This window comes from Mariniflexile sp. (assembly GCF_041583155.1).
GTDB lineage: Bacteria > Bacteroidota > Bacteroidia > Flavobacteriales > Flavobacteriaceae > Mariniflexile.
The window spans coordinates 1-45,912 of record NZ_JBFHGK010000033.1 but is presented as its reverse complement, the minus strand read 5'-3'; the positions used below and the strand labels follow the sequence as shown (position 1 = coordinate 45,912).

At 31.5% G+C, this 45,912-nt stretch carries 48 protein-coding genes; 25 read left to right on the top strand and 23 right to left on the bottom strand.

The features are described from left to right. Nucleotides 1-173: 173 nt before the first annotated feature. The gene (locus ABYI63_RS12430) at nt 174-407 is read right to left on the bottom strand and encodes a hypothetical protein (RefSeq protein ID WP_372756677.1); all 234 of its coding nucleotides are present in this window, start codon (nt 405-407) and stop codon (nt 174-176) included. Between the two features lie 244 nt (nt 408-651). Between ABYI63_RS12430 and nudK the strand changes: the two genes are divergently transcribed. Further along, complete coding sequence (gene nudK, locus ABYI63_RS12425; protein WP_372756676.1) at nt 652-1,236, top strand: GDP-mannose pyrophosphatase NudK; 585 nt, start codon at nt 652-654, stop codon at nt 1,234-1,236. Here nudK and ABYI63_RS12420 read toward each other — a convergent pair. Continuing rightward, a complete protein-coding gene (locus ABYI63_RS12420) occupies nt 1,233-2,267 on the bottom strand; it encodes a formimidoylglutamase (RefSeq protein WP_372756675.1) in 1,035 nt (344 codons plus the stop codon). The two genes, nudK and ABYI63_RS12420, sit on opposite strands and share 4 nt — an antisense overlap. 119 nt (nt 2,268-2,386) lie before the next feature. Between ABYI63_RS12420 and ABYI63_RS12415 the strand changes: the two genes are divergently transcribed. From ABYI63_RS12415 to ABYI63_RS12395, 5 genes are all read left to right on the top strand, one after another. After that, entirely contained in the window at nt 2,387-3,271 is an 885-nt protein-coding gene (locus tag ABYI63_RS12415) for a chromosome partitioning protein ParA (protein ID WP_372756674.1), read from the top strand. A 239-nt stretch (nt 3,272-3,510) separates the two neighbouring features. Then, complete coding sequence (gene pyrR, locus ABYI63_RS12410; RefSeq protein WP_372756673.1) at nt 3,511-4,050, top strand: bifunctional pyr operon transcriptional regulator/uracil phosphoribosyltransferase PyrR; 540 nt, start codon at nt 3,511-3,513, stop codon at nt 4,048-4,050. Nucleotides 4,051-4,127: 77 nt separating this feature from the next. Next, nucleotides 4,128-5,057, top strand: a complete 930-nt coding sequence (locus ABYI63_RS12405; RefSeq protein ID WP_372756672.1) for an aspartate carbamoyltransferase catalytic subunit — start codon at nt 4,128-4,130, stop codon at nt 5,055-5,057. 3 nt (nt 5,058-5,060) lie between these two features. After that, nucleotides 5,061-5,393, top strand: a complete 333-nt coding sequence (locus ABYI63_RS12400) for a ribonuclease Z (protein ID WP_372756671.1) — start codon at nt 5,061-5,063, stop codon at nt 5,391-5,393. A 76-nt stretch (nt 5,394-5,469) separates the two neighbouring features. Then, nucleotides 5,470-6,375 (top strand): ribonuclease Z, encoded by a 906-nt coding sequence (locus tag ABYI63_RS12395; protein WP_372756670.1) that lies wholly within the window; start codon nt 5,470-5,472, stop codon nt 6,373-6,375. A 1-nt stretch (nt 6,376) separates the two neighbouring features. Here ABYI63_RS12395 and ABYI63_RS12390 read toward each other — a convergent pair whose 3' ends face one another. Then, nucleotides 6,377-6,781, bottom strand: coding sequence for a hypothetical protein (locus ABYI63_RS12390; RefSeq protein WP_372756669.1), 405 nt, complete (start codon nt 6,779-6,781; stop codon nt 6,377-6,379). Nucleotides 6,782-6,926: 145 nt separating this feature from the next. Then, nucleotides 6,927-7,337 (bottom strand): hypothetical protein, encoded by a 411-nt coding sequence (locus ABYI63_RS12385; RefSeq protein WP_372756668.1) that lies wholly within the window; start codon nt 7,335-7,337, stop codon nt 6,927-6,929. Nucleotides 7,338-7,424: 87 nt separating this feature from the next. Between ABYI63_RS12385 and pdxH the strand changes: the two genes are divergently transcribed. Continuing rightward, nucleotides 7,425-8,072: a pyridoxamine 5'-phosphate oxidase gene (gene pdxH / locus ABYI63_RS12380; protein ID WP_372756667.1), complete on the top strand. Its 648-nt coding sequence runs from the start codon at nt 7,425-7,427 to the stop codon at nt 8,070-8,072. A gap of 165 nt (nt 8,073-8,237) precedes the next feature. Further along, complete coding sequence (locus ABYI63_RS12375) at nt 8,238-8,732, top strand: CAP domain-containing protein (RefSeq protein ID WP_372756666.1); 495 nt, start codon at nt 8,238-8,240, stop codon at nt 8,730-8,732. Between the two features lie 25 nt (nt 8,733-8,757). Here ABYI63_RS12375 and ABYI63_RS12370 read toward each other — a convergent pair whose 3' ends face one another. The 4 genes from ABYI63_RS12370 to thrA form a co-directional block, all read right to left on the bottom strand. Further along, nucleotides 8,758-9,084: a multidrug efflux SMR transporter gene (locus tag ABYI63_RS12370; protein ID WP_372756665.1), complete on the bottom strand. Its 327-nt coding sequence runs from the start codon at nt 9,082-9,084 to the stop codon at nt 8,758-8,760. Between the two features lie 22 nt (nt 9,085-9,106). Continuing rightward, nucleotides 9,107-10,402 (bottom strand): threonine synthase, encoded by a 1,296-nt coding sequence (thrC, locus tag ABYI63_RS12365; protein WP_372756664.1) that lies wholly within the window; start codon nt 10,400-10,402, stop codon nt 9,107-9,109. Between the two features lie 149 nt (nt 10,403-10,551). Next, a complete protein-coding gene (locus ABYI63_RS12360; RefSeq protein WP_372756663.1) occupies nt 10,552-11,475 on the bottom strand; it encodes a homoserine kinase in 924 nt (307 codons plus the stop codon). A gap of 80 nt (nt 11,476-11,555) precedes the next feature. Then, nucleotides 11,556-14,000 (bottom strand): bifunctional aspartate kinase/homoserine dehydrogenase I, encoded by a 2,445-nt coding sequence (gene thrA, locus ABYI63_RS12355; RefSeq protein ID WP_372756662.1) that lies wholly within the window; start codon nt 13,998-14,000, stop codon nt 11,556-11,558. A 538-nt stretch (nt 14,001-14,538) separates the two neighbouring features. Between thrA and ABYI63_RS12350 the strand changes: the two genes are divergently transcribed. Continuing rightward, a complete protein-coding gene (locus tag ABYI63_RS12350; RefSeq protein ID WP_372756661.1) occupies nt 14,539-15,189 on the top strand; it encodes a T9SS type A sorting domain-containing protein in 651 nt (216 codons plus the stop codon). Nucleotides 15,190-15,311: 122 nt separating this feature from the next. Beyond that, nucleotides 15,312-16,880: an NAD(P)H-hydrate dehydratase gene (locus ABYI63_RS12345; protein ID WP_372756660.1), complete on the top strand. Its 1,569-nt coding sequence runs from the start codon at nt 15,312-15,314 to the stop codon at nt 16,878-16,880. 30 nt (nt 16,881-16,910) lie between these two features. Here the strand turns inward: ABYI63_RS12345 and ABYI63_RS12340 are convergent, their stop codons facing one another. The 6 genes from ABYI63_RS12340 to ABYI63_RS12315 form a co-directional block, all read right to left on the bottom strand. Then, a complete protein-coding gene (locus tag ABYI63_RS12340; protein ID WP_372756659.1) occupies nt 16,911-17,948 on the bottom strand; it encodes a redoxin family protein in 1,038 nt (345 codons plus the stop codon). A gap of 106 nt (nt 17,949-18,054) precedes the next feature. Continuing rightward, nucleotides 18,055-18,909 (bottom strand): substrate-binding domain-containing protein, encoded by an 855-nt coding sequence (locus ABYI63_RS12335; protein ID WP_372756658.1) that lies wholly within the window; start codon nt 18,907-18,909, stop codon nt 18,055-18,057. Between the two features lie 10 nt (nt 18,910-18,919). Further along, nucleotides 18,920-19,789 (bottom strand): nucleoside phosphorylase, encoded by an 870-nt coding sequence (locus tag ABYI63_RS12330; protein WP_372756657.1) that lies wholly within the window; start codon nt 19,787-19,789, stop codon nt 18,920-18,922. Further along, nucleotides 19,779-20,720, bottom strand: coding sequence for a DUF1835 domain-containing protein (locus ABYI63_RS12325; protein WP_372756656.1), 942 nt, complete (start codon nt 20,718-20,720; stop codon nt 19,779-19,781). The genes ABYI63_RS12330 and ABYI63_RS12325 overlap by 11 nt, the downstream gene beginning before the upstream one ends. A gap of 5 nt (nt 20,721-20,725) precedes the next feature. Continuing rightward, on the bottom strand, nt 20,726-21,055 hold the full coding sequence (locus tag ABYI63_RS12320; RefSeq protein WP_372756655.1) for a translation initiation factor: 330 nt from the start codon (nt 21,053-21,055) through the stop codon (nt 20,726-20,728). Nucleotides 21,056-21,135: 80 nt separating this feature from the next. Then, the gene (locus ABYI63_RS12315) at nt 21,136-22,080 is read right to left on the bottom strand and encodes an isopenicillin N synthase family dioxygenase (RefSeq protein ID WP_372756654.1); all 945 of its coding nucleotides are present in this window, start codon (nt 22,078-22,080) and stop codon (nt 21,136-21,138) included. Between the two features lie 285 nt (nt 22,081-22,365). Between ABYI63_RS12315 and ABYI63_RS12310 the strand changes: the two genes are divergently transcribed. The 3 genes from ABYI63_RS12310 to ABYI63_RS12300 all read left to right on the top strand — a co-directional run bounded on the left by ABYI63_RS12310 (nt 22,366) and on the right by ABYI63_RS12300 (nt 24,219). Continuing rightward, entirely contained in the window at nt 22,366-22,842 is a 477-nt protein-coding gene (locus ABYI63_RS12310; RefSeq protein WP_372756653.1) for an Hsp20/alpha crystallin family protein, read from the top strand. Between the two features lie 86 nt (nt 22,843-22,928). Next, nucleotides 22,929-23,354, top strand: a complete 426-nt coding sequence (locus ABYI63_RS12305; RefSeq protein ID WP_372756652.1) for a 3D domain-containing protein — start codon at nt 22,929-22,931, stop codon at nt 23,352-23,354. Between the two features lie 187 nt (nt 23,355-23,541). Continuing rightward, complete coding sequence (locus ABYI63_RS12300) at nt 23,542-24,219, top strand: hypothetical protein (protein ID WP_372756651.1); 678 nt, start codon at nt 23,542-23,544, stop codon at nt 24,217-24,219. A 2-nt stretch (nt 24,220-24,221) separates the two neighbouring features. Here the strand turns inward: ABYI63_RS12300 and mgrA are convergent, their stop codons facing one another. Continuing rightward, the gene (gene mgrA / locus ABYI63_RS12295; RefSeq protein WP_372756650.1) at nt 24,222-25,235 is read right to left on the bottom strand and encodes an L-glyceraldehyde 3-phosphate reductase; all 1,014 of its coding nucleotides are present in this window, start codon (nt 25,233-25,235) and stop codon (nt 24,222-24,224) included. 173 nt (nt 25,236-25,408) lie between these two features. On the opposite strand from mgrA, the gene ABYI63_RS12290 reads away from it, so the two are divergent. The 6 genes from ABYI63_RS12290 (at nt 25,409) to ABYI63_RS12265 (ending at nt 31,610) form a co-directional block, all read left to right on the top strand. Then, nucleotides 25,409-26,962 carry a DEAD/DEAH box helicase gene (locus ABYI63_RS12290; RefSeq protein ID WP_372756649.1) on the top strand — a complete coding sequence of 518 codons (1,554 nt, stop codon included), beginning with the start codon at nt 25,409-25,411 and terminating at the stop codon, nt 26,960-26,962. 149 nt (nt 26,963-27,111) lie between these two features. Further along, nucleotides 27,112-28,230, top strand: coding sequence for a DEAD/DEAH box helicase (locus ABYI63_RS12285; protein WP_372756648.1), 1,119 nt, complete (start codon nt 27,112-27,114; stop codon nt 28,228-28,230). Between the two features lie 26 nt (nt 28,231-28,256). Continuing rightward, the gene (locus ABYI63_RS12280; RefSeq protein WP_372756647.1) at nt 28,257-28,709 is read left to right on the top strand and encodes a cold-shock protein; all 453 of its coding nucleotides are present in this window, start codon (nt 28,257-28,259) and stop codon (nt 28,707-28,709) included. Between the two features lie 27 nt (nt 28,710-28,736). Next, complete coding sequence (locus tag ABYI63_RS12275; protein WP_372756646.1) at nt 28,737-29,651, top strand: EamA family transporter; 915 nt, start codon at nt 28,737-28,739, stop codon at nt 29,649-29,651. Next, nucleotides 29,641-30,486, top strand: a complete 846-nt coding sequence (locus ABYI63_RS12270) for a DMT family transporter (RefSeq protein WP_372756645.1) — start codon at nt 29,641-29,643, stop codon at nt 30,484-30,486. The genes ABYI63_RS12275 and ABYI63_RS12270 overlap by 11 nt, the downstream gene beginning before the upstream one ends. Before the next feature lie 116 nt (nt 30,487-30,602). Next, nucleotides 30,603-31,610, top strand: a complete 1,008-nt coding sequence (locus ABYI63_RS12265; protein ID WP_372756644.1) for a glycosyltransferase family 9 protein — start codon at nt 30,603-30,605, stop codon at nt 31,608-31,610. Nucleotides 31,611-31,613: 3 nt separating this feature from the next. Here ABYI63_RS12265 and ABYI63_RS12260 read toward each other — a convergent pair whose 3' ends face one another. Then, complete coding sequence (locus tag ABYI63_RS12260) at nt 31,614-33,959, bottom strand: TonB-dependent receptor domain-containing protein (RefSeq protein WP_372756643.1); 2,346 nt, start codon at nt 33,957-33,959, stop codon at nt 31,614-31,616. Nucleotides 33,960-34,051: 92 nt separating this feature from the next. Between ABYI63_RS12260 and ABYI63_RS12255 the strand changes: the two genes are divergently transcribed. Then, a complete protein-coding gene (locus ABYI63_RS12255; protein ID WP_372756642.1) occupies nt 34,052-35,275 on the top strand; it encodes a beta-mannanase in 1,224 nt (407 codons plus the stop codon). Nucleotides 35,276-35,366: 91 nt separating this feature from the next. Continuing rightward, nucleotides 35,367-35,912, top strand: a complete 546-nt coding sequence (locus tag ABYI63_RS12250; protein WP_372756641.1) for a DUF4251 domain-containing protein — start codon at nt 35,367-35,369, stop codon at nt 35,910-35,912. Between the two features lie 82 nt (nt 35,913-35,994). On the opposite strand, the gene ABYI63_RS12245 is transcribed toward ABYI63_RS12250, so the two are convergent. From ABYI63_RS12245 to ABYI63_RS12220, 6 genes are all read right to left on the bottom strand, one after another. Further along, nucleotides 35,995-37,155 (bottom strand): iron-containing alcohol dehydrogenase, encoded by a 1,161-nt coding sequence (locus ABYI63_RS12245; protein WP_372756640.1) that lies wholly within the window; start codon nt 37,153-37,155, stop codon nt 35,995-35,997. Nucleotides 37,156-37,177: 22 nt separating this feature from the next. Continuing rightward, entirely contained in the window at nt 37,178-38,176 is a 999-nt protein-coding gene (locus tag ABYI63_RS12240; protein ID WP_372756639.1) for an NADP-dependent oxidoreductase, read from the bottom strand. Nucleotides 38,177-38,188: 12 nt separating this feature from the next. Then, entirely contained in the window at nt 38,189-38,821 is a 633-nt protein-coding gene (locus ABYI63_RS12235) for a nitroreductase family protein (RefSeq protein WP_372756638.1), read from the bottom strand. 24 nt (nt 38,822-38,845) lie between these two features. Next, nucleotides 38,846-39,505, bottom strand: coding sequence for an NAD(P)H-binding protein (locus tag ABYI63_RS12230; protein WP_372756637.1), 660 nt, complete (start codon nt 39,503-39,505; stop codon nt 38,846-38,848). Between the two features lies 1 nt (nt 39,506). Beyond that, nucleotides 39,507-40,091 carry a TetR/AcrR family transcriptional regulator gene (locus tag ABYI63_RS12225; protein WP_372756636.1) on the bottom strand — a complete coding sequence of 195 codons (585 nt, stop codon included), beginning with the start codon at nt 40,089-40,091 and terminating at the stop codon, nt 39,507-39,509. A 356-nt stretch (nt 40,092-40,447) separates the two neighbouring features. Next, complete coding sequence (locus tag ABYI63_RS12220; RefSeq protein ID WP_372756635.1) at nt 40,448-41,017, bottom strand: acetate uptake transporter; 570 nt, start codon at nt 41,015-41,017, stop codon at nt 40,448-40,450. Between the two features lie 298 nt (nt 41,018-41,315). On the opposite strand from ABYI63_RS12220, the gene ABYI63_RS12215 reads away from it, so the two are divergent. After that, nucleotides 41,316-41,945 (top strand): hypothetical protein, encoded by a 630-nt coding sequence (locus ABYI63_RS12215; protein ID WP_372756634.1) that lies wholly within the window; start codon nt 41,316-41,318, stop codon nt 41,943-41,945. A 20-nt stretch (nt 41,946-41,965) separates the two neighbouring features. Here ABYI63_RS12215 and rlmF read toward each other — a convergent pair whose 3' ends face one another. Continuing rightward, a complete protein-coding gene (rlmF, locus tag ABYI63_RS12210; protein ID WP_372756633.1) occupies nt 41,966-42,838 on the bottom strand; it encodes a 23S rRNA (adenine(1618)-N(6))-methyltransferase RlmF in 873 nt (290 codons plus the stop codon). 215 nt (nt 42,839-43,053) lie between these two features. Between rlmF and ABYI63_RS12205 the strand changes: the two genes are divergently transcribed. From ABYI63_RS12205 to ABYI63_RS12195, 3 genes are all read left to right on the top strand, one after another. Further along, on the top strand, nt 43,054-44,322 hold the full coding sequence (locus ABYI63_RS12205) for a parallel beta-helix domain-containing protein (protein ID WP_372756632.1): 1,269 nt from the start codon (nt 43,054-43,056) through the stop codon (nt 44,320-44,322). Continuing rightward, nucleotides 44,297-45,421 carry an SO2930 family diheme c-type cytochrome gene (locus tag ABYI63_RS12200; RefSeq protein ID WP_372756631.1) on the top strand — a complete coding sequence of 375 codons (1,125 nt, stop codon included), beginning with the start codon at nt 44,297-44,299 and terminating at the stop codon, nt 45,419-45,421. The genes ABYI63_RS12205 and ABYI63_RS12200 overlap by 26 nt, the downstream gene beginning before the upstream one ends. A gap of 350 nt (nt 45,422-45,771) precedes the next feature. Beyond that, nucleotides 45,772-45,912: ferredoxin family protein (locus tag ABYI63_RS12195; RefSeq protein ID WP_372756678.1), on the top strand; the 141-nt coding region annotated here is incomplete at its 3' end.

Genomic DNA, 45,912 nt, shown 5'->3' with positions numbered 1-45,912 from the left:
GTCAATATCTTCAATTGATTTGAAATTTTTATCAAACTCATTAGTATTCTTACTCCATTGTTTTTCCGGAGTCATAGTATAAAGACCTCTTTTCGTAATAAAAGCAAAAAGTAAGACTGCTAAGTTAAAAAGAGCTAAGGTTAGAATAGATTCCATATTAAAGCAGGTTATTATTAATTATCTCCGCCATACATGTGGCCTTCGGTAAAATCTTTATATTTTTCTTCTTGTTTGGCTAGCTCTTCACTTATTTTATCGAGTTGCTCGTTTTCTTTTTTTAATTTGTAAGACTTCCTAATACCTAAAAATAATAAAATAGTAAAGAAGGTAACAACAATTATCAATATAGTTACAATGTCTTTTTGACTTACTAAAAGAATTGACGAAAAAAAGATTAATAAAAACATTAACGAAAATTTGGTTTAATTAGCATATCAAATATAGTGTATTTTATTTACTAAACAATTACAAATGAATTTATTAAAAATCGTAATGTAGGATAATTTATCGTTTAAAATCCTTCTATTTTATTCATTTATAATACATTATGCTCCACAAAACACTGCTATTTTAAATTACATATAATTTTAGATTTTTATGGCATTTAATTAATTTTTAGCGAAATTGGTCCTGTTAAAAATAAATTACAATATGTCTTTAAATAAAATTAAGAATATAAAAAAGGAGCTGCTTTCTGATAATTATTATATACTAAATAAACTAACATTCGATTATAAGTTACGAAATGGCGAATGGGTAACTCAAATGCGAGAGTGTTATGATAGGGGAGATGGCGCTGGAATTTTATTATATAATAAAGAGAAAGGTACCGTAATATTAACAAAACAGTTTAGAATGCCTACTTTTTTAAATGGTAATAAAGATGGATTGCTTATTGAAATTTGTGCTGGCATGTTAGATAAGGATAATCCAGAAGCTTGTATTATTAGGGAAACTGAAGAGGAAGTAGGTTATAGGTTAAAAGAGGTAAAAAAAGTGTTTGAAGCCTATTCTTCACCAGGCGTTATGACGGAAAAAATGCATTTCTTCATTGGGGAATATACAGATAAAATGAAAGTAAATGAAGGTGGAGGCATAGCTAGTGAACATGAGGATATTGAAGTTTTGGAGATCCCCTTTGAACAAGCTGTTTTTATGCTTAATAATGGTGAAATAAATGATACTAGAACGATAGTTTTACTTCAATATGCCCAAATTCATAAGCTGTTGGGTTAGCTTATTGTTGCTGTGTCTAAAGTTTCATTTATAAAGTCTGATATTAAATATGTTATTAATTTGCCTATTTGAGTTTCTGTTTTTTTACTAGGTCGTGCTTCGCATATGTGTAAATAACAAACATTTTCTTGTTTAGAAAAATAACTAACAAAATTCCTTGCTTTATTAACACTAAATCCACTTGGTGTCATGGCGCTACTTGGAATGTTTTCAATGGCATCACAATCAATTTCTACTCCAAAAGGTCTTTCTGCAATATGGTTTAATGCAGCAGCTAATTCGTCTTTAAATTTCACCTTTTTATTGACTTCTAAATCTTCAAATGTGGAAAATTTTACAAGTTTTAGTTTCTTAAGTGTCTTAAATAATTTATCAGAAGTATAGTTTCGTTGTAATCCGAAAATATAATAATTTTTCAAAAAACCTTCTGCATAAGCATAGCTAAACCCGTTACCACTATGGCGACCTTCCTCTGGTCTGAAATCGGATTGTACATCAAAATTAATAACATTTACAGGTTGTTTTAATGCTAAACTAGTGCCTTTTATATTGCCATAGGCGTTATTTTGTCCACCTCCTATAATGATGGGTTTTTTTCCGGCCGAAATAATGAGTTGTACAATATAAGCAACGTGTTTGTCAATTTTAGCGACTATTTTTTGTGCTTTTTTTATACTTTTTGGATGTGACTCTTCTAATTCTGAAATTTTTAAAAGTTCCTGCGAAAAATCAAGATGACCCAGAACTAAAACCTTGTGGGCCATTGTAAATTCATTGCTTTGGATATTTAATAATATTTTTAAAGTTGCCTCCCATGCCTTGGAAGTCCCTGTTTTTCCGTAGTTTGCGTATACACCTACATCTTCGGGTAAACCAATAATTACATATGCGACATCCAAATTTAAAAGTTGGTCGTATATATCTGAAATGCTGGATAAAGTTTGAATATGTTCACCAAATTTGGATTCACCTTGGCGTTTGTTTAATAACTCATTTAAAGTGGTAGTGTTAAATAAAACTAGTTTATCCATAAAGAAGTAAATAAATTTAAATTAAAAATACATTAATATTTAATAACAGCATTAAAAAAACAACAAAGTATTAAATTTATAAAACATTAGACTTATTAAAAAATTAAAAACTAGTAATTATGGAAGACAACAAAAGTAGTATGGCTCTTAAAGTGGCATTGGGTATTGCTGTGGTTCTGTTTTTAGGAACAGCATTTTACACAATGAATTTATACAAAAGCAGTGAAAAGGTTCAAAGTGAATTAACAGAACAAAAACAACTGGTTATGAACGATTTAAATGCTATGGCTAAGCAGTATGATGAAGCTATTGCAGAAAATGATGTTGCAAATCAGGATTTAATTGAAGCTAGAGCTCGTATTCAAGGCTTGATAGATTCTTTAAAAATTTCAGAAACTAACGTAAAAAGTTTATGGAGCTACAAACAAAAATATGTGTCTTTACAAAAAGAAATGGATGTTTTATTAGCAGAAAACGATAAACTTAAAATCCAGAATTCTTACTTAGCAACCTCTTTAGATAGTACACGTATCAGCTTGGAAGAACGTAAAATGTTCAGTGATTCATTATTAGTTCAAAATACTGCTTTGGCTGATGTTGTATCAAATGCTGCTGTATTAGGAGCCGTAAACATGAAAGGCTTTGGCGTAATAGAACGAACTTCCGGGAAATTAATTCCAACCGAAAGAGCTAGCAGAACAGATAAGATTAGAGTTTGCTTTACTGTACCAAAGAATAAATTGGTTCAATCTGGTAACCAGGAATTATATGTTCAAGTAATTGATCCAAAAAATAATACTTTAGGTTTAAATGAACAAATAACCTTTGGTGGCAAAACTTTAAACTACAGTATCATTAGTAAATTTAACTATGAAAGATCTAGTTTAGATGTTTGTGAATTTGTTGCCACAAAAGGAAAAGCCGATTTTCAAAAAGGACGCTATATTGTTAACGTGTTTAATGAAAAAGATTTAGTAGCTACTTCAGAATTTACTTTAAAATAAAAGCGTTCCAAAATTTTAACGGCGCATTATTTAAAAAAATAGGAATTAGTCGTAAAAATACACCTGCAAAGCTATTTTGTAGGTGTTTTTGTGTTTTGCAACAATTAAAAGATAGAAAGATTCAATATTTGTAGTTACATTTCCTTAGCTAACAAAACTTTTATAAGTATCAATATATTTATATTTCAATTTCTAATAATTTCCATTACATTTGTATACCGAATACGTTTGGAAAAAATATGAGTCAAAAAGTGTTACTTAACGCAAAAGAGGTAAACATCATTCTTCATCGATTGGCTTGTCAACTTATTGAAAAACATAACGACTTCTCAAACACCGTACTTATTGGTTTACAGCCACGTGGCGTCTTTTTAGCTAATAGAATAGCTAAAATATTGAGAGAAGATTATAAAATAAAAAACATTCAATTAGGACATTTAGATATAACCTTTTTTCGTGATGATTTTCGTAGAGGCGAAAAACCTTTGGAAGCAAATACCACGACTATTAATTTTATAGTTGAAGATAAGAATGTAGTTTTCATAGATGATGTTTTATATACTGGAAGAAGTATTCGAGCCGCTTTAACTGCTATTCAATCATTTGGTAGACCTAATGAAATAGAGCTTTTAACCCTCATTGATAGACGTTTTAGCAGACATTTACCTATACAACCGAATTATCGTGGCCGACAGGTTGATGTAATAAACAACGAAAAAGTAAAAGTAAACTGGAAAGAACATGATAATGAAGATTCTGTTTACTTAATTGAAAAATAGAATCAATTAACAATTATAGTTTATAGTTTGAAAACATCAGAATCTAACTATAAACTGTTAAATCTTAAACCTTAGTAATGAGCGAATTAAGTGTAAATCACTTATTAGGAATTAAATATCTGAAAGAACAAGATATTCAACTTATTTTTGAAACTGCCGATCATTTTAAAGAAGTGATTAATCGTCCGATAAAAAAAGTACCTTCGCTTCGAGACATCACTATTGCCAATCTATTTTTCGAAAATTCTACAAGAACAAAATTATCATTTGAATTAGCTGAAAAACGATTATCTGCCGATGTACTTAATTTTTCATCATCACAATCATCAGTTAAAAAAGGCGAGACTTTAATAGATACTGTAAACAATATTTTATCTATGAAAGTTGATATGGTAGTAATGCGTCATCCAAACCCAGGTGCTGGTGTATTTCTATCCAAGCATGTAAAGGCTAGCATTGTAAACGCGGGTGATGGTGCTCATGAACACCCTACTCAGGCATTGCTAGATTCTTATTCTATTAGAGAAAAATTAGGTGATGTAGCAGGTAAAAAGGTAGTTATTGTGGGTGATATTTTACATAGTCGGGTAGCGCTTTCTAATATATTTGCATTACAACTTCAAGGAGCCGAAGTGATGGTGTGTGGACCAAAAACCTTATTACCAAAGTATATTGACAGTCTTGGAGTTAAAGTTGAAACAAACCTAGTTAAAGCATTGAATTGGTGCGATGTAGCAAATATGCTTCGAGTTCAAAACGAGCGCATGGATATTAGCTATTTCCCTTCAACTAGAGAATACTCACAACAATTTGGAGTTACTAAAGAGCTTTTAGATTCTTTAAACAAAGACATTGTTATTATGCATCCAGGTCCTATTAATAGAGGTGTTGAAATAACGAGTGATGTAGCCGATTCTAAACAATCCATAATTTTGGATCAAGTACAAAATGGGGTGGCTATTAGGATGGCAGTAATTTATTTATTAGCTTCAAAAATTAAACAGTAAAATATGATTATAGATCAAGACGGTACTATTTCTATCATAACGCAAGAAAAGGCCACAATTATAGAGTTGGTTAAAAAAATACAAGCCTTATATCCAAAATTTAAGAATAATAACATTATTGTGTGTTTATCTTCTTTAAACCCTTTAGGTTTACAGGATCTATTAGAATTTTTAGATATTTCTAACATTCATAGAGGAGCAAAACATTCTTTTGTTATTGTTTCTGATAAAATTGATTTAGATATTGTTCCAGATGAAATTGTTTTAGTGCCAACAACTCAAGAGGCCTACGATATTATTGAGATGGAAGAAATGGAACGCGATTTAGGGTTTTAGAGTTTATTTGTTAGTCGTTTAGATGTTTAATTGAATCGACTTAACAACTAAACAAAGAACAAATCAACAAAAAAAAATGAAATTAACCATATTAGGTTGTTATAGTGCTACACCACGAACTTTAAACAATACTACATCTCAAGTTTTGGAGATAAGTAATCATATGTTTTTAATTGATTGTGGAGAAGGTACGCAAGTACAGCTACGTAAACATAAAATTAAATTCAATCGGATAAAACACATTTTTATATCGCATTTACATGGCGATCATTTTTTTGGTTTAGTAGGTTTAATTTCAACATTCAGGTTATTAACTCGTGAAACCGATTTACATATTTATGGTCCTGTTGGTGTGAAAGAAGTGGTAACTCTTCAAATGAAGCTAGCTGATTCTTGGACCAATTACAATCTTATTTTTCATGAATTGGATTCAAAAAATTCAGAATTAATATTTGAAGACGACGAAGTTGAAGTTCATACAATTCCTTTAAACCATCGCATTTACACTAATGGCTACCTTTTTAAGGAGAAAGAAGGCAATAGAAAACTAGACATAAATTTGGTAGAGGAGGCTAATATAAATGTTGCTTATTTTAGAAAATTGGCTCAGGGTTTTGATGTAATTAATGAAGATGGTGTGCTTATAAAGAATGAAACTGTAACTAAGCCTGGAGCTAAGCCTAAAAGTTACGCGTTCTGTAGTGATACTATGTATAAGGAGGATATTGTACCCATTATTAACAATGTGGATGTATTATATCATGAATCAACATTTTTAGAAAAACATGCCCATTTAGCTAGCAAAACAAAACATGCTACAGCTAAAGAGGCTGCTAGAATTGCAAAAAAAGCAAATGTAGGTGTTTTGTTGTTGGGGCATTATTCAACTCGTTATGATAGCATAAACGTATTTAAGGAAGAAGCTGAAGAAGTATTTGAAAATGTAGAATTAAGTGAAGACGGAAAGATTTTTGACTTTTAAATTATTCTGATTTACTAACCCAATGTATTGCTTCATTTAAAGATTCGCATAGTTTTACACTATTTTTTAAAAACATTTTTTCCAAGGTGGCACTCATAAAACCAGCATGGTTATACCATACTATAGCTGTAGATTCAATAAAATCATATTCCTTGCTAAATGTTACCCAAACTAAAGGATCTATGGAATAAGAGTTCACTTTATTTGATATAAATCCAATCTTTTTGGCATAGCCATAATGCTCTATTAGCATGTTGGCAATGTTTTTAAAAATAGACCAGTCCACATGCACTTGGTGGTTCAACTCTGCCACCACAAAATGTTCGCAAATAAAAAACTGCCCAAAGGAGAGTTCTATTTTTTTGTAATGTAATGCTGATATGTTTTGAAATACTTCAAATTTCATAGTGAAGTAATATACATGATTTTTGTGAAGTAAGAAATATGTTTCAGGTAAAATTTATATTAATTTTAAATAACAGAAATCACTGCATTAATATAATTATTCACGGAAGAAACGTTGGCCTTATGCAATACTTAAAAGTTATTGTTTATTTGGGGTCTTGTAAATCTACAGCCCATTCTATTGCTTCTATTAATGAAAAGCAGTGCCTTATACTTGTGTTTGCTAATTGTTTCTCTAAACTTGCATTTAAGTAAATCATCTTGTTATAAGCTACAATGGCAGCTGCAACTATAATATTATATTTTTCTTGAACATCATTCCAAGCTTGAGGGTTAATAGAATACGAATGCACTCTGTTGGAAATATAAGCGATTTTCGCATTGGTACCATAAAATTTTTCAACATGTATCATTGCTTCCTCAACCATATTCCAATCGAAATGTATACCTTCATTCAATTCAGCAATCATGAAGGTGTCAAATAAATAAAAATTGCCAAAACGCATTTTTAATTTATGGTGTTTCAGCTTCGAAAACTTAGAATTTTCAAACTTCATATAGGCGTTTTAAGGTTCATCAAAATTATAAAGTTTATTGATACAATTATTCAAAATACAAAAATTAATTTTTGTTATTTTGTACTTATGGAACAAGATTTAATCAATTATAGAAAATCGTACGAGAAAAGTGAACTTCTTGTAGAAAATGTGCCGGAAAACCCTTTGGAATTGTTTCAAAAGTGGTTTCATGAAGTAGATACATATTTTAGTGATGACGAAACAAATGCTATGACAGTAAGTACTATTGGCTTAGATGGTTTTCCTAAAAATAGGGTAGTGTTATTAAAACGATTTACTTATGAGGGCTTTATTTTTTACACAAATTATAACAGTGAAAAAGGCAAGGCTATAGAACAAAACCCCAATGTATGCTTATCTTTTTTTTGGCATGGCGCGGAACGGCAGATTATTATAAAAGGAACAGCAGAAAAAATTGCCAATAATTTGAGTGATGGTTACTTTGAATCTAGACCCCGAGGTAGTCAATTAGGAGCCTTAGTATCTAACCAGAGTGAAGTTTTACCAAATAGATCTTGGCTTGAAGAAAAACTATCCAAATTAGAAAAAGCATTTGAAGGTAAAGAAATTCCTAGACCAGACTATTGGGGTGGTTATATTGTAAAACCAGTTGAGATGGAATTTTGGCAAGGTAGACCAAATAGATTACATGATAGAATCAGATACCAATTACAGGAAGACTACAGTTGGCTAATTAATCGACTATCTCCGTAATTCGCATGATGAAATACATTATTTTTAATTCACAAAGTGTATTTCATCGATATAATACAATTAATATCGACTAACTGCGTGTTTTTAGTCGATTTTAACATTTCATTAACATTCACTTCGTAATAGTAGGTTAATTTTACAGAACCAAATCTAAATTACCTACTTATGAAGTCTTTAACTAAATTGCCTTTATTGGCATTGTTAGCTTTTTTAAGCTTTTCTTGCACCACAGATAATCTTGATGATTATTCAAATGATATTGAATTAAGTTTAACTATTCCAGAAACAAAAACAATAGAACTTCAAATTCTTGACCTTATCAATGAACACAGAGAGTCTTTAGGTTTGAATGCGCTTTCTGATATGGCTTTGGTAAAATCTGTAGCCTTTACCCATACCGATTATATGGTAGATAAAAATGAAGTTTCGCATGCTAATTTTTATAAGAGGAGCGATTATTTAAAAGCGAATACTGGCGCAACCAAGGTGTCTGAAAATGTAGCCTATGGCTACAGTTCAGCAGAATCGGTAGTTAATGCTTGGTTAAAAAGCGAAGGGCATCGTGCTAATATTGAAGGTGATTATACTAATTTTGATTTAGCTGCTGAACAAAATGAGCAGGGAAAATGGTATTACACTAACATTTTTATCAAAAAATAAAGTTTAAATTTCTACAAACTAATAATTAATTAGAAACAACTTTTAAACCAATAATTGATACTATAAGTGTTGTAATAAAGAAAATTCTCCAAAAACTAGCAGGCTCCTTAAAAATAAAAATACCTAGTAGTACAGTACCAATAGCGCCAATTCCCGTCCATACTGCATAAGCAGTGCCTATAGGTAATTGATTTGTTGCTTTAACCAATAAAGTCATACTTAAGATTAAAAAGCCTAAAAAACCAAGGTACCAATACATAGAATCGGTTCCTGAGGTCTCTTTAGCTTTTCCTAAACAAAACGCAAAGGCTACTTCAGATAATCCTGCAATAATTAAAATAAACCAATTCATGTAATTTTCAATTTAGAGCATGCTACGCCTCCAATAAAAACGCTTTTAAATCATTATAATTAGAGATAACAACGGATTCTTTTGTTTTTCCCATTACAGATTGAATTTGTTCTGGTAGAGATTGTTTTTCATTAATAACATCCTCTACAACATCAAGAAATTTGGTTGGGTGTGCGGTCTCCAAAAATACACAGTGCGCATTTTTGTTTTCCTTTAAATAGTCTTTACAGCCTAAATAGCCAACGGCTCCATGTGGATCTGCTACATAATTATAATTAGTGTACATTTCCAACATTGCTTCTTTCGTTTCTTCATCAGAATAACTATAAGAGGTTAAATTGGATCTTAATGTTTCGAAATTATTTTTGTAAATTTCTTTAATACGAATGAAATTGCTTGGAGCCCCTACATCCATAGCATTACTTATAGTTTGAACAGATGGTTTAGGTTCGTAAAGACGTGAAATTAAATAACGTGTTACAACATTATTCGCATTGTTTGAAGCTACAAAATGGTTAATAGGTAATCCCAATTGTTGTGCCATCATTCCTGCACATATATTTCCAAAATTTCCACTTGGTACGGAAAATACAATGTCTTTATGTTCCTTATGTAATTGTTTGTAAGCAAACATAAAATAAAACAATTGAGGTAACCAACGCGCAACATTAATAGAATTTGCAGAAGTTAATTGCATTTTGTTGGTTAATTCCTCATCCAGAAAAGCAGTTTTAACCATCTCTTGACAATCATCAAACGTACCATTAACTTCTAATGCTTTAATATTTTGACCTAAGGTAGTTAATTGTTTTTCCTGTATATCACTCACTTTTCCACTAGGGTAAAGAATAACTACATTAACCCCTTTTACACCTAAAAAACCGTTAGCTACGGCACCACCAGTATCACCAGAAGTGGCAACCAAAACCGTAACTTCTCTGTCATTATTTTGATTAAAATACCCTAAGCATCGTGCCATAAAACGTGCTCCAACATCTTTAAATGCCATGGTTGGTCCGTGATACAACTCCAATGTTGAAATATTGTTATTCAATTTTACAACAGGAAAATCGAAGGATAACGTTTCTTCAACAATCTGTTTTAATATAGCCTCAGGAATCTCGGGAGACACAAATTGTTTAATGGCTTCAAAAGCGATTTCAGAATGCGACAATTCATCTATGTTCTCAAAAAAAGATTCTGGTAAAGGTGTTATGCTTTCTGGAAAGTACAGTCCTTTATCAGGAGCGATTCCTTTAATTACAGCATCTTTAAACGATGTGTTTGGTGCCTTATGATTTAATGAATAGTAGTTCATAATTTCAAAATTAACTGACTTAAAAAACAAGTCGGATGATTATTTTATATTTTTTTTTGAAGTAATCATTAATATCGTTTCATGATAAACTTCCTATATATACTTTTCTATTCGGATTACGATAAAACGTTTAATACTTAAATAAATTTTTATATAATTTTAATCCCTTGAGTATTAATTTTAGTAACATGAATATCGAAATCAATATCTGTTTTAGAATATATACTTTTCATTGCATCTGCCACATTGTTAGCTATTTCAACCCCTTTACTTAAAGAAAATATTGAAGGTCCGGATCCTGAAATACCCACACCCAAAGCACCTGCTTCAAGAACTATATTTTTAACTTCATAATAATGAGGAATCAGCTGACTTCTAAATGGTTCCACGATAACGTCGTTTAATGAACGTTTCATTAATTCAAAATCACTGGTATGCAAAGCGTGTATTAAACTTCCAAAATTAGCCCATTGAGTAACCGCATTACTTAGTTCCACTTCTTTTGGTAATATTGCTCTTGCTTCTGAGGTTTTAACTTCAATTTGCGGATGAATTATGGTAGCGTATAGGTTAGCAGGTGTTGGAATTTGTAATATTTCTAGTGGCGACATACTTTTTACTAAAGTAAAACCACCAAACATAGCAGGAGCTAGGTTGTCGGCGTGTTCACATTTACTTGCCACAGCCTCTCCTTTAACCGCAAATTCCGTAAGTTGTGTTTTAGTACATGGTCTCCCTAAAAGTTCATTCATTCCAAAAACACTTCCAACGGCACTGGCAGCGCTACTACCAATACCACTTCCAGGTTTTATTTTTTTATATATCTCAATTTCAAATCCACAGTCGGGCATTAGTACATCGTACATAGCTAATGCAGAAACACCTGCTACATTCAATTGTGTTTCTTCTGGTAAATCAAAACCACCTTCAATTTTAGTAATGAAAATTCCTTTTTTATCGATTTTTCTAATTACCATTTCATCTCCAACACTATCTAAGCAAAATCCTAGCACATCAAAACCACAAGCTACATTTGCTACGGTTGCTGGTGAAAATATTTTTATTTCGTTCATTCTTTATTTCGATATAAGATTTTAGACAACAGACGTTACGTATTTACCCGATATCTAACGTCTAGAGTCTGTCGTCTCAATTAATCATTTCCAATTCTAATAATATCAGCAAATAGCCCTGAAGCTGTTACATCGGCACCAGCACCAGCACCTTTAATAATCATCGGCTGTTCTGGGTAGCGTTGTGTATAAAACATCACGATATTATCTTTTCCTTTTAAATTGTAAAATGGATGATCGCTAGGTATTTCTTGTAAGCCTACACTTGCCTTTCCGTTATTGAATTGAGCAACATATTTTAATTGACAGTTTTTCGCTTTCGCGGAAGCATACAAACTTTGGTAATGTGCTTCATCTGCAATTAGAGTTTCATAGAAATCGTCTACCGTATCACTTTGCATACCTGATTCCGATAAAAATGGTGTGTTTTCAATGTCTTCTAAATTCATTTCAACACCACTTTCTCTGGCTAAAATTAGAATTTTTCTAGCTACATCTACACCGCTTAAATCAATTCTTGGATCTGGTTCTGTATATCCTTCAGCAGCCGCTTGTTTTACTACATCGTAAAATTTAGTTGTATCATTAAAATTATTAAACACAAAGTTTAAACTGCCCGATAGTACTGCATGAATAGAAGTTATTTTATCTCCAGATGCAATTAAATTACCCAATGTATCAATAATAGGCAAACCGGCACCTACGTTGGTTTCAAATAAAAATGGAGCGTTGTATTTTAGCGATAGGCCTTTCAATAACTTATAGTTTTCAAAATCACTAGAACAAGCTATCTTATTACAAGCTACTACACCTATACTTTGGCGTAAATAGTTGGCGTATAAATTGGCAACTTCTTTATTAGCAGTAACATCAACAAAAATGCTGTTACGTAAATTAAGGCTTTTGGTTTTTTCAAAAAAGCCTTCTAAGGTTGCTTTTTCACCTTGCGCTAGTTGTTCTTTCCAAGTATTTAAATCGATGCCTTCTTCATTAAAAATCATCGTTCTAGAATTAGATAATCCAGCAATTCTTAAATTTATTTTTAAATTCTCCTTTAAATATTTACGTTGCTGTTTAATTTGCTCAACTAATTTTTCACCTACATTACCAACACCGGTAATAAATACATTGAGTTGTTTGGTTTTGCTCTCAAAAAATTGTTCGTGTAATGTGTTAAGCGCTTTTTTAACATCCGTTTCTAGAATAACGGCTGAAATGTTTTTTTCTGAAGCACCTTGTGCAATAGCTCTAATATTGATGTTGTTTTTACCTAAAGTGCTAAACATTTTTCCGCTAATACCTTGGTGATTTTTCATATTATCACCAACTAAGGCAATGATTGACAGTCCTTTTTCAACAATAATTGGGTCTATCTTATGAAGGGCTATTTCATTTTCAAAAGTAGCATCAATAGCTGTTTGAGCTTTTTCTGCATCACCTTCATCAATTCCTAAGCAAATAGAATGTTCAGACGATGCTTGTGTAATTAAAATAATATTAATTTTTTCCTGTGAAAGCACTTCAAATAGTCGTTTTGAAAATCCAGGAATACCAATCATACCACTACCTTGCAAGGTTAATAGTGCAATATTTCCAATATTACTAATACCTTTTACTGGTGATTTTGATACTACTTCATCATTGGAGATAATGGTACCAACGGCTTCAGGTTCTAGAGTGTTCTTGATATGGATTGGGATATTCAGGTCTAAAACGGGTTGCACTGTTGGTGGATACAATACCTTAGCACCGAAATGCGACAATTCCATAGCTTCTTGGTAAGATATTTTCTCGATAGGGTATGCCTGTTTAACTAAATTTGGATTTGTAGTAAACATACCGCTTACGTCAGTCCAAATTTCCAACTGTTTTACTTTTAAGGCTGCTGCTACAATTGCTGCTGTGAAATCTGAACCACCACGACCTAAAGTTGTTTGTTCGCCTAATTGCGATTTTGAAATGAAACCAGGAAGAATGGTTATTTTTTGAGGAGCCGATTTAAAATACGTCTCCAAATTCTTGTTAGTTATTGCATAATTAACTTCTGCTTTTGAAAAATTTGAATTCGTAATTAAAAGTTCCTGAGCGTTTTTTGAGTCTGCTGAAATACCACGATTTTTCATTGTTTCGGAAATGATGTACGAAGAAAGCAATTCTCCAAAACTTACTAATTTATCGGAAGTTTTAGGCGATAATTCATTTATTAAAAAAATACCATCCAAAAGACTTTTTAATTCACTCAATTTAGCTTCAACATATTCTAAAATAGCTTCATTCTTTTCAGGGTTTAATTCTTTAACAATATTTATATGAATTTTTTTGATATCCGTGAAAGTCTCTGAAAAACTATTGTCTTTATTTTGGGCTTGTTTACCAGCTAATAGTAGTTTATCTGTTACACCGCCAACAGCTGAAACTACACAAATTACTGAATCTTTGCTAGCATAATTTTCTAAAATGCTAATAACACTATTTATGTTTTTTGACGAACCTACTGAAGTTCCTCCAAATTTTAAAACCTTCATCTTTTAATGAATTGATAATTAAAAAAAATAATTGAATTGCTGTAATTATAAAAATTACAAATATAGTACGAAGAATATATAATTAACAACCCCAAGGGGTGGTTGTAATTGTAATTGTTCCAAAAAAACGCATAGTTCCTTTTGTTGAAAAAGAACTTAAATTAGCCGTATTTTGGATTGAATGAATCATTTATTTAGTGTAATAACTATTATTCAAAAGTATTACAATTAAGCTTATAAAAAAATAAAAATTATTTTTTTATGGTATTCTTACATGCAGGCTAATTTCATTTAATATTATGGACTAATTTTAATATCAATTAAAAAAATGATAATCGTATTTATTAGCGCTGGCAAGATAATAACTCAATTTTTACATAATTTTTAAAAAAGTATAAATTTATACTTACAAAAATTAACAGTATTTAACTGTAATAATACTTACAAAATCTGTTTAAATACAATAATATGCGATTAAATGCGTTAAATATTTATATTAACTCTATATTTGTATATCTCAAATCTAAAAATCCCTCAAATGAACTCTCTAATTCCTAAAGTATTACTTATAACATTGTTGGTTCTGGTTTCTTCAGTGATGCAAGGACAAAGTCAAAAAATCAAAGAAGGAAAACTGAACAAAAAGCAAATTGAAACTCCTACTGTTAAAGGAGCTGCGATTTTAAATACTGATACACAGCGAATAAGCCTTAAGGCTGAAGTAATAAATGGGGGAGAAATGATAATAGAAAAGGGGTTTGTATATAGTATATCAACAGAAATTCCATCAGTTAATGATTCTAAGATAGTAGTTGAAGCTACTTTGGATCCTTTCGAGTTTGAATTAGAGAATTTAGAAGCTAATACAACATATTATGTTCGACCATATGTAATTTATGGTAATGAAACTATATATGGAGCAATATCCAAAGTGGATACGGACACCTTATCGGATATTAAGATTGATTTGAAGGCAAAAATAAAAACCTATCCTAACCCTTCTACCAATTATATTAGTCTTTCTGGATTAGGTGAATCCAAAAAATATACAATTTATACAATGCAAGGAAAAGAAATGGCTAAAGGAACCACATCAAACGATAGCAAAATAGATGTAAGGTTTTTAGCTAATGGTATGTATATTTTAAAATTAGAAAATCTCGAAATGGTTAAATTCATTAAAGAATAATTACTTCTTCATAAAAAACGAATAATTTAGTTGTAAAACCTTAGTTGAAAAGTAGCTAAGGTTTTTTTTATTCATTAAATTGTGTTATTATTTTTAATGAAAACATAAACACATTTTTTTAAATGAAACTATTTTCAAAAGAACAAATATATGAAGGAGATAGATTAACTGTTGAGCGACAAAAAATCACATCTACAGATTTAATGGAACGTGCCGGAGTTCAAATTTTTAATTGGATTCATCTACGTTTACAAGGCATGCAAGTTCCAATACATATTTTTTGTGGTATTGGTAACAATGGAGGCGATGGATTAGTATTGGCAAGACATTTAATTTTGCATGGTTATAATGTAAATACTTATGTAGTAAATTGTAGTGATAAACGTTCTAAAGATTTTTTAATTAATTATGATCGCATAAAACAAGTTACTAAAAAGTGGCCAACGCTTTTAAAATGTGAAGATGATTTTCCGGAAATCCAAGCAGATGATATTGTAGTGGATGCGGTTTTTGGTATTGGACTAAATAGGCCTGTGGATAGATGGATTAAAGGACTTTTTATGCACTTTAGGAAATCAGGAGCGTTTACACTTTCAGTTGATATTCCTTCTGGATTAGGAACCAATTTTGTTCCTAAGGATGAAGATGCTGTGGTATGGGCAAATTTTACTCTAAGTTTTGTAACACCTAAATTGGTGTTTTTTCTACCTGAAACAGCAAAATTTACTCGGGAATGGGAAGCAGTAGATATTGGTTTTGACCAAGAGTATGTAACCATAACCGAAACGGACACAGAGTTAATTGGAAAGCATGAAATGTTACCATTGTATATGCCGAGAACAAAATTTTCCCATAAGGGTGATTTTGGTCATAGCTTAATAATTGGAGGTAGTTATGGTAAAATAGGTGCGGTAATACTTGCTAGCAAAGCTGCTTTATCCGTTGGGGCAGGTTTAGTTACTGCCTTTGTTCCAAAGTGTGGTTATATTCCATTACAAACCTCATTTCCTGAAGCCATGGTTATTACGGATGAAGATGAAAATAACATTACTAACATTTCATTTGAAATAACTCCCACAGTAATTGGTTTAGGTATTGGTATAGGTACAAATTTAAAAACAATTTCTGCCTTTGAATCCTTTCTAGAACAAAATAAAGCACCTTTGGTCGTTGATGCTGATGCTATTAATATCCTTTCAAAAAACAATAAATTATTAAAATTATTACCCAAACAATGTATTTTAACACCACACCCCAAAGAATTAGAGCGCTTGATTGGTAAGTGGAAGAATGATTTTGATAAACTTGAAAAAGCTAAAAAATTTTCGAAAGACCATGAAATTATATTGGTCATTAAAGGAGCTAATACCATTACTATTTTTGATGACAAATTATATATTAACACCACAGGTAACCCAGGAATGGCAACAGCAGGCAGTGGTGATGTTTTAACAGGTATCATCACAGGTTTAGTTTCACAGGGGTATAAACCATTGGAAGCTACCGTTTTTGGAGTGTATTTACATGGAAAATCGGGGGATATTGCCCTTGAAGATTATGGCTATCATAGCTTAATAGCTACTCATATTATTAATTACTTGGGTGAAGCTTTTAAAGATTTATTTAAACAGCCTGAATCAATACCTGAAAAGGAAAATGATTCTGATTCTAATAAAAAAGCCACTGAATAGTGGCTTTTTTATTATATAAAACTATGTTGTTTAAATATTTAACGATGTAAATAGTTCTGTTAATTTTGGGTCGGATGGTCGTGGTGCATCAGGAGTAACTATATTACCATTCGGATCGATTAAAATAAATCTTGGAATGCCATTTACTTTATAATCTAAAACAAATTGCGATTGCCATCCTTTTGGGGCAAATAACTGTATACCGCCTAATTCTCTATCGGCAATCATTGCTTTCCAGTCTTCACGAGCTTTATCCCATGATCCTCCATGACTTCTATCATCATCAATAGATAGACTCAAAAATTGAATGTTTTTACCGTGATATTGCTTATCTAATTCCTTTAAAGCAGGTATTTCAGCTTTGCAAGGTGCACACCAAGTTGCCCATACATCAACATATACATATTTTCCTCTTAAATCACTTAAAGAAGTTGTTCCCCCTTTGTAGTTTTCATAATTCTCGAAAGTAGGGGAGGGTGTTCCTTTTGCTAATTGCGTTTTTAATGCTATAGATTCAGCTAAATAACCTTTGTAATAATTTATCATTGGATCTAAATTCTTAACTAAGGTGTTCATTATAAGTGTATCTACATCTTTATTAGCATCATAAAACTCAGTTAATTTAGTTTTAATTTCTTCAAATTTCGATTCTAAACCAGGCATATCAAAATCACTCAGTGCATCCATATCCAAAAGTTCTTCTTGAATCAAATTGTTTTTGGCTAAAAAGTTACTATGTTCTGCACCAATTCCTGTATATTTTACAGTTTCATCAAATTGTTTGGTATCAACAGTCATATTAATTTCAAAACCATTTTTAAGGAATAAATTTGTTGATTCATTACCATCAAAAAAATTGTAAATTCCGGTTTCAACTTTTAGAGTATCACTAAAAGTACCATCTTCATTTACTTGGATGGTTTTAGAGTAGGAACGCGATCTTATCACCACAGAATCACTGCTTTTATCGGTAATTGTTCCAGAAAGTGTAACGTAGTCTTTTGGTTCTTGCTTGCAAGCTATAATGGTTGTTGCAATGGCTAATGTAAATACAAGTAGTTTCTTCATGTATGCTTTTAAGTTGTTATCTAATTTTTCAAAAATAGAAATTTAATATATTTTTTGAATGAATTTTACTAAACCTTAACGTTTTGTAGTTGGTTTTTTAGATAAATTATAATTTGAATGTCAATTCATTATAATCAACAATTTCAGGGATTATGTTTAAGGCAAATAATTTTTTTTGAATGTCGTTTATAGTGTTTTTATCTATTAAATTTTGAGACCATTCTGTAATACTTAACCATTCCTGAACATCTTCTAGTTGCTGTTCATAACGGTTTGCAATGGTTCTGTCTATACTTGGAATGTCTTTAAATTCCTTGGTAGTGTTATTTATAATATCTAAAATTGTTTTTAAATCTGTTTTATTTGTTTTAATAAAATCTTCCCTAACAGCAATAACGAAACAGGGCCATGGAGTGGGGCAGTTGCCTATATTTCTAAAAGTACCATTATCAACCAATGGTTTTGTAGTGAATTTTTCCCACATAAAATAATCTGCCGTTCCGGTTGTTAAACCATCAATGGCACCATTTAAATCATTTATGACTTCAAATTGCAAATCTTCTTTTAAATTCCAGCCATTGTTTTCTGCATTTATGTAAGCCATTAAATGCGATCCAGAACCGTATCTGCTTATGGCCGCTTTGGTTCCTTTTAAATCTTTTATTGTTTTGTAAGGCGAATTTTTTGCCACATGAATACCCCAATTTAAAGGAGATTGCACAAAAGTTTGTACAATTTTACTCGGATTTCCATCAATAATATCTTTAATGATGCCTTCTGTTAAAATAACTGCAATATCTATTTCCTTGTTGCGCAATGCTTTACACATTGCACCCGTTCCTTCAGGGTAATCTTGCCAGCGTAAGTTGATGTCTTTTTCTTTATATTCACCATCTTTTAAAGTTAAATACCAAGCTAAATTAAAATGTTCTGGTACGCCCCCTATATTTATCGTCTTCATGTAATCTAATTTATTCAATAATTTTGTTAAGTGTGTAAATTATCAGGTTTTCAACAACTTGCCCCGGGTTTTTACTAAATGTTCCATTGGCTCTGTTGGCTATGATGGCGTTTATGGATACCGCATGATGACCTAATAGTTTAGATAAACCATAAATGGCCGATGTTTCCATTTCGAGGTTTGTAACTTTTACACCATTAAAATTGAAATTGTCCATTTTATGATTTAAGTTTTCATCTTGAATGGCTAAACGTAGCACACGACCTTGTGGTCCATAAAAACCGCCTGCCGTAGCTGTTAACCCCTTGAATGTAAGATTACTTTCTATTTTTTTTTGAAGAAATTCACTATTTTGAATGATAAGTGGTTTTGCTTTATTTGCATCCCAATTAGTGTGTTTAATAAAAGCAGATTCCATTTCAGGATTTCGTATAGATTCAATTTGATAAAAATGAAGCATGCCATTAATATCTAATCCGTGGGTACTTAAAACAAAACTGTCTACTGGAATATCATTTTGTAAGGAGCCAGATGTTCCAACTCTTATAATTTCTAAACTAGTTAATTCCTTTTTAGGTATTCTGGTTTCTAAATCGATGTTAAAAAGTGCATCTAATTCATTTAAAACAATATCTATATTGTCTGGTCCAATACCTGTTGAAATTACGGTTATACGCTTTCCACGGTATGTCCCGGTGTGTGTTTTGAATTCTCTTTTTTGAGTTTCAAATTCTATGCTATCAAAATGCTTTGAAATTTTTGGAACTCTATCCTGATCACCAACTAATATGATTGTTTTGGCAACATGTTCTGGTTTTAAATTGAGATGATACACACTACCATCAGGATTTAATATGAGTTCGGATGCTTTAATGGGCATTATATACTGTTTTAATGAGTTTATTTTCTTTTTTATTGAATTGAAATTCAAATCTATTTACGCCTCCAAAAGTCATATTGTTGTCTATTTCACGGGCAAAATTGTGCTGCCCGATCAAGGCTTCATGGCCACGTCTGTTTAATTTTAATTGCGTATCATCTTCATCAAAAAAAATGCTAAGCTTCTTCATTAATCTTAAAATCTGTATGTCACTATAACCATAATATCCTTGATAGTTAAGTGCATAACCTAACAAATGATGTTCCGATTTAATGGCCGTGTCTCTTACAATTTCTAAAATATTTCGCTCCATAACATTTAAACCATCTTTAGTTTCTGGAAAACGTTCTAGATGCGCTTTTAAACAATTGCTTAAATATTTAAACGATGATTTTTTCACAATAAAAGGTTTTAATAAGTTGTGGTCTCTTCCGCAATAAATACCCCAAACGGTACGAGCCATATCTATATCTTCAGTATTTAACAATACTTTATCTCTATAATGTTTTAGTAGTTGACCGGATTTGAGTTCGGCTAAACCTTTTAAGTTTTTATTTCGCTCTACTTTACCACTACAAACCAAGTACAAAGGCAAATTGATTTTTTTTTGATGAATTAAACTTATAACAGCCAACATGTTAATATGGCAAAATAAATCGTATTCAAACCAAAGTACAATTTCCGAATACTTTTCTGGATGATTTAATTTATCCAATGATTGTTTAATTTCTGAAATATCTAAATCGATATCGTAGAATTCAGATAAAAATGATTTTCGCAGTTTTAAAAATTCATCTGAATACACTTGTTCAACCGTAGGACCTTCACATAGCATTTCTTGCCATGTTATGATGTCTCCTTCTATATTTAGTTCATGCAAATATTTAGTAAGTACATGACCATTGGTAATATGGAGTATAAATTTGTTCATAAAAGTTAGCCTCCTACACGCTTAACGTTAAAACCTTTTTCTTTTAGCATATTCATTATTTTATCACGATAATCACCTTGAATGATGATTTTATCATCTTTAAAACTACCACCTACACTTAATTTGGTTTTAATTTCTTTAGCCAAAATTTTAAAATCTTCTGTAGCCCCAGTATAGCCTTCTAAAATGGTTATTGGTTTTCCTTTACGCTTTTCGTATTTACAAATAATTGGGTCGTCTTGCATCCATATAGCTGTAGATTCCTCATTGTTTTCAACAGATTCTTCTTCGATGTGATCTGGAAATAGGTTTTTTAGTTGATCTTGTAAATCCATTCTTAGACAGTTTATTTGCTGGGTTCAATATATTCGAAAACTATTAAAATATATCGATTTTCTTCATTGATTAAATAGTATTATTTTTTAATTAATCCAAGTTCAATTAATCGTTCTGTTAAAAATTCTCCAGCAGTAATATCTTCAAATGCTTTTGGGTTATTATCATCAATACATTGCTCTAAAACATTCAGTTTCATATCACTAATTGGATGCATAAAAAATGGAATAGAGTAGCGTGATGTGCCCCAAAGCTCACGTGGAGGATTTATAACACGGTGTATGGTTGATTTCAATTTATTATTGGTATGTCTAGACAGCATATCTCCAACATTAATCATTAATTCATCTGGTTGGGCTATAGCATCTATCCATTCTCCCTGATGATTTTGGACTTGTAATCCGCGACCTTGAGCTCCCATTAACAACGTAATAAGGTTAATATCTCCATGTGCTGCTGCGCGAACAGCATCTTTTGGTTCCTCTGTAATAGGTGGGTAGTGTATGGGGCGTAATATGGAATTTCCGTTAAGAATATAGTTATCAAAATAAGTTTCTTCTAGCCCTAAATGCAATGCTAATGCACGTAACACGTATTTAGCTGTTTTTTCAAGCATTTTGTAGGTTTCTTTTCCAACTTTATTAAATTCAGGAAGCTCTTCTACAATTACATTGGCCGGATATTCTGCTTCTAGTTTCGGGTTGTTTTCCACATATTGCCCAAAATGCCAAAACTCTTTCAAATCCCCTTCCTTTTTTCCTTTGGCACTTTCTTTTCCAAAAGATACATATCCTCGTTGCCCACCTATACCTGGGATTTCATATTTTTGTTTTGTTTCAACCGGTAAATCAAAGAAATTTTTTACTTCCGTATATAAATTATCAACTAAAGCTTCGTTTAAAAAATGACCTTTTAAAGCGACAAATCCGATATCTTCGTACGCCTTACCTATGGAATTAACAAATTGTTGTTTTTTAATGGCATCTCCTGAGAGAAAATCGTTTAAATCTATACTTGGTATCATGATGTGTGAAATCGTTTTTTTATGTTTATTAACAAATGTACAAAAACAATAAATAGCTTAGTATAATACCTAAAAAATGGCTGTTAGTTAATTGCAAATAAACTATAGTATTATTTTTGAAAAAATGGCATATTATTTCGTATAAATATGTCATAATTACCTAATAACAAGTGTTTTAACATGAAAAAACGACAGGTAATCTGAAATTTTTTCAGTTTTTTTTAATTGGTATTTTAATTGCTATTATAATTATAAAATTTATTGTTTAACCTAAATTATTTAATTATGAGCACTTTAATTCCAACAATTAAAAGAGATAAAAAGCCAGCTGAAAGTAATTTTAATTTAACACCTTATTTACCATCTTGGTTTGATGATATTTTAGGTAAAGGCTTAGGTACCGAATTTATGTCCAACTTCAACACAGGGATTACTTTACCAGCAGTAAATGTAATTAACTCAGATAGTGAATTTGTTATAGATATGGCTGTTCCAGGGTTGAAAAAATCTGATTTTGAAATTAACATTGATAATAATATTTTATCTATTGGGGTTGAAACTAAAACTGAATCTAATGAGAAAAAAGAAAACTATACTCGTAGAGAGTTTGGGTATTCTTCATTTAATAGAACATTTACCATTCCAGATTCTGTAAACACTGAAGCCATTTCAGCCGACTATAAAGAAGGTATTTTAAAAATTCATCTTCCTAAAAAAGAGGAAGCTAAAAAGAAACCAGCAAAGAAAATTAGTATTTCTTAATTTAGAAAGGAAGCCCAAAAAGCTTCCTTTTTTTTTACGTGATATTGTTTTAGTACTAATTTTGTATCTTTATTTAAATTTACTGCATGGTTAATAGACTTTTAGTTTTTGTAGTTTTAATTCTTTTTTTTAATTGTAAAAAGGAAGAAATTCCTTTTGAAGATCATTACACATGGCATAAACTTAAAGTTACCGCATCCGCATATAATTCTGTGAAAAATCAAACAGATTCAAACCCTCATATTACTGCTTTTGGAGATAGTTTAAAACCAGGGTTAAATTATGTTGCAATTTCTAGAGATTTGTACAGAAAGGGATTAAAACATAATACGCCTATAAAAATTGAAGGTTTTGATAGCATTTATTATGTAAAAGATAGAATGCATGGCAAGTGGAAAAATAAAATAGATATTTATATGGGAACCGATATAAAAGCTGCCAAAAATTGGGGTAGAAAAAAGGTTTCCATACATTATGGAATTTTAAAGCCAACGGATAGTATAAAAAACTAAATAGCTTCAGGTTTTCGATTAAAATTGAATGTTTAATTAAATAATTATAAAAATATAGGTTAAGGAATGGTTTTTGTTAAATCATTGTGAAATAAGGTTACTTAATAAGGTTTTCCATCAGAAAAAAATATCTTTGGTAAATATTTATGCGATTAAGTAGAAAAAATAAACCTATTTAATGAGACAAATGAAACTGATTTTAACTTTTACTATATTTTTTACATTAATATTTTCTGTTAATGCACAAATTGATAGCAATAATAAATCTATGTCAATTCCTGCGGTTGAAAGCAAAAAGGAAACCAATATTGCTCCTAAAACAACACCCTCTCAACCCTTAAATAATTCTACAATTTACGGTAGTTTAAATAAACCAAATTTAAATACTGGGGTGGAAGCACCTAAAAAAGAGTTTTCATTATTTGGTGAAAAATTCGGAAATCCTGGAGAACTATATTCTAAACAATTAGATAATCACTTAGCCGATACCAAACTTACACCAGCTGAAGTTGAAGCACGAAATGGTAGTTCAACCGATCAATATTTTGGTGATTTTAAAAGTAATGCAAAATTTGTAAATATCTCTTTTAGAGATCATGGTGCTATTGATGGTGATTTGATTCAAGTAAGAGTTAATGATGACGTAGTAATGGCAAGGGTTTTTCTAACAGGAGGCTTTCAAGGACTAAAATTGGATTTAAAAAAAGGATTTAATAAAATAGATTTTGTTGCATTAAATCAAGGTGAATCAGGACCTAACACTGCCGAATTTCAAGTGGTTGATGATTTAGGCAATCTGGTGTCTGCAAACCGTTGGAATTTAGCAACAGGCGTAAAAGCAACTATTATTATCGTTAAGGATTAATTTTAGTTTATAATTTTTTCAATTAAATCTAACTCTTCTTTGCTAAAGTTTAAATTTTCAAGAGCTTTTACATTTTCTTTTAATTGACTTGCGGAACTTGCACCAATTAGAACTGAAGCTACCTGAGGTTGTCTTAAAATCCAAGCAATCGCCATTTGAGATAGTTTTTGTGTTCTATTTTCTGCAATAATGTTCAATCCTTTAATTTTATCCAAGTTAGAAGTTACTGCTTCTTCATTTAAATAGGTTAAATCTTTTGCTGCTCTAGAATCTTTTGGAATACCTTTTAAATATTTATCGGTAAGCATTCCCTGAGCTAGCGGAGAAAATGCAATGCAGCCTACTCCATTAGCTTCTAAAGTTTCCAAAAGTCCATCTTCAACCCAACGATCTAGCATCGAATAGCGCGCCTGATGTAAAATAAAAGGAACATCCAATCGTTTTAAAATTTTAGCAGCTTCTTGGGTTTCCTTTGGTTGATAATTAGAAATTCCAACATATAATGCTTTTCCCTGGCGAACAATATCAGCCAAGGCTCCCATGGTTTCTTCTAAAGGCGTGTCTGGATCTGGTCTGTGATGGTAAAAAATATCTACATACTCCAATCCCATACGTTTTAAACTTTGGTCTAAACTAGAAATTAAATATTTTCTAGAACCCAAATTACCATAGGGTCCAGGCCACATATCATAACCTGCTTTGGTTGCAATAAAAAGTTCATCTCGGTAATTTTTAAAATCTTTTTTAAAAATAACACCAAAATTTTCTTCTGCTGAACCATAAGGTGGCCCATAATTATTGGCTAAATCAAAATGAGTTATACCTAAGTCGAATGCACAGCGCAATATCTCCCTTGCATTTTGAATATTATCAACAAACCCGAAATTATGCCACAAACCAAGTGACAATGCGGGTAGAAGAATACCACTTTTTCCTGTTCTGTTATAAGTCATACAATTATAGCGTTCAGAATGAGCTAAGTATTCTTTCGTTTCCGATTTATCGTTGATTTGCATATTCAAAGGTGTTTAAATTTCAAATATATAAATTACTTTTTAAGAAATGGCGAAGCGTTACAATTCATATCAAATTTCAAAAAAAAATAAAATTCATTTGAAATTTTAGCATAAACATTCGTCATAAACGCTCTAAAGGTGTTATTTTTGCACGCCTTATACATAACAGATACATGTCAATATCAAGAACTGAACAAGAAGAAAGAAATACGGGTAAAGATTTATATAGCTACCAAAAAGGTGCTATAGATAAAATTTTTAAAGCCTTTGAAGAATCGCCATCCGATTATCATTTGCTGTACCAATTACCTACGGGTGGTGGTAAAACTGTTATATTTTCTGAAATTGTAAGACAGTACCTTAAACATCATAAAAAGAAAGTGTTAGTAATGACACATCGTATTGAATTATGTAAGCAAACTTCCAATATGCTTACAGAGTTTGATGTTCAAAACAAAGTTATTGATAGTAAAGCCGACTTAAGCGATCAAGCAAATTATAGTTGTTTTGTGGCTATGGTAGAAACCTTAAATAACCGTTTAAATGATGATAAGCTAGATATTTCGGATATTGGATTAGTGATTATTGATGAGGCCCATTACAATTCATTTACTAAATTGTTTAAGTTTTTTAGTCAATCTTTTATTTTGGGAGTGACTGCAACACCTTTAAGTTCTAGTATTGAATTGCCTATGACAGACAATTACGATGAGTTAATTGTTGGTGAAAGTATTGAATCACTTATAGAAAACGGCTTTTTGGCTCGTGCTGAAATGTTTACATATAATGTGGGGTTAACATCGTTAATCGTAGGAGCTAATGGTGATTATACCGTAAAATCTTCTGAAGATTTATATACTGCCGATGATATGCTTTCAAAGCTTGTTCAAGCTTACGAGGAACGTGCTAAAGGCAAAAAAACATTGATTTTTAATAACGGTATTAACACGTCTCTGCATGTTTACGATACGTTTAGACGTGCTGGATATCCAATAGCGCATCTGGACAATACTAATACCAAAAAGGAGCGCGCCATGATTCTTAAATGGTTTAAGAAAACACCAGATGCTATTTTAACGTCGGTTAGTATTTTAACCACTGGTTTTGATGAGCCCTCTGTGGAAAGCATCATTTTAAATCGAGCTACAAAATCATTAACTCTTTATTACCAAATGATTGGTCGTGGTTCCCGTATTTTAAAAAATAAGAAAAGTTTTAGCGTTATCGATTTAGGTAACAACTTTCATCGTTTTGGGCCATGGGGAGATAATTTAGATTGGCAACGTATATTTAAATCACCAAACTATTATTTAGATTCAATTTTAGGTGACGAAGAATTAGAAAGTAATTTTAGGTATGAAATGCCAGATGAGCTTCGTAAAGAGTTTGGAAAATCTAAGGATGTTTACTTTGATATCCAGAAAACATATGTGGATTCTATTAGAAATGGAGAATCCTCAAAAGTAGTTTTAGAACGTTCTATTGAACAACATGGTAAGATTTGTGTAGAAAACAGTGAAGATGTTTATGATGCTTTGGCATTAGCTAAAATGCTGGGTGATGATATCGATTTTAGAATTCAACGTTACACTAAATGTATTAGTAAAAGTACCTACAACTTCGTGGAATGGTTAAAAGACGATTATAGAAAGAAATTAAATGCATATTTACGTGCTAATTTTGATGAAGTTTTTGAAAGTATCCACGGGTATCCGCCAGAAGATTAGAGTAAGTTTTCAAAATACTGCTTACTTGTTGTAATTCTGTTTAGTTGCGTGCAGTCTAGGCCTTAATTTCAAAATGGATTTTAATTATTCATTATTAATTATTCATTCAGTAAAAATAGGTGTATCTTTACAGCATCGTAAAAACAAGTATGCCAACATTTTTAGAATTAGGGGTTAAGAAAGACCTTGTAAAGGGACTTAAAGAATTAAATATAACAACCCCAACTAATATACAAGAACAAGCCATTCCTGTATTATTAGATACTCCAACCGATTTTATTGGACTAGCACAAACAGGAACCGGTAAAACGGCTGCTTTTGGGGTGCCTATTTTACAACAAATAGACGCCACTTCAAATACTGTGCAAGCCCTTATTTTAGCCCCAACACGGGAGTTAGTTCAGCAAATAAAAAAGCAACTATTCAAATTCACAAAATATTCAGAATCTAAAATATTTGCAGAAGGCGTTTACGGAGGGGAAAAGATTGAGAAGCAAATTTCAGCTTTAAGAAGAACAACTCATATTGTTATTGCAACACCTGGACGTTTATTAGATTTAATAGAACGCGACTGTTTAAACATAAAAAATGTTAAAACCTTAGTGTTGGATGAAGCCGATGAAATGCTAAGCATGGGTTTTAAAGAAGATTTGAATAAAATACTTAAATACAATACAGGAAAACGACATACTTGGTTATTTTCGGCAACCATGCCTGAAGAAATTCAGCGTATTATTAAAACCTATATGTCGCCAAATGCAGTTAAAGTAGAAGTTAACAAGGAAGATTTGGTTAATGCGAATATTTCGCACCAGTACATTTCAACTAATATTAAAGAAAAATTCAATATATTAGTAACATTGTTAGGAAGACGTAAGAATGAACGAGGAATTATTTTCTGTAGAACGAAAGCGGGCACTAAAGATTTAACTGAAAAACTTCAAGACGAAGGCTTTTCAGTCGGAGCTCTAGAAGGAGATATGCAACAAAAGGAACGCGATAAAGTAATGCGAGCTTTTAAAAACGAATCGTTACAAATTTTAATTTCTACAGATGTTTCTGCAAGAGGAATTGATGTGGATAATTTATCGTTTGTAATTCATCATCAACTTCCTGAACAACTAGAGTATTATACGCACAGAAGTGGCAGAACTGCACGTGCAGGCAACACTGGAATTTCTATAGCTTTAATCATACCAGGCGAATTACAAAAAGTATTGGATATTCAAAAAGCATTGAATATTCAAATAAAAGAAATAATTATATAAATAACTTAAACCCTTTACCGTAAACAATGGCAAAATCACAAGTAACTTTTAACAAAATTGAAAAAGAAAAAAAACGTTTAAAAAAACGCGAAGAAAAACAGAAAAAGAAAGAAGCTCGTAAAGCTGAAGCTAAAGAAAACCCACAAGGTATTCAGTTCGCTTACGTAGATCATAATGGAAATTTAACCGATACACCACCAGATCCATCAATGAAGGTTAAAGTTGATGCTGAAAGTATAGAGTTAGGAATTCCTAAAAAAGAAGATAGGGGCGAAGAAGAATTTAAAGCTAATGAAGGTAAAGTATCTTTCTTTGATACTTCAAAAGGCTTTGGTTTTATAATTGACAACAACAACCAAGAAAAATACTTTGTACATGTTAGTGGGTTGTTAGAGCCTATTAAAGAAAATGATACTGTTACTTACGAATTAGAGCGCGGACAAAAAGGAATGAATGCGGTTCGTGTAAAAAAGATTTAGTTATTTAAGTAAATTCAATAAGAATTTATGAGTGTACCTCGTAAAACAGTACTCATTATATTGGCTTTTTTTGCAATTTATGTTATTTGGGGTTCTACGTATCTTCTTAATAAAATTGTTGTAACAGAGGTAGCTCCGCTTTATTTGGCGTCTATTCGATTTACTACAGCTTCAATTTTAATATTTGCAATTGCTAAATTTTTAAAGTTTAATTTAAAAATTAGCAAGCGTCAATTTTTAAATAATATATTTGCCGGCTTTTTGTTTTTGGTATACGGAAATGGTGTATTTGTTTGGGCACTAAAATATGTTGATAGTGGTTTTGGTGCTTTAGAAGCATCTATTCAACCGCTCATGGTTTTAGCTATGATGCGCTTGGTTGATGGTAAAAAAATTAAAACCACTTCTATTATCGGTATTTCATTAGGCATCATTGGTATGTTTTTGTTGGTAAGTCAGCAACAACTATCATTTCAAGAAAATAGCTTTATTGGTATTATAATGATTTTTACTTGTGTAATTAGCTGGAGTTGGGGTAGTTTATTTGTAGCTCGTGCTGAATTGAGTCCCAATTATTTTGTAAATACAGCCTATCAAATGCTTACTTCAGGCATCATGCTTTCAATCTTAAGTTTTGGTTTAGGAGAGACATGGTTATCACCAGTTCATTGGAGTCCGTCCGCACAATTTTCAATGTTACTTTTAATTGTATTCGGTAGTATAGTTGCATTTACGGCATTTAATTATTTACTTAAAGAAGTTTCTACAGAAAAAGTATCCACATCTGCTTATGTAAACCCCGTAATTGCTTTAATTTTAGGCTGGTATGTGTTAGATGAACAAATAACGGGGCAATCTATTTTAGCTGCTTTTATTATATTAACAGGTGTGTATTTTATAAATTCAAATCGCACCCTTAGACCTAGAATGCATGGACGTTAAAAGTGCCATTAAATTCATGATTTTAAGCACCTTGGCTTTTGCAATTATGAATATCATTGTTAAGTATTTAAATAATGTGAATACCTATCAAATCGTGTTTTTTAGATCATTAGGTTCGTTATTCTTTACGTTTGGTTACCTTCTGAAAAATAAAATCCCACTAATTGGAAATAAAAATAAACTTCTAATTTTAAGGTCTTTAGTTGGTGCAACTTCCATGTTGTTTTTCTTCATGTCGGTAAAATATTTATCGGTAGGTACAGCTGTTTCTTTACGTTATACTGCGCCTATTTTTGCTGCTATTTTAGCAGTTTTCATTCTTAAAGAGCAAATTAGGCCATTTCAATGGGTGTTTTTTGTTATTTCGTTTATTGGTGTTTTGGTACTTAAAGGAATTGACAGTCAGGTAGATACTACTGGATTAATCTTGGTTTTAATAGCAGCTATTTTAAGTGGGCTGGTTTATATCATGATAAATCAAATAGGGCAGAGTGAACATCCTGTGGTGGTAGTTAATTATTTTATGATTACAGCCATGATTTTAGGTGGTGTACTTTCTATTGGTAATTGGAAAAACCCTGTAGGTATGGAGTGGGTATTACTTTTAAGTTTGGGAGTTTTTGGATATTTTGGTCAAATTTATATGACTAAAGCGTTTCAAATGGCATCTACAAATATTATTGCACCTTTAAAATACGTTGAAGTTGTTTTTACTGTAATACTTGGCGCTACATTATTTAATGAAGTTTATACCTTTTGGAGTTTATTAGGTATGGTTTTAATAATTAGTGGTTTGGTATTGAATGTTTGGTACAAAGGACGTTTGAAGCAATAAGTTTAAAGTTTTATATAATAATTAAGGTGGAAATTGTAATTTTCGCCTTTTAAAATTTGTTATAATATTAAGAAATGGGATTTAAACAAAGTATAAATCATGTAAGAAGGCAGGTCATGAACTTTATTACCAAGCGAGTTGGTCGTTCTTATTCCGAACCTGTAATAAAACCAGGGCAAAAAATTGATATTAAAAAAGTACTTATTGTTAGACCCAATCACCGATTAGGAAATCAATTACTTTTAACTCCACTAGTGCAGGAGGTTATAAATACTTTTCCTAATTGTAAAATCGATTTGTTTGTAAAGGGAGGTGTTGCTAATCCGGTTTTTGAAAACTATGAGCATGTTGAAAAAATTATTCAACTTCCGAAAAAGCCTTTTAATAATATTTTGAAATACATAAGGGTATGGATTTCAATAAAAGGAAAAAAATATGATTTAGTTATCAATGGGGATAAAAGCTCATCTTCAGGACGCTTATTAACTCAAATGGCTAATGCAACTTTTAAGATATTTGGTGATGTGGATGAAAATATTCAAAAGAAGTATGCCGACTACAAACATATTTCTAAATTACCTATTTATATTTTTAGGAGCTATATGTCGAAATTAGGGTTTCCAAAAAATGATTCACCCTTACCTGTTTTGAATTTAAAATTGACGGAAGAGGAGTTAAGTAAAGGCAGGCAAATATTAGATGGAATAATTAACAACACAAAAAAAACTATTTGTATTTATACTAATGCAACGGGAAATAAGTGCTATTCTGAATCTTGGTGGGAAACTTTTTATAGCCGATTATTAAAGGAGTACCCCGATTATAATATTATTGAAATGTTACCTATTGAAAACGTTTCTAAAATAAATTTTAAGGCACCTCATTTTTATAGTCAAGATCTACGAATCATGGGAGCAATTATAAAAAATACTTCCATTTTTATTGCTGCTGATAATGGCGTAATGCATTTGGCGAGTGCTTCTTTAACACCAACTATTGGATTCTTTTGGGTTACCGATCCTGAGATTTATGGCCCTTATGGCAATGGCAGCCTACCAATAAATACAGATAAAACAACCATCGACGATTGGATAAAAAGTATAAACACCATACTTAAAACTTAAAATTTAGCGTATTCTTTGTCCTGAAAACTCCATGGCTTCGCCTTTGCCAAAACCATAGCTAATTCCGAAAGTAATAAAACGGCCTCTTTGCCTGCTGTTATATAAGTAGTAGGTAGATTGCGTGGTGGTAGTTTCATCAATTCTTGAAGCGAATAAATCACGTACACTAATGTTTAAAATAGTTTTTCCTTTAAATACCTTTTTACGTATTCCAATATCTGCAAATAAGTTGTCTGATATTTCATTTTGAAAGGTCTTAAAACTAGAATTATAATTTCCGGTAACTTCTAAATCGAAGCGTGCAGGTAACTTAAATTTTGATGTTAAACTAGCAGACCAACGTGTTCCTTTAAAATCAAATGAAGTATCTTCAAAATCTCCTTTTCTATTGAAGTGGCTATAATTGAAATCTCCATTAATAGCCAACCAATCAGAAGGATTGTATTTACCATTCATTTCTATGCCCGAGGTGGTATTGGTTCCAATATTTTCAGGTTTAGAGGTATTTACACTATTTTCAAATGTATTAACGCGTTCTATGATATCTTTTGTAAATCGATTAAAAAAACTCATGTTTACCGAGGCTTTTTCGAATTTATGAATGCTTGTAATTTCAAATGAATCGGTATACTCCGGATTCAAATCAGGATTCCCTGTAGAGATGCTAAAGTTATTTCTAATGTTAGTAAAAGGGTTTAAATCTCGTAATCCAGGCCTGTTGATTCTTTTGGAATACCCTGCTTGGAACGACATATTATCAGATAATTTATAAGACGTATGAAGTGTTGGAAATAAATTGGTATATCCTTTATTATTTTTAATGTCAGAAGTTTTTAAATAGGTGCTTATATCGGTGTTTTCCAATCGTAGGCCTAGTTTTACACCCCATATAGCACCTTCATAAGCCAAGGTATTATAAACACCCAATACATTCTGATTAAAGTTAAATATGTTTGCTATTTCGTCAATAGCATAATCATTAGTTACTTTATTTATAGCATATTGAGAGCCCGTTTCTAAAGTAAAAGTTTCAAGGAAAGGGTGGGTGTAATCTAATTTAAAGGTATAGTCTTCTAAAGCATAATCTGTTCTAGCTTCCTGAACTTCATCGGGATTATCTCCTAAAATTGTGGTATTGTTAAAAACGGACGATTCATCTTTTTTAAAGGAACTTCCCAAAGCACTAAATAATAATGCCTGATCTTTATGCCTTTCAAAATTCATTTTATATTGTAATTCGTAGCGTAATTTCGGGTTATTGGCTTCAGTTGCTTCTTGCCTTAACCAAGTATCTGTTACGGTTTCATTGGTGTCTGTTTCATTGTAAGTAGCTGTAGAGTTTTGATCTTCTACTTCAAAAGCATAAGAACCAGAAAGTGTTAAAACGTTTAAAGGATTTATATGGTAATCTGCTCCTAAAATAAAGTTATTAAACTTTTCATTCATTTGGCGTTCACCAATACTTGTTATAGTGGTGTTGGATATTAAATCGGAATTTATAGTTTTATTATCTTCAGGGAATGTGCGTCGCCCAATTCCAACCTGACTAAAAATATTAAAGTGCTCGGTTCTTTTATTTAAACTCATTCCAAAACTATTACTATTAGGAAATCCTGCATTTAAAGAAACTGAACCGTTAAGTCCTTTTTTTTCGGACTTTTTCATGATTATATTAATAATACCAGCAGTACCAGAAGCTTCATATTTTGCAGAAGGATTGGTAATAACCTCAATCTGCTCAATCATATCAGCGGTTATAGTTCCAAGAGCATTACTTCCTGCACTTGATAGTACAGAAGGTTTTCCATTTATTAATATTTGCACACCAGAGCTTCCCCTTAAACTAATTTCACCCTCAATATTAACATTAACAGAAGGCACATTATTTAATACTTCTAAAGCACTGGCTCCTGTGTTGCTTAAATCGGTGCCAACATTAAAAATACGTTTATCTAATTTGAATTCTGTTTGTGATATTTCAGCTTTAACAACAACTTCATCTAAAGCTTGTTGGTCTTCTTGTAAAATTATAGTTCCTAAATTTATTTTTTTTCCAGTTAATTTTTCTTTGTTGAATCGTTTTGTAACATATCCAATAAAACTTACTTCAATATAAAAATTATTAGAATCTACCTTAATGAAAAAAGAACCATTAGGTTTGGTAATGGTACCCGTAATAGGGTTTTTAGTAGTATTATCTAATATGGATATAGTTGCATATTCAATAGGTTGGTTGTTAACCGATTCTAGAACTTTACCCGTAATTTCTATGCTTGCCTGTTGTGCACTGGCTGTAAAACAAGAAAGAAAAACAAATAAAACTAAGAAAATGTAAAACTGTTCTCTCATAAGTAAGAAAAATTAATAAAAACAAATATAACCATATACTTCATGAAGATATTCGAAAAAAAATTTAATTTGCTCAATAATTTTGGAAACCAATGTTTATATCAGTACAAAATAATCAATTTATTAAAAACAATAAACCTTATCATTTTATAGGTACAAATTTTTGGTATGGCGCACATTTGGCTGCTGAAAAATCTGGAAATAGAGTGCGTTTATTAAAAGAGTTAGATGTTTTACAAACACATGGTATTACTAATTTAAGAATAATGGCAGGGTCCGAAGGGGCAGATCATTTACCTTATAGTATACCCATATCCATGCAACCTAAATTAGGTGTTTATAATGATGATATTTTAGAAGGCTTAGATTTTTTGCTTTTTGAAATGAAAAAACGAGATATGCATGCAGCTGTATGTTTAAGCAATTTCTGGTATTGGTCTGGCGGACTATCACAATATCTTTCTTGGGCAACTGGCAATCAAATTCCCTATCCAAATGACACTGGTAATTGGGAAAAATACATGCGATTTACAGCTAATTTCTATGGGAATGAAGATGCAATTTCTGCTTATTTAATGCATGTTAAAACTATTATAACTCGTATAAACTCTATATCAGGTTTGCCCTATTTTGAAGACGATACTATTATGAGTTGGGAGTTAGCAAATGAACCTTACGCCATTCAACACAGACAGGAATACTTAAATTGGATTGAAAATTCTAGTAAGTTTATTAAAAAACTTGCTCCCAATCACCTCGTAACCATAGGAGGAGAAGGTAATACGCCATTTTCATTTTTTACTAACAATAATTGTTTGTCTGATTATAGTTTTGATAGTTTGGATTATATAACCATTCATATTTGGATTCAAAATTGGGAATGGTACAATCCTGAAAAACATGATTCAACATACCAAAAAGCATTAAGGAAAGCTAAGAATTATATTAAAGATCATATCGCCGTGGCAAATACATTAAATAAACCTGTGGTTTTGGAAGAATTCGGCATTTCAAGAGATAATTTAATTTACACAAATCAATCATCTGTAAATCATAGAAATATATATTTTAAAGATATTTTTAATATTCTTTTGGAACACACAAAAATGAAAAGTCCTTTGGTGGGATGTAATTTTTGGGCTTGGGGTGGTTTAGGTACAGTGAATACACCAGGAGAAGTATCTAATAACAACTTGGAGTTTATAGGAGATCCTGCCCACGAACCACAAGGTTGGTATAGTGTATTTGAAAATGACGCATCCACACTTCAAATTATAAAGGAGTTTAACTCGGAACTAAATCAGCAAAATCTATAAGACTTATAATGGCAACATTTATTTTTAACGTTTTGTTATTAGTCATTATTATATGTATTTAGTAAATTAGGTTATGCTTAATTTATTAAAAATGAAATCTTTTTACTTTTTCATAAGTGTTAATGTTTTAACCTTAATGTCGTGTGTATCTCATAAATCTATAGTTTCTCAAGAAGACATAGATGCCTTAGATTCATTAGTAAAAAATCAGCGTTTTCAAATTCATTCCGATTGGTTATATCCGCAGGCTTCAATAGCCTTACAACAAGTTTTAAATTCAGGTATTTTACAAGGAGGGAATAATGCAAACAGTATAAGCTTAATTGGGAATCCTAATTTTATACGAATTTCTGGTGACTCTATTTCATCGTATTTGCCTTATTATGGAGAACGCCGAATGCAAGTGGATTATGGTGGCCGCGATAGTACTATTGAATTTGAAGGCTTGGTAAAGAATTATAAAGTAGAGAAAAACAAAGATCATAGTTATACAATTTCTTTTGAAGCCAAAAGTAAAATGGAAGGTTTTAAAGTTTTTATTGAATTAACTCCTACTTTGAAGAGCGATGTAACAATTTCAGGAAACTCGCGCAGCTCTATTAATTATATAGGTAATGTAAAGCCATTAGATGAATAATAATTAAAATTTTCGTTGGAAAAAATAGAACCAGAATTCCCAAAGGTCCTTCTGGTTTTATTTTAAAATTTAATTTTAATACTTAATATGCCATTTTAACTATCTTTTCAACCTTGTCTGGCGATAAAGACTGGTGTTCTCCTAGTCCCAACCAACCTCGGTTTGTAAAGCGTTTTGAAATTTCTTCGGCAGTTCCTTCGTAATCTTTGGTGTAATCAGATAATTTGGTATCAATTCCTAATTCATGGAAAAAGGCAACTGTTTTTTCAATAGCCGCATGAGCTTTATCATCCAAAGTACCTTCGGTAATATTCCAAACACGTTCAGCATATTGAGCTAATTTTTCTTTTTTAGCTTCAAAATTAAACTTATAATGACTTGGAGCTATAACGGCCAAAGTTCGAGCGTGATCTATACCAAATAAAGCAGTTAATTCATGACCCATGGCATGAACTGCCCAATCTGTTGGAACGCCTTTTTGAATTAACCCGTTTAAGGCCATAGTACAACTCCACATAAAATTGGAAGCTGCTTTATAATCCGTTGGATCTTTTAATATTTTTGGAGCTACTTCTATTAAGGTTTGCATGATGCTTTCTGCAAAACGATCTTGCAATAAAGCATCAATAGGGTAGGTCATGTACTGTTCTAAAACATGGGTAAATGCATCTGTAATGCCATTTGCTAATTGGCGTTCTGGAATAGATTTAATTACCTCAGGATCTAAAATAGAAAACTGAGGAAATAAACCAGGTCCACCCATAGCCAGTTTTTCTTGGGTTTCTTCACGAGTAATAACAGCGCCAGAATTCATTTCCGATCCTGTAGCTGGTAATGTTAAAACCGTTCCAAAGGGCATCCCTTTTTCTGTTCTTATGCTTTTAGATAAAATATCCCAAGGAGAATTGCCTTCATACAATGCAGCAGATGATAAGAATTTAGTGCCATCTATTACAGAACCACCACCTACAGCTAAAAGATATGTAATTTTCTCATCTTTTATAATTTTTAAAGCCTTCATTAAAACCGCATATTCGGGATTTGCAGGGATACCTCCAAACTCAACAACATCCATATTTGCTAATGCAGTTTTTACTTGGTTATAGATACCATTTTTCTTAATACTTCCTCCTCCATAAAGTAATAATACTTTAGCATTCATAGGGATTTCAGTATTTAATTTTTCGATACTATTTTTACCAAAAATAATTTTGGTAGGATTTATAAATTCAAAATTGTTCATTTTCTTTTCTGTTTTTTTGTTGTTAAATTTCAACTATCATTTTCCCTTTGTTTTTACCTTCAAATAAATCGATAAAAGCATTCGGTATATTATCAAATCCATCAACAATAGTTTCTGTATAGGTTAGTTTACCTTCGGTTAGCCAGGTTGATAATTTTTGCATCGCTTTTGGAAATTTATCAGCGTAATTAGATACTATAAATCCTTGCATTAAAGCACTGTTTTTAACCAAAAACGGTTGTACACTTATACTTTTTGGTAATTCTGTATTGTTATAAACAGAAATAGCACCACAAATAATAATTCTTGCAAAGCGATTAATGTTGAATAATACAGCATCTGAAATAGGTCCTCCAACATTATCAAAATAAATATCTACACCATTTGGTGCTACTTTTGCGATATCTGCATTAATGTCCTTACTTGTGTTATAATTGATACCTGCATCAAAACCAAATTTAGTCTTTAGCAACTCTATTTTTTCATCCGTACCCGCAATTCCAATGACGCGAAGCCCTAGTATTTTAGCGATTTGCCCAACAACGCTACCAACAGCACCAGCCGCACCAGAAATCACAATTGTTTCTCCCGCTTTAGGTTTACCTATTTCGTTCAGTCCTAAATAAGCTGTTAAACCTGTCATACCTAAAACACCTAAGTATGTGCTTAGTGGCGCTTTAGAGCCATCTACTTTTAGTAAGCCTTCACCATTTGATACCTGTTGTGTTTTCCAACTTAATAGACCTGAAACATAATCACCTTCGACAAAATTTTTATTTTTTGAAGAAATAACTTTAGCGATTACACCAGATTGAATAGGTTTATTTAATTCAAATGGTGGTACGTATGATTTGGCATCACTCATACGACCTCTCAAATAAGGATCTACTGAAACATAAGCCGTTTCTAAAAGAATTTCGCCTTCCTTGATAGTTAAATTGTCGTTTTCAGTGGTAAATTCAAAATTGGAAATTGTTGGTTTTCCTTTTGGTCTATTATTTAATAAAATAGTCTTTATCATGGTTGTCTTTTTTTAATCTATTACAGTTACCAAATCTTCCATAGGTTTTCTAACTTTCACTAAGTTTACTAACCAATCTTCATTTTCTTTTCTGTAACCTAAAGGTAGTAATACGGCACTTCGTAAGCCTTTTTCACGCAACCCTAAGATTTCATCTACCGATGCAGGATCAAAGCCTTCAATGGGCGTAGCATCTACACCTTCAAAAGCCGCAGCAGTTATAGCATTAGCAAAAGCAATATAAGCTTGTTTTGAAGTATGATTAAAGTTTTCTTCAGCATCCTTTTGTGGATATGAATTTAGCAACATTTGTCTGTAATTTTCCCAACCTTCATTTTTAAAACCACGAATATCGTTTGTTAAATCGAACATATTATTTATACGTTCCTCAGTGTAGGTATCCCAGGCAGCAAAAACGAGAAGGTGAGAACAATCGGTTATTACAGATTGATTCCAAGCAACGGGTTTAATTTTCTCTTTTATGTCTTGATTTTTTATTACAATAATTTCGAAAGGCTGCAACCCGCTTGAAGTTGGAGCTAAACGAGCCGCTTCTAAAATACGTTCAATTTTATCTTCTGCTACTTTTTCGCCATTCATTGCTTTAGCTGCATATCTCCAATTCAATTTGTTTAATAATTCCATAGTATCAATTTTATTTTTAATTTATTATTTTGAAAGTTTTTTAATATCGTTTGAGTAAATAACAGAGTCTGAACTGTATTTTTTGTTTGCTAGATTAATCATGGCTTGCGCAATGGTTTTAGCGTTGATTATACTATAATTCTTTAGTTTTCCTATTAATAAAGGTTGAAGTATTTTAAATATATTTAAAGCCATTTTTTCTAAAAACCGGTGTTCTTTTCTTTCACCGCCTATTAAAGATGGTCTTAAAATATAAGTATGTTTTAAGTTTTGTTGTAAAACAGCTTGTTCCATTTCGCCTTTTATTCTGTTATAGAACACAGCACTTTTTGCATTTGCTCCCATGGCTGAAATTACCAAGAATGTTGAAATGTTATTTTCTTTTGAAAGTTTCGCAGCCGCAACTGGAATACCATAATCAATTTGCTTATAAAGTGATTCATTAGGTGTTTTTTTAGCAGTGGTACCAATACAGCAATACACTTCATCCGCATTAAAATCGGATTTGAATTGTTCTAGTTTTAATAAATCTCCAATAAACTGTGTTACTTTGTTAGGCAAACCTTCAATTTTTGAACGGGAAAACAATTTGATAGTTTTATATCTATCATCTGCTATTAACTTCTGAAGTATAATACTCCCCGTTAAACCAGAGGCTCCTAATATGATGGCTGTTTTCTTCATTTTAATCATTTACTTTTATACTATTCCAGGCAGCTTGATATGCTTCTTCAATGTGTGATTTTTCTATTTGAAAGACGCCGCGTTTTTGTAAAATCATTAAAAATGATAGCGGATTAATAGAATAGGCATATAATAAGTAGTCCGATATCGGTTTTATAACACCTTCCTTTTTACCGCGTTCCCATAAATCGAGTAGGGGCTGGAGGTGTTTAATTCCTTCTAATCTACTGGGTTCATCAATCATAGGCGTGTTGTCGCATTGGGCTAAAAACATAGCTTGGTCGCACTCTTTAAGTTTAAAATCGGCGATGCGTTTCCATATAATTTCAAAACCTTCTGAAACCGACATATTTTCGTTGTAAGTTTCAAAAGCGTATTTTGTGTATTCAGACTTAACTTCAATATAGGTTTGATTCACTAAATCTTGCTTATTTTCAAAATATAAATAAATGGTAGCCGGTGATACATTAGCCATTTTAGCTATTTTACTCATGGGTGTATCGTGAAAACCATTATTATTAACTAAGTCAATAGTTGCTTTAACTAGCGCATTACGCTTATCTATGCTTTTTTGAAGTTTTGCCATTTTTGTTATCATTCTGATGCAAAGATAAATTAAAAATGAATGTTCATTCTTTTTTTGCATCAATTTAACTTATCCTGGTATTGAATAAACTAACCACATATAAAATAATGCCTTAAAAGGTTTATTTTTAGTGTATTAGAATTTTTGAAATAAGTGATACTAAACCTTTAAAGTTTTGGAGTAATGGAAGAAGTTATAACTCAATATGAAATAACTGAAGTTTAAAAGCTAAAAATTAGCTTCCTATAATTGCATCAAAATATAATGTCTATCCCCATTTTATTGAGAATAGAATGTATAAAAAGACACCCACTTTTAATCTATAACAGTTAAAAGTGGGTGTTAAGTAAAAGGTGTTAATTAACCTTTACTAAAGGTTTTCCAACTTTTAGTAATTGCTTGCCAGAAACTTCATTAATAATGGTAGCAGCCATCATATACCATGCGCCTAAAGCACAGGCTATTAAAACATACGCAGCTACTGTTGTTAAATCAGGAAATCCGAAATGAGCTAAATCAAGTAATATAAAACCAATAAGTAAAGTGGTAAAAGTAAATGCCATGGCAGTGTGAATAAACAAAGAACCAACCCAAAAAATAGCGGTTAATAAAGTCCAGGCAATTAAATAATAACCAACATCGGTTTTAGAAGATGTATAAATCTCAAGGTGATTTAGTATCCAAATGAATCCTAATCCAATCCAAAAAGCACCGTAACTTGAAAAAGCGGCGAAGCCAAAGTTATTTCCAGTTTTTTGTTCCATAAAACCAGCAACCAATTGTGCTAATCCACCAAAAACAAATCCCATGGCTACAACAGGGCCTAAACCACACCATCCTAAATTGTGAAATTGTAATAATAAGGTCGTTAAACCAAACCCTGATAAACCTACTACGGCAGGATTTCCTAATTTTATAGTACTCATTTTTTATATTTTTTTAAAATCGAGCAAAAATACCAACTTTATCTTACTGTAAGTTATGATTTTTATCATTTTATTTACAATTTTCTTAATTAATAAAATATTCTTTAATTTCATCTTTAAGCTGTGTTATTAGTTTGAGATATAGTTTGCTCAGGAATAAGATCTTATATATCACGAAATTGTTTTGTATTTCATCGATTTTTTGGCTTTTAAACGAAAATTTTTAGAGTTCATGCTGTTTTTTGTTTTGTACGGAAGCTTTCTTTTTAGTTTTAGAGCATTAAAAGCTATTTCTCCCATGAAACATCTATTAAATTATTGTATTATAATTACTTTTTTAGGTAGTAGTTTGTTATTAAATGCACAAGAACTCACTAGTATTTTAGACGATTTGCCTATAAGTTATAAAAAGAATAATCCTATTTATGATATTGAAAATCATAAATTGAATAATTTAGATACCGTACCAGATTTCGATTCTAAAGCTAATAAATTAAAAATTACAGGAACTATTTTTAAAAGTGATGGAATTACGCCAGCCAAAGATGTTGTTCTATTTATTTACCAAGCAGATGAGGATGGTAATTATGAGATTCAAAAAAACAGTAAACGTAAAAGGTATGTTCACCATCGTGCTTGGATAAAAACAGATGCTGATGGAACTTATACATTTTACACTTTTATGCCAGGTAAATATTTGCGCAATAAAGAGTTAAAACAAATACATCGTGTAATTAAGGAGCCGGGTAAACCCGAATATGATATGGCTTCTTTTTTCTTTAACGACGACCCATTATTACCCGATTTAACACTCGCTTGTCGTGCTCAGGCCGCTCAAAGCATGTTAAGGTTGTATAAAGAAGGGGATATGTTGGTGGCAAAAAAGGATATTAAACTTAAAAAAGACTTTGAAGCATTGCAACAATAAGCAATGTTTTTAGATATAGTTTAAAATTTCCAGGCAACCAGTCTGCTTTGTTTGTTACCTTGTTCCATTGTTATGGTTTTGTAGGTAGCTTTTAACTTGTTCAATTGTTTATATATAACTGTAAGATTTTCTTTTTTAGAAACTAGGGTTGTAAACCATCCCACTTGTGATCTAAATGAGTCACTTTGTTTTATCATACGCTTAATAAATAGTGCTTCACCACCATTACACCACAATTCATTAGCCTGTCCACCAAAATTTAAAACCATTTCTTGTTTAGATTTGGATGTTTCTGGGTCTCCCAATTTTTTTAGTTTTTTTAAAGTTCCTTTCGTAGCTTCAGCTTCTGAACTATGAAAAGGAGGATTACACATAGTGAAGTTGAAGTATTCATTTTGCAAAATGACACCTTCAAAAATGTGCGCGTTGTTCCATTGTCTACGTATTTCAATAGCATTTTTTAAGCCTTCCGTAGGGTATAAATTTTCTTTGGCAGAGGTTACAGCAACTTCATCTATATCTGCACCAACCATCTCCCATTTATATATTTGATGAGCAAGAATAGGATAAATACAGTTTGCCCCAACACCTATATCTAAGCCTCTTATTTTCGATTTTATATCATCTTCAGCCAATATGTCATTTATATGATGGATATAATCGGCTCTCCCAGGAATAGGGGGACAAAGGTAATTTGGCGGAATACTCCAATCGGTTAATCCATAATGATGTTTTAATAATGCTTTATTTAGGTGTAATACAGCATGGTTATCGGCAAAATTTATGGTATATAGGCCAGACTTTCCTAAATGGACATAGGAAGCCAAAGCAGGATGTGTCTTAATTAGAGCCTTAAAGTCGTATGACGAATTATGGATGTTTTTAGGATGCAAAGCGAGTAATAAATTAGGTGTGAAGTTACGGCATAAGATTTAGCTTTTTATTATTTTCAATAAAATAATTTGAGTGAATAAATAAGTATAATGTACTTATGAGTATCGATTAGTAGTAAATAATTTTTAAATCTTGTATAAAATTTACCATGTGTTTTATGTTATTTTTTTTATATATTGGTAAAAGTATTACCAACTAAACCAACCACACTAGCATGAAAAAACTATTTTATTTACTAGCAATTCTCATTGCTGGTTTTGTAATCTTATTTTTTGTTTTAAAAAGTGAACCTACGCCCACTTATACCCCTGAAAGAAATTATGTAATCGGAAAGGAAAATAACATTCTTACTCAATTTTTATTGGCCAAAGATAGTACTGTTATAGAATTAGCTGAGGGGCACTTTACCTTAACTCAATCATTATTATTAGATGGTGTCAAGCATGTTGTTATAAGAGGAAAAGGAACGGATAAAACCGTTTTAAATTTTGAAGGACAATCAAAAGGTGCTGAAGGGATTAGAATCACTAATTGTGTGGGTATTACAGTTCAAGATTTAACAGTAGAAAATGCTAAAGGCGATAATATTAAAGTCATGGATACAGATGGAATAACTTTTGAAAATGTGTGTAGTTCATGGTCTGGTAAAGTTAGTGAATCCAACGGTGCTTATGCCTTTTACCCTGTACTTTGTAAAAATGTAATTATAAACCGTTGTAAAGCCATTGGAGCTTCGGATGCAGGTATTTATGTTGGGCAATCCAACAATGTGGTAATTAGTAACAATGAAGCATTTTACAATGTAGCCGGTATAGAAAGTGAAAATTCTAAAAATGTAAAAATATTTGGTAATAAGGCTTATGAAAACACCGGTGGTATTTTAGTGTTCGATTTACCAGGACTAACTCAATATGGCCAAAACATAGAAGTATTTAATAATGAAATTATTGAAAATAATACTAAAAATTTTGCAAAAAAAGGGGCTATTGTGGGTCAGGTTCCTAGTGGTACTGGCAGTTTGGTTCTCAGTACAAAAGATGTTTATTTTCACGACAATACATTTAAGAATAATAAAACCACATCTATAGCCATTGCTAGTTATGTATTAATTTACGAATTAGGAAAACGGAATGCAACAAATAAAAGCGCTACGAAAGATGTGGTTGGTTCTGTTCAGGTTATAAATAATGAATATGTTTCGGATAAGAACTACAATCCATATCCAAGAGAAATTAAAATTGGTAAAAACACCTATTCCAATTCCTATTGGTTTCCCACAATTAATAATGATTTTGGTAAAATCTTATTGATGAAAAAACCATTTCAAAAGGTACATGTGTTGTGGGATGGATTGAAAGACTCCAAATCGATTTACACGATTTGTTTTACCAAAGGAGCAGAAACCGTTCCTTTCTTAGGGTTGGATGTATTACATGATTTTAAAAATAATACCGACGATGTTTCGAAATTTAATTGTAATTAATATTCTTGTGTTTTCGTTATGTATCATTAGTTGTAACAAAACAGAAAAAAAGATTTCAAATGAAGATTATGTAAGTGTATCTGGCTTATTTATAGCAAAAGATACACTAACAAATTATTCGGAATTAGGGTTAAAGAAACTATCCGATTACGGTTTTTTCAAACAACCATTAAATCAATTAATTCCTTCTTCAAAACAAGTAGTACCATATGAATTAAATTCGGCTTTATTTACCGATTATGCTTCAAAAAAACGTTTTATTTATTTTCCTGAGGGCAATTCAGCAAGCTATATAAGTGATGAAACTGTATTAGAATTTCCAGTTGGAGCCATCATCATCAAAAATTTTTACTATAAAAATGATGATTTAAAAACGGCAAATTCCGATGTCATTATTGAAACACGTTTATTAATAAAAGAGGAAGATAACACTTGGAAAGCATTACCATATATTTGGAATGAAATACAAACCGAGGCGTATTTATATATTTTAGGAAAAGATATTGATTTGGTTTTAGAGACAAATTCGGAAAGACAGAAAAAAACAGTTTTTAAATATTCCGTTCCTAATATAAATATGTGTAAAAATTGCCATATGAAAAATAAAGAAGTAGTCCCTTTAGGGCCAACACCAAGGCAATTAAATAGAGATTACCTTTTTTCAGATAAAACACAGAACCAACTCGCATATATGACTGAAAACAAGTGGTTATCCAATATGCAACCTTTAAACGAAGTATCAAAACTCCCTGACTATTCGGACGCGTCTGAAAGCTTAAATAATCGAGCTAGAGCCTATTTAGATGTTAATTGTGCACATTGCCATCAAGATGGTGGATCCGCAAAAACTTCTGGTTTACATTTAGTTTATCAAGAACAAGATCGCTATAAATTAGGCGTTAATAAACCACCGGTAGCCGCAGGTAAAGGCTCTGGAAATTTATCTTTCGATATTGTTGCAGGACAGCCCGAAGCGTCTATTTTACTTTACAGAATGAAACATTTAGAACCTGATGTTGTAATGCCAGAAATAGGCAAAAATTTAGTACATTCTGAAGGTGTAAAACTCATTGAAAGTTGGATCGCCTCTTTGAATTAGTATAATTCTAAACGATAGCTCTTTGGTGTATTTGTAGCAACTCCTCGCTTAATACATTATAAATTTCCAAAAATCTCATCGATAGAATAGCTTCTTTGGTATAGCCAATTACCTCAAGTATCTATTATAGTTTACTTAGATCGTAAATACGTTCATATTTGAATTGTTAATTAAAAACATTCAACTATGAAACTAATTGTTATTATTCCAAGTTTAATTTTGCGCCATTTTTTTATTTAACAGGAAGTTACCATCAAGGTACTTAATTAGTAATGCCATTTCATCTTAATAAAAAAGAGTTATACTGTTAACACATATTTTTAATTCAATAACAAAAGCAAAATAAGAAAATGCCAATAAAAAGTATAAACGGTTGTATAGGTTGCGAGGAGTGCGTAAAAAGCTGTCCTACCGATGTTATCAGGTTGAATCCTGATTCAAAAAAAGCAGAGATTTTATACCCAGAAGACTGCCAAATATGCCATTTGTGC

Bases quoted from the DNA above. Each gene is read 5' to 3' on its own strand.
- ABYI63_RS12280 (WP_372756647.1), top strand. From the start codon at position 28,257: ATGGCAAAATCACAAGTAACTTTTAACAAAATTGAAAAAGAAAAAAAA.
- ABYI63_RS12270 (WP_372756645.1), top strand. From the start codon at position 29,641: ATGGACGTTAAAAGTGCCATTAAATTCATGATTTTAAGCACCTTGGCT.
- ABYI63_RS12250 (WP_372756641.1), top strand. From the start codon at position 35,367: ATGAAATCTTTTTACTTTTTCATAAGTGTTAATGTTTTAACCTTAATG.
- ABYI63_RS12290 (WP_372756649.1), top strand. From the start codon at position 25,409: ATGTCAATATCAAGAACTGAACAAGAAGAAAGAAATACGGGTAAAGAT.
- ABYI63_RS12385 (WP_372756668.1), bottom strand. From the start codon at position 7,337: ATGAAGTTTGAAAATTCTAAGTTTTCGAAGCTGAAACACCATAAATTA.
- pdxH (WP_372756667.1), top strand. From the start codon at position 7,425: ATGGAACAAGATTTAATCAATTATAGAAAATCGTACGAGAAAAGTGAA.
- ABYI63_RS12255 (WP_372756642.1), top strand. From the start codon at position 34,052: ATGTTTATATCAGTACAAAATAATCAATTTATTAAAAACAATAAACCT.
- ABYI63_RS12310 (WP_372756653.1), top strand. From the start codon at position 22,366: ATGAGCACTTTAATTCCAACAATTAAAAGAGATAAAAAGCCAGCTGAA.
- ABYI63_RS12235 (WP_372756638.1), bottom strand. From the start codon at position 38,821: ATGGAATTATTAAACAAATTGAATTGGAGATATGCAGCTAAAGCAATG.
- ABYI63_RS12200 (WP_372756631.1), top strand. From the start codon at position 44,297: ATGTTTCGAAATTTAATTGTAATTAATATTCTTGTGTTTTCGTTATGT.
- ABYI63_RS12430 (WP_372756677.1), bottom strand. From the start codon at position 407: ATGTTTTTATTAATCTTTTTTTCGTCAATTCTTTTAGTAAGTCAAAAA.
- ABYI63_RS12395 (WP_372756670.1), top strand. From the start codon at position 5,470: ATGAAATTAACCATATTAGGTTGTTATAGTGCTACACCACGAACTTTA.
- ABYI63_RS12265 (WP_372756644.1), top strand. From the start codon at position 30,603: ATGAACTTTATTACCAAGCGAGTTGGTCGTTCTTATTCCGAACCTGTA.
- ABYI63_RS12390 (WP_372756669.1), bottom strand. From the start codon at position 6,781: ATGAAATTTGAAGTATTTCAAAACATATCAGCATTACATTACAAAAAA.
- ABYI63_RS12335 (WP_372756658.1), bottom strand. From the start codon at position 18,909: ATGAAGACGATAAATATAGGGGGCGTACCAGAACATTTTAATTTAGCT.
- ABYI63_RS12370 (WP_372756665.1), bottom strand. From the start codon at position 9,084: ATGAATTGGTTTATTTTAATTATTGCAGGATTATCTGAAGTAGCCTTT.
- thrC (WP_372756664.1), bottom strand. From the start codon at position 10,402: ATGAACTACTATTCATTAAATCATAAGGCACCAAACACATCGTTTAAA.
- ABYI63_RS12275 (WP_372756646.1), top strand. From the start codon at position 28,737: ATGAGTGTACCTCGTAAAACAGTACTCATTATATTGGCTTTTTTTGCA.
- ABYI63_RS12375 (WP_372756666.1), top strand. From the start codon at position 8,238: ATGAAGTCTTTAACTAAATTGCCTTTATTGGCATTGTTAGCTTTTTTA.
- ABYI63_RS12215 (WP_372756634.1), top strand. From the start codon at position 41,316: ATGAAACATCTATTAAATTATTGTATTATAATTACTTTTTTAGGTAGT.
- ABYI63_RS12340 (WP_372756659.1), bottom strand. From the start codon at position 17,948: ATGAAGAAACTACTTGTATTTACATTAGCCATTGCAACAACCATTATA.
- ABYI63_RS12315 (WP_372756654.1), bottom strand. From the start codon at position 22,080: ATGATACCAAGTATAGATTTAAACGATTTTCTCTCAGGAGATGCCATT.
- pyrR (WP_372756673.1), top strand. From the start codon at position 3,511: ATGAGTCAAAAAGTGTTACTTAACGCAAAAGAGGTAAACATCATTCTT.
- ABYI63_RS12205 (WP_372756632.1), top strand. From the start codon at position 43,054: ATGAAAAAACTATTTTATTTACTAGCAATTCTCATTGCTGGTTTTGTA.
- nudK (WP_372756676.1), top strand. From the start codon at position 652: ATGTCTTTAAATAAAATTAAGAATATAAAAAAGGAGCTGCTTTCTGAT.
- ABYI63_RS12320 (WP_372756655.1), bottom strand. From the start codon at position 21,055: ATGGATTTACAAGATCAACTAAAAAACCTATTTCCAGATCACATCGAA.
- ABYI63_RS12225 (WP_372756636.1), bottom strand. From the start codon at position 40,091: ATGGCAAAACTTCAAAAAAGCATAGATAAGCGTAATGCGCTAGTTAAA.
- thrA (WP_372756662.1), bottom strand. From the start codon at position 14,000: ATGAAGGTTTTAAAATTTGGAGGAACTTCAGTAGGTTCGTCAAAAAAC.
- ABYI63_RS12420 (WP_372756675.1), bottom strand. From the start codon at position 2,267: ATGGATAAACTAGTTTTATTTAACACTACCACTTTAAATGAGTTATTA.
- ABYI63_RS12330 (WP_372756657.1), bottom strand. From the start codon at position 19,789: ATGCCCATTAAAGCATCCGAACTCATATTAAATCCTGATGGTAGTGTG.
- ABYI63_RS12400 (WP_372756671.1), top strand. From the start codon at position 5,061: ATGATTATAGATCAAGACGGTACTATTTCTATCATAACGCAAGAAAAG.
- ABYI63_RS12405 (WP_372756672.1), top strand. From the start codon at position 4,128: ATGAGCGAATTAAGTGTAAATCACTTATTAGGAATTAAATATCTGAAA.
- ABYI63_RS12325 (WP_372756656.1), bottom strand. From the start codon at position 20,720: ATGAACAAATTTATACTCCATATTACCAATGGTCATGTACTTACTAAA.
- ABYI63_RS12345 (WP_372756660.1), top strand. From the start codon at position 15,312: ATGAAACTATTTTCAAAAGAACAAATATATGAAGGAGATAGATTAACT.
- ABYI63_RS12305 (WP_372756652.1), top strand. From the start codon at position 22,929: ATGGTTAATAGACTTTTAGTTTTTGTAGTTTTAATTCTTTTTTTTAAT.
- ABYI63_RS12350 (WP_372756661.1), top strand. From the start codon at position 14,539: ATGAACTCTCTAATTCCTAAAGTATTACTTATAACATTGTTGGTTCTG.
- ABYI63_RS12240 (WP_372756639.1), bottom strand. From the start codon at position 38,176: ATGATAAAGACTATTTTATTAAATAATAGACCAAAAGGAAAACCAACA.
- ABYI63_RS12300 (WP_372756651.1), top strand. From the start codon at position 23,542: ATGAAACTGATTTTAACTTTTACTATATTTTTTACATTAATATTTTCT.
- ABYI63_RS12360 (WP_372756663.1), bottom strand. From the start codon at position 11,475: ATGAACGAAATAAAAATATTTTCACCAGCAACCGTAGCAAATGTAGCT.
- ABYI63_RS12285 (WP_372756648.1), top strand. From the start codon at position 27,112: ATGCCAACATTTTTAGAATTAGGGGTTAAGAAAGACCTTGTAAAGGGA.
- ABYI63_RS12220 (WP_372756635.1), bottom strand. From the start codon at position 41,017: ATGAGTACTATAAAATTAGGAAATCCTGCCGTAGTAGGTTTATCAGGG.
- ABYI63_RS12245 (WP_372756640.1), bottom strand. From the start codon at position 37,155: ATGAACAATTTTGAATTTATAAATCCTACCAAAATTATTTTTGGTAAA.
- ABYI63_RS12230 (WP_372756637.1), bottom strand. From the start codon at position 39,505: ATGAAGAAAACAGCCATCATATTAGGAGCCTCTGGTTTAACGGGGAGT.
- ABYI63_RS12415 (WP_372756674.1), top strand. From the start codon at position 2,387: ATGGAAGACAACAAAAGTAGTATGGCTCTTAAAGTGGCATTGGGTATT.
- mgrA (WP_372756650.1), bottom strand. From the start codon at position 25,235: ATGCAAATCAACGATAAATCGGAAACGAAAGAATACTTAGCTCATTCT.
- ABYI63_RS12260 (WP_372756643.1), bottom strand. From the start codon at position 33,959: ATGAGAGAACAGTTTTACATTTTCTTAGTTTTATTTGTTTTTCTTTCT.